At 65.9% G+C, this 44,803-nt stretch carries 36 protein-coding genes, 2 tRNA genes and 1 riboswitch; of the genes, 16 read left to right on the forward strand and 22 right to left on the reverse strand.

The genetic code is table 11. The features are described 5' to 3' along the window. From Q368_RS0121135 to rpoC, 11 genes are all read left to right on the forward strand, one after another. Positions 1–333, forward strand: a 333-nt coding sequence (locus Q368_RS0121135) for an EF-Tu C-terminal domain-related protein (protein ID WP_029461029.1), incomplete at its 5' end; no start/stop codon positions are given. Positions 334–336: 3 nt separating this feature from the next. Beyond that, the gene (gene rpmG, locus Q368_RS0121140; RefSeq protein WP_009108925.1) at positions 337–486 is read left to right on the forward strand and encodes a 50S ribosomal protein L33; all 150 of its coding nucleotides are present in this window, start codon (positions 337–339) and stop codon (positions 484–486) included. Between the two features lie 21 nt (positions 487–507). Then, positions 508–583 (forward strand) — tRNA-Trp (locus Q368_RS0121145). Between the two features lie 21 nt (positions 584–604). Beyond that, positions 605–931 carry a preprotein translocase subunit SecE gene (secE, locus tag Q368_RS0121150; protein WP_029461030.1) on the forward strand — a complete coding sequence of 109 codons (327 nt, stop codon included), beginning with the start codon at positions 605–607 and terminating at the stop codon, positions 929–931. Positions 932–942: 11 nt separating this feature from the next. Next, positions 943–1,509, forward strand: a complete 567-nt coding sequence (gene nusG, locus Q368_RS0121155; RefSeq protein WP_029461031.1) for a transcription termination/antitermination protein NusG — start codon at positions 943–945, stop codon at positions 1,507–1,509. Between the two features lie 34 nt (positions 1,510–1,543). Continuing rightward, the gene (gene rplK / locus Q368_RS0121160; protein ID WP_029461032.1) at positions 1,544–1,966 is read left to right on the forward strand and encodes a 50S ribosomal protein L11; all 423 of its coding nucleotides are present in this window, start codon (positions 1,544–1,546) and stop codon (positions 1,964–1,966) included. 29 nt (positions 1,967–1,995) lie between these two features. Further along, positions 1,996–2,703 (forward strand): 50S ribosomal protein L1, encoded by a 708-nt coding sequence (gene rplA, locus Q368_RS0121165; protein ID WP_029461033.1) that lies wholly within the window; start codon positions 1,996–1,998, stop codon positions 2,701–2,703. Between the two features lie 196 nt (positions 2,704–2,899). After that, positions 2,900–3,421: a 50S ribosomal protein L10 gene (gene rplJ, locus Q368_RS0121170; protein ID WP_029461034.1), complete on the forward strand. Its 522-nt coding sequence runs from the start codon at positions 2,900–2,902 to the stop codon at positions 3,419–3,421. A 45-nt stretch (positions 3,422–3,466) separates the two neighbouring features. Further along, positions 3,467–3,859 carry a 50S ribosomal protein L7/L12 gene (rplL, locus tag Q368_RS0121175; protein ID WP_029461035.1) on the forward strand — a complete coding sequence of 131 codons (393 nt, stop codon included), beginning with the start codon at positions 3,467–3,469 and terminating at the stop codon, positions 3,857–3,859. Positions 3,860–4,082: 223 nt separating this feature from the next. Next, positions 4,083–8,189: a DNA-directed RNA polymerase subunit beta gene (rpoB, locus tag Q368_RS0121180; RefSeq protein ID WP_029461036.1), complete on the forward strand. Its 4,107-nt coding sequence runs from the start codon at positions 4,083–4,085 to the stop codon at positions 8,187–8,189. A gap of 186 nt (positions 8,190–8,375) precedes the next feature. Next, positions 8,376–12,548 (forward strand): DNA-directed RNA polymerase subunit beta', encoded by a 4,173-nt coding sequence (gene rpoC / locus Q368_RS0121185; RefSeq protein WP_029461037.1) that lies wholly within the window; start codon positions 8,376–8,378, stop codon positions 12,546–12,548. A gap of 269 nt (positions 12,549–12,817) precedes the next feature. Here the strand turns inward: rpoC and Q368_RS0121190 are convergent, their stop codons facing one another. The 4 genes from Q368_RS0121190 to Q368_RS0121205 all read right to left on the reverse strand — a co-directional run bounded on the left by Q368_RS0121190 (position 12,818) and on the right by Q368_RS0121205 (position 17,770). After that, positions 12,818–13,552 (reverse strand): tetratricopeptide repeat protein, encoded by a 735-nt coding sequence (locus Q368_RS0121190; protein WP_029461038.1) that lies wholly within the window; start codon positions 13,550–13,552, stop codon positions 12,818–12,820. A gap of 2 nt (positions 13,553–13,554) precedes the next feature. Beyond that, positions 13,555–14,637, reverse strand: coding sequence for a tetratricopeptide repeat protein (locus Q368_RS0121195; protein ID WP_029461039.1), 1,083 nt, complete (start codon positions 14,635–14,637; stop codon positions 13,555–13,557). Between the two features lie 662 nt (positions 14,638–15,299). Next, positions 15,300–17,201, reverse strand: a complete 1,902-nt coding sequence (locus Q368_RS0121200; RefSeq protein WP_245611431.1) for a DUF2207 domain-containing protein — start codon at positions 17,199–17,201, stop codon at positions 15,300–15,302. Next, complete coding sequence (locus tag Q368_RS0121205; protein WP_029461041.1) at positions 17,198–17,770, reverse strand: LemA family protein; 573 nt, start codon at positions 17,768–17,770, stop codon at positions 17,198–17,200. The genes Q368_RS0121200 and Q368_RS0121205 overlap by 4 nt, the downstream gene beginning before the upstream one ends. A 111-nt stretch (positions 17,771–17,881) precedes the next feature. On the opposite strand from Q368_RS0121205, the gene Q368_RS24150 reads away from it, so the two are divergent. Together Q368_RS24150 and Q368_RS0121215 are read left to right on the forward strand one after the other, a co-directional pair. Continuing rightward, positions 17,882–19,117 (forward strand): sensor histidine kinase, encoded by a 1,236-nt coding sequence (locus tag Q368_RS24150; RefSeq protein WP_029461042.1) that lies wholly within the window; start codon positions 17,882–17,884, stop codon positions 19,115–19,117. Between the two features lie 87 nt (positions 19,118–19,204). Further along, on the forward strand, positions 19,205–21,160 hold the full coding sequence (locus tag Q368_RS0121215; RefSeq protein ID WP_029461043.1) for a molybdopterin-containing oxidoreductase family protein: 1,956 nt from the start codon (positions 19,205–19,207) through the stop codon (positions 21,158–21,160). Here Q368_RS0121215 and Q368_RS0121220 read toward each other — a convergent pair. From Q368_RS0121220 to Q368_RS0121285, 13 genes are all read right to left on the reverse strand, one after another. Continuing rightward, on the reverse strand, positions 21,124–22,176 hold the full coding sequence (locus tag Q368_RS0121220) for a glycosyltransferase family 2 protein (RefSeq protein WP_029461044.1): 1,053 nt from the start codon (positions 22,174–22,176) through the stop codon (positions 21,124–21,126). The genes Q368_RS0121215 and Q368_RS0121220 overlap by 37 nt on opposite strands. Further along, a complete protein-coding gene (locus Q368_RS0121225) occupies positions 22,166–23,644 on the reverse strand; it encodes a B12-binding domain-containing radical SAM protein (RefSeq protein ID WP_043786588.1) in 1,479 nt (492 codons plus the stop codon). The genes Q368_RS0121220 and Q368_RS0121225 overlap by 11 nt, the downstream gene beginning before the upstream one ends. Then, entirely contained in the window at positions 23,641–24,831 is a 1,191-nt protein-coding gene (locus Q368_RS0121230; protein WP_052360322.1) for a glycosyltransferase family 2 protein, read from the reverse strand. The genes Q368_RS0121225 and Q368_RS0121230 overlap by 4 nt, the downstream gene beginning before the upstream one ends. A 92-nt stretch (positions 24,832–24,923) precedes the next feature. Beyond that, a complete protein-coding gene (locus Q368_RS0121235; protein ID WP_029461047.1) occupies positions 24,924–26,600 on the reverse strand; it encodes a hypothetical protein in 1,677 nt (558 codons plus the stop codon). A 9-nt stretch (positions 26,601–26,609) separates the two neighbouring features. Continuing rightward, positions 26,610–27,266, reverse strand: a complete 657-nt coding sequence (locus Q368_RS24155) for a class I SAM-dependent methyltransferase (RefSeq protein WP_029461048.1) — start codon at positions 27,264–27,266, stop codon at positions 26,610–26,612. A 93-nt stretch (positions 27,267–27,359) separates the two neighbouring features. After that, positions 27,360–28,076 (reverse strand): precorrin-2 C(20)-methyltransferase, encoded by a 717-nt coding sequence (gene cobI, locus Q368_RS0121245; protein WP_029461049.1) that lies wholly within the window; start codon positions 28,074–28,076, stop codon positions 27,360–27,362. Further along, positions 28,073–28,852, reverse strand: coding sequence for an ABC transporter substrate-binding protein (locus tag Q368_RS0121250; protein ID WP_281174654.1), 780 nt, complete (start codon positions 28,850–28,852; stop codon positions 28,073–28,075). Before Q368_RS0121250 ends, cobI begins: the two co-directional genes overlap by 4 nt. Positions 28,853–28,892: 40 nt before the next feature. Then, on the reverse strand, positions 28,893–29,723 hold the full coding sequence (locus Q368_RS0121255) for an ABC transporter ATP-binding protein (protein ID WP_029461051.1): 831 nt from the start codon (positions 29,721–29,723) through the stop codon (positions 28,893–28,895). Next, positions 29,720–30,775 carry a FecCD family ABC transporter permease gene (locus Q368_RS0121260; RefSeq protein WP_029461052.1) on the reverse strand — a complete coding sequence of 352 codons (1,056 nt, stop codon included), beginning with the start codon at positions 30,773–30,775 and terminating at the stop codon, positions 29,720–29,722. Before Q368_RS0121260 ends, Q368_RS0121255 begins: the two co-directional genes overlap by 4 nt. After that, positions 30,775–31,659: a sirohydrochlorin cobaltochelatase gene (locus Q368_RS0121265; protein WP_029461053.1), complete on the reverse strand. Its 885-nt coding sequence runs from the start codon at positions 31,657–31,659 to the stop codon at positions 30,775–30,777. Before Q368_RS0121265 ends, Q368_RS0121260 begins: the two co-directional genes overlap by 1 nt. Positions 31,660–31,789: 130 nt before the next feature. Continuing rightward, positions 31,790–31,942, reverse strand: a riboswitch (cobalamin riboswitch). Positions 31,943–31,978: 36 nt separating this feature from the next. Next, the gene (locus tag Q368_RS0121270) at positions 31,979–32,317 is read right to left on the reverse strand and encodes a hypothetical protein (RefSeq protein ID WP_029461054.1); all 339 of its coding nucleotides are present in this window, start codon (positions 32,315–32,317) and stop codon (positions 31,979–31,981) included. A 374-nt stretch (positions 32,318–32,691) separates the two neighbouring features. Then, the gene (gene selB, locus Q368_RS0121280; RefSeq protein WP_029461055.1) at positions 32,692–34,611 is read right to left on the reverse strand and encodes a selenocysteine-specific translation elongation factor; all 1,920 of its coding nucleotides are present in this window, start codon (positions 34,609–34,611) and stop codon (positions 32,692–32,694) included. Between the two features lie 99 nt (positions 34,612–34,710). After that, positions 34,711–36,144, reverse strand: coding sequence for an aminopeptidase (locus tag Q368_RS0121285; protein WP_029461056.1), 1,434 nt, complete (start codon positions 36,142–36,144; stop codon positions 34,711–34,713). Between the two features lie 297 nt (positions 36,145–36,441). Between Q368_RS0121285 and Q368_RS0121290 the strand changes: the two genes are divergently transcribed. Beyond that, complete coding sequence (locus tag Q368_RS0121290) at positions 36,442–38,085, forward strand: diguanylate cyclase (RefSeq protein ID WP_029461057.1); 1,644 nt, start codon at positions 36,442–36,444, stop codon at positions 38,083–38,085. 299 nt (positions 38,086–38,384) lie between these two features. Continuing rightward, positions 38,385–40,010, forward strand: coding sequence for an aminotransferase class V-fold PLP-dependent enzyme (locus Q368_RS0121300; protein ID WP_029461058.1), 1,626 nt, complete (start codon positions 38,385–38,387; stop codon positions 40,008–40,010). Between the two features lie 85 nt (positions 40,011–40,095). Here the strand turns inward: Q368_RS0121300 and selA are convergent, their stop codons facing one another. The 3 genes from selA to Q368_RS0121315 all read right to left on the reverse strand — a co-directional run bounded on the left by selA (position 40,096) and on the right by Q368_RS0121315 (position 43,643). Next, positions 40,096–41,508: an L-seryl-tRNA(Sec) selenium transferase gene (gene selA / locus Q368_RS0121305; RefSeq protein ID WP_029461059.1), complete on the reverse strand. Its 1,413-nt coding sequence runs from the start codon at positions 41,506–41,508 to the stop codon at positions 40,096–40,098. 73 nt (positions 41,509–41,581) lie between these two features. Then, the gene (locus Q368_RS0121310; RefSeq protein ID WP_029461060.1) at positions 41,582–42,877 is read right to left on the reverse strand and encodes a bifunctional folylpolyglutamate synthase/dihydrofolate synthase; all 1,296 of its coding nucleotides are present in this window, start codon (positions 42,875–42,877) and stop codon (positions 41,582–41,584) included. Further along, on the reverse strand, positions 42,858–43,643 hold the full coding sequence (locus Q368_RS0121315) for a 3',5'-cyclic-nucleotide phosphodiesterase (protein ID WP_029461061.1): 786 nt from the start codon (positions 43,641–43,643) through the stop codon (positions 42,858–42,860). Before Q368_RS0121315 ends, Q368_RS0121310 begins: the two co-directional genes overlap by 20 nt. Positions 43,644–43,756: 113 nt before the next feature. Here Q368_RS0121315 and Q368_RS0121320 point away from each other — a divergent pair. Next, positions 43,757–43,833: transfer RNA gene (locus Q368_RS0121320), tRNA-Arg, on the forward strand. Positions 43,834–44,018: 185 nt separating this feature from the next. Here the strand turns inward: Q368_RS0121320 and Q368_RS25980 are convergent. Both Q368_RS25980 and Q368_RS0121325 read right to left on the reverse strand, forming a co-directional pair. Continuing rightward, positions 44,019–44,432: a hypothetical protein gene (locus Q368_RS25980; RefSeq protein ID WP_156955809.1), complete on the reverse strand. Its 414-nt coding sequence runs from the start codon at positions 44,430–44,432 to the stop codon at positions 44,019–44,021. A gap of 131 nt (positions 44,433–44,563) precedes the next feature. Then, the coding region (locus Q368_RS0121325) for an integrase core domain-containing protein (RefSeq protein ID WP_029461062.1) at positions 44,564–44,803 on the reverse strand (240 nt) is incomplete at its 5' end.

A 44,803-nucleotide genomic window follows, 5' to 3' on the forward strand; every position in this document is an offset into this window, starting at 1 on the left:
GACGAGGTCGAACGCGGCCAGGTTCTGGCCAAGCCGGGTTCCATCACGCCGCACCGCAAGTTCAAGGCCGAAGTGTACGTCCTGAACAAGGAAGAGGGCGGCCGTCACACGCCGTTCTTCACGGGCTACCGTCCCCAATTCTACTTCCGCACGACCGACATCACGGGCGTCGTCACCCTGAACGAGGGCGTCGAGATGGTCATGCCCGGCGACAATGCCACCTTCAACGTGGAACTGATCGCCCCCATCGCCATGGAAAAGGGCCTGCGCTTCGCCATCCGCGAAGGCGGTCGCACCGTCGGCGCCGGCGTCGTGTCGGAAATCGTGGAGTAAGCTATGCGGATCAATATCCAGTTGCAGTGCACCGAGTGCAAGCGCAAGAACTACGCCACGGAAAAGAACAAGAAAAACACCACCGGCCGCCTCGAAGTGAAGAAGTACTGCCCGTTCGACCACAAGCATACGGTCCATCGGGAAACGAAGTAGCAAGGCGCCGGGTTTAAACGCAGGGCAGTAGCTCCAACGGTAGAGCATCGGACTCCAAATCCGAGGGCTGGGGGTTCGAATCCCTCCTGCCCTGCCATTTTCGAACAAGGCGTAGGTCATGGCCAAAGAAAAGACACAGGCGAATCCATCCGCGCAAGCCGCTCCCCAGGGCGACAAGCCGGCCAAGGCCAAGGCTTCCGCCAAGGCCGGGGCCAAGGGCGTCGAAGCCGCGACGGGACAGCGCACGGGACTTATGGCGCGCATCGAGTCGGCCAAGGAGTTCTTCGAGCAGTCCAAGGTCGAACTCAAGAAGGTCACTTGGCCCACGCGCCAGGAGACCGTCAAGACCGGCATCGCGGTCCTCGTGTTCAGCGTGATCATGGCCATTTACCTCGGCGTCGTCGACATGGCCCTTTCCAGGCTTGTGGCGTTCATCCTCTCTTAACGGGAACGGTCATGACAACGAACGAAGGCTCCGGCGACGAGCAGCGCGCCCCTGCGCGGTGGTACATCGTCCACACGTATTCCGGTTTCGAGAATCGCGTGGAACAGACCATCCGCGAGATGATGCGCACGGGCCAGGACGGCGGGAGCATCGAAGAAGTGGTCGTCCCCACCGAGAAGGTCATCGAACTGGTCAAGGGCGAGAAGAAGACGTCCACGCGCAAGTTCTATCCGGGATACGTCATGGTCAAGATGGCCATGAACGACAACTCCTGGCACCTCGTCCAGTCCATCCCCCGCGTCACCGGCTTCATCGGCGGCAAGAACCAGCCGACGCCCATGCGCGACAGCGAGGCGGACAAGATCCTGAATCTCATGGTCAGCCGCCAGGAACAACCCCGTCCCAAGTACCATTTCGAGCGGGGAGACGATGTCCGCGTCATCGACGGCCCCTTCGGCGGCTTCAACGGCGTGGTCGAGGACGTCAACTACGACAAGGGCAAGCTTCGCGTATCGGTTTCCATTTTCGGCCGCCAGACGCCGGTGGAACTGGATTTCGTGCAGGTGAGCAAAAACTAGGGGCGGTTTCGCCTCTTTTCCGAGGATATTTACAATGGCCAAGAAGATCACCGCCAAGGTCAAGCTGCAGCTTCCGGCCGGTTCCGCCAACCCGTCCCCCCCGGTCGGTCCGGCGCTGGGCCAGCACGGCGTCAACATCATGGAATTCTGCAAGGCGTTCAATGCCAAGACGATGGACCAGAAGGGCACCATCATCCCGGCCTTGATCACCATCTACGCCGACCGCTCTTTCACCTTTGTCACCAAGACTCCTCCGGCGCCTGTGCTCCTGATCAAGGCCGCCAAGATCGAGAAGGGCTCGGGCGAGCCCAACAAGACCAAGGTGGGCAAGGTCACCAAGGCTCAGATCGAGGAAATCGCCAAGCTCAAGCTCGTGGACATGTCGGCCAACGATCTGGATGCGGCCTGCCGCTCCATTTCCGGAACCGCCCGCAGCATGGGTATCGAGATCGTCTAACCGGCGCGCGCGCAAGAGGTATTTTCGAGATGGCCAAGCATGGAAAAAAATATCGCGAAGCGGTCAAGGATATTGACCTGCAGGCGAAATTCGACGTCAACGAGGCGATGGCCCTGACGGTCAAGACCGGTGTCGCCAAGTTTGACGAGACCGTTGACGTGGCCTTGTGCCTGGGCGTCAACCCCAAGTATTCCGACCAGATGGTGCGCGGCGCGGTGTCGCTGCCCCATGGCCTGGGCAAGACCGTGCGCGTGCTCGCCTTCTGCAAGGGCGACAAGGAGGCCGAGGCCCGCGAGGCCGGTGCCGACTTCGCCGGAGGCGACGACCTGATCGAAAAGATCAAGGGCGGCTTCCTGGACTTCGACAAGGCCGTGGCCACCCCGGACATGATGGCCACCGTGGGCAAGATCGGCAAGATCCTCGGCCCCCGCGGCCTCATGCCCAATGCCAAGACCGGCACCGTCACCTTCGACATCGGCAAGGCCGTGCAGGAACTCAAGGCCGGTAAGGTCGAGTTCAAGGTGGACAAGGCCGGCGTGCTGCATGTGCCGCTCGGCAAGCGCTCCTTCGGTCCCGAAAAGCTCCTGGACAACTTCCGGGCTCTGATCGACACCGTCATGCGCCTCAAGCCGTCCGCGGCCAAGGGCACCTACCTCCAGGCCATGGCCCTGGCCACGACCATGGGCCCCGGCATCAAGGTGGACACCCAGTCCGTGCGCAAACTGCTCGAGGGCTGATCCGCCCCGCGCAAAAATGCTCGTAATTGTCCCGGGCCAGAGGTACGTCCTCTGGCCGGGGACGATTTTTCGATATAAAACAGGGCATGAAAAGCGAGTCGAAGACAGCGGGTGGGGATGTTCCCCTTAATTTCCCGCCGAGACCCGGCTTTGGCTCACTTGAAGGCCCCCTAACCCGCATGTGGAGGTAGGTACCGTGCAACGTGCGCAAAAAAACGAGATCGTCGAAAAAGTGCGCGCCAAGGCGGACCGGGCCGGCATTGCGGTGGTCACCGACTTTCGGGGCATGACGGTCGAGGAGATGACGGATCTGCGCGTCAAGCTCCGCGCCGCGGGTGTCGACTATCAGGTCGTCAAGAACACCCTGGCCCGCCTGGCGGTGAAAGACGGCGTCCACGACGCACTCAAGGACCATCTGAAGGAGAACAACGCGATCGCCTTCGGATACGACGACCCCGTCGTCGCGGCCAAGGTCCTTGTGGATTACGCCAAGACCAGCAAGAAGTTCACGGTCAAACTCGCCAGCCTCTCGGGGAAGGTCATCGACGCGCAGGGCGTCACCGACCTCTCCAAGCTGCCGAGCAAGCCGGAACTGCTGGCCCAGGCGCTCGGCACCATGAACGCCGTCCCCACCAACCTTGTCAGCCTGTTCGCGAACACCATTCGCGGCATGCTGTACGCCCTTTCGGCCATCAAGGAAAAAAAGGAAGCAGCGTAACCGCTCCGCTTCCGCCAAAGCCAACGTTCCAGGAGGAATTGATCCATGTCCGAGATCACCAAAGAGCAGGTTGTCGATTTCATTGCCAATATGACCGTCCTCGAGCTCTCCCAGTTCATCAAGGAGCTTGAGGAGAAGTTCGGCGTTTCCGCCGCCGCCCCGGCCATGGGCATGATGATGGCCGCTCCCGCCGGCGGTGGCGACGCCGCTCCGGCCGAGGAAGAGAAGACCGAGTTCGACGTCGTGCTGACCAACGCCGGCGGCAACAAGATCGCCGTCATCAAGGTCGTGCGCGCCCTGACCGGCCTCGGGCTCAAGGAAGCCAAGGCCAAGGTCGACGAACTGCCTTCCGTCATCAAGGAAGCCGTGTCCAAAGCCGACGCCGAGGAAGCCAAGAAGCAGCTGGATGAGTCCGGAGCGACCTGCGAAATCAAATAAGCGCCCCGCGCTTTCGTTCTCGACGGAAAAGAGTGCCCCCTCCGCGCAGGGGCGGGGCGCTCTTTTCCCCTTTTTTGTCCGAGCACCGCTTTTCGAGGCCCACAGCCGGCCAGGCCGCCGGCACCCCGGGCGAAACAGGCGCAGCCGCGTCGCGCAAGGCCGATGACGGGCGTTTCCAAGGCCCGAGATCTTCCAACGTCGTAGCCCTGCAACAGAGGAAAAAATGGCCCAGCTGACCAAACATTTCGGCAAGATCGTCAAAACGCTGACCATTCCCCATCTGCTCAACCTGCAGATCGATTCCTACGAGCTCTTTCTGCAAAAGGACGTTCCGCCGACCAGCCGCGAGGACGCCGGGCTTGAGGGTGTGTTCCGCTCGGTCTTTCCCATCGAGGACTTCAATCGAACCGCCTCGCTTGAATATGTCAGCTACGAGATCGGCGAGCCAAAATACGACGTTCCCGAGTGCATCGCCAAGGGCCTCACCTACGAGGCGCCCCTTCGCATCAAGGTCCGCCTCGTCGTCTACGACGTGGACGAGGAAACGGAAAACCGCACGATCCGCGACATCAAGGAACAGGTCATCTACTTCGGCACCGTGCCGCTGATGACCGAGAAGGGCACGTTCATCATCAACGGCACCGAGCGCGTCATCGTCAACCAGCTCCAGCGCTCGCCCGGCATCATCTTCGAGCACGACTCCGGCAAGAGTCACACCAGCCGCAAGGTGCTCTATTCCTGCCGCGTCATCCCCATGCGCGGCTCCTGGCTCGATTTCGACTACGACCACAAGGACATCCTGTACGTGCGCATCGACCGCCGCCGCAAGATGCCCGCCACAATCCTGTTCAAGGCCATGGGCATGTCGCGCGTCGACATCCTGCGCTACTTCTACGAAATCGAGCATTTCCTCGTCGAAGGACCGCGCGTCTACCGCCAGGTCCGCCCCGAATTCTACCGCAAGGAAAAGGCCTATGGCGAAGTCCGCGACGCCGACGGCAAGGTCATCGTGGCCGTGGACAAGCCCATCACCAAGCGCGCCTGGCGCCTCATGCTCGAAGCCGGCATCGAGCGTCTGGAAGTCGATCCGGCGACGCTGACCGGCCTGTTCCTGGCCGAGGATATCGCCGACCCGGCTACGGGCGAAGTCCTGGCCGAGGCCGCGGACGAGCTCACCCCGGACGTGGTGGAAAAACTCAAGGACGCCGGCATCAGCGATCTCCCGGCCCTGCACACCAGGGGCGTGGACACCTCCTCGTCCATCCGCGACACGCTGGTGCTCGACAAGACCACGGACACCATCTCGGCCCAGGTCGAAATCTACCGCCGGCTGCGCCCGTCCTCGCCGCCGACCCCGGAAATCGCGGCCAACTTCTTCGAAAACCTCTTCCGCAATCCGGACTACTACGACCTGTCGCCCGTGGGCCGCTACAAGCTCAACGCCCGCCTGCGCATCGACCAGCCGCTGGACTTCCGCACACTGTCCAACGACGACATTCTGAAGGCCGTCAAGCACCTGACCTTCCTCAAGGATTCCCACGGTCCGGCCGACGACATCGACCACCTGGGCAACCGCCGCGTGCGCCCCGTGGGCGAGCTGGTCGAAAACCAGTACCGCATCGGCCTCGTGCGCATGGAGCGGGCCATCAAGGAGCGCATGAGCCTCCAGGAAGTGGCCACGCTCATGCCCCACGACCTGATCAACCCCAAGCCCGTGGCCGCGGTGCTGAAGGAATTCTTCGGCACCTCCCAGCTGTCGCAGTTCATGGATCAGACCAACCCGCTGTCGGAAGTCACCCACAAGCGCCGCCTGTCGGCCCTTGGTCCGGGCGGCCTCACGCGTGAGCGCGCCGGGTTCGAAGTCCGCGACGTGCATACCTCCCACTACGGCCGCATCTGCCCGATCGAAACGCCGGAAGGCCCGAACATCGGCCTGATCGTGTCCCTGACCACCCACTCCAAGGTCAACGACTTCGGCTTCATCGAGACCCCGTACCGCGTGGTGCGCGACAGCCGTGTCACCGAAGAGGTGGTCTACTTGGACGCCACCCGCGAGATCGACGAGATCATCGCCGGCGCCAACGCCGAGCTCGACGAGCAGGGCCACTTCGTCCATCCCATGGTCGGGGCGCGCATCCGCGGCGACCTCATCATGACCCCGCGCGAGCAGGTCACCTTGATGGACATCTCGCCGAGCCAGATCGTGTCCGTTTCCGCCGCGCTCATTCCGTTCCTCGAGCACGACGACGCCAACCGCGCGCTCATGGGTTCGAACATGCAGCGCCAGGCCGTGCCGCTTCTGCGCTGCGAACAGCCGCTGGTCGGCACGGGCATGGAAGGCCCGGTGGCCAAGGACTCGGGCTCGTGCCTGCTCGCCGAGGCCCCGGGCGTGGTCCACTACGCCGACGCCGAGCGCGTCATCGTCTGCTACGACGGCGAGTTTTCGCCCGAGACCGGCGGCGTGCGCTCCTACGAACTGCTCAAGCACCACAAGTCCAACCAGAACACCTGCTTCGGCCAGGTGCCGCGCGTGCGCGTGGGCCAGCGCGTGGGCAAGGGCGACGTTCTGGCCGACGGCCCCGGCATCCGCGACGGCGAGCTTGCGCTCGGCAAGAACCTGCTCGTCGCCTTCATGCCCTGGTGCGGTTACAACTACGAAGACTCCATCCTCATCGCCGAAAAGGCGGTCAAGGACGACACCTTCACCTCGGTGCACATCGAGGAGTTCGAGGTCGTCGCCCGCGACACCAAGCTCGGACCCGAGGAGATCACCCGCGATATTCCCAACGTCGGCGAGGAAATGCTCAACGACCTCGACGACTGCGGCATCATCCGCATCGGCGCCAAGGTCGTGCCGGACGACATCCTGGTCGGCAAGATCACGCCCAAGGGCGAGACCCAGCTGACCCCGGAAGAAAAGCTCCTGCGCGCCATCTTCGGCGACAAGGCCCGCGACGTCAAAAACACGTCGCTCAAGGTGCCGCCCGGAATCGAGGGCACGGTCATCGACGTGCGCGTGTTCAACCGCCGCTCCGGCGAGAAGGACGACCGCACCCGCCAGATCGAGGACTTCGAGCTGGCGCGCCTGGACACCAAGGAAGGGCAGCACATCGACGGCATGGGCGCGAACATGCGCCGCCGCCTGTGGCCCATCGTCCAGGGCAAATCGGTCTTCCAGACGATCAAGGGCCCGAAGAAGAACGACGTGCTGCTCGAGGCCAACCATCCCATCACCCTCGAGGTCCTGGAGGCTCTGCCGCTCAAGAAACTGTCCGGCATCTTCTCCTCCAAGGAAACCAACGAGGCCGTGGCCGAGATCCTCGACGAGTACGACCGCCACATCCAGTTCGTCAAAAACGTCTACGACCAGAAGCGCGAGAAGGTGACCGAGGGCGACGATCTGCCCCCCGGCGTCATCAAGATGGTCAAGGTCTACGTGGCCGTCAAAAGAAAGCTCAACGTGGGCGACAAGATGGCCGGCCGCCACGGCAACAAGGGCGTCGTCTCCTGCATCCTGCCGGAAGAGGACATGCCCTTTTTCGCCGACGGCACCCCGGTCGATATCGTGCTCAACCCCCTCGGCGTGCCTTCCCGTATGAACATCGGCCAGATCATGGAGACGCACCTGGGCTGGGCCGGCATGGCGCTCGGTAAGCAGCTGGCCGAACTCATCGATTCCGGCAAGGCCATGGAAGGCGTGCGGGCCGACGCCAAGGCCGTGTTCTCCGATGCCGAGACCGGCGCGCTTATTGATGACATGACCGACGATGAACTGCGCAAGGCGCTGAGGGCCCTGCGCAAGGGCATCGTGGCCAAGACCCCGGTCTTCGACGGGGCCACGGAAGACGAGATGTGGGGCTGGCTCAAACAGGCCGGTCTGCCCGAGGACGGCAAGGTCACCTTGTACGACGGCCGCACCGGCGAGGCCTTCCACCGTCCGGTCACCGTGGGCTGCATGTACATCCTCAAGCTCCACCACCTGGTCGACGAGAAGATCCATGCCCGCTCGACCGGCCCGTACTCCCTGGTCACCCAGCAGCCGCTCGGCGGCAAGGCCCAGTTCGGCGGCCAGCGTCTGGGCGAAATGGAAGTCTGGGCGCTCGAGGCCTACGGCGCGTCGTACCTCCTGCAGGAATTCCTGACCGTCAAGTCCGACGACGTCGGCGGGCGCGTCAAGATGTACGAGAAGATCGTCAAGGGCGACAACTTCCTGGAAGCCGGTCTGCCCGAGTCCTTCAACGTCCTGGTCAAGGAACTCATGTCGCTCGGCCTCGATGTCGACCTGATCCAAGACGAGAAAAAGATCGCTAAGGTCCCGCCGCGGCGCTAGCGTCGCGCCCGGGAACCCGCCGCCTCTCCCTCGCCTCGCGCGGGGGAGGGGGCCGGTGGGCCGACCCCGGGCCCGCCGCACCCCAGCCGCAAGGGCCTTCGACATAAGCTTCGCGTCCCAACCGCTGCGCCGTGCCTGCGGCGCAGCCAGCTGCGGGGAAGTCCTCCCGCCATACGAGGTAACCGTATGTCCCTGGACGAATTGTTCAGCATGCGCGGCATCGGCCAGACCACCGTGTCCAGCCGTTCGCTCAAATCCATCCGTATTTCTATCGCCGCGCCCGAGAAGATTCGTGAATGGTCCTTCGGCGAAGTGAAAAAGCCCGAGACCATCAACTACCGTACGTTCAAGCCCGAACGCGACGGTCTGTTCTGCGCCAAGATCTTCGGTCCGGTCAAAGACTACGAGTGCAACTGCGGCAAGTACAAGCGCATGAAGCACCGCGGCATCGTCTGCGAAAAATGCGGCGTCGAAGTCATCGCCTCCAAGGTGCGCCGCGAGCGCATGGGCCACATCGAGCTGGCCGCGCCCGTGGCCCACATCTGGTTTTTGAAGACCCTGCCCTCGAAAATCGGCACGCTCCTCGACATGACCATGGTCGACCTGGAGAAGGTGCTCTACTTCGACTCCTACATGGTCCTCGACCCCAAGGAGACCAACCTGACCAAATATCAGGTCATCTCCGAGGAGCAGTACATCCAGGTCATCGACCACTACGGCGGCGAGGACGCGGTCGAGGTGGGCATGGGCGCCGAGGCCGTCCGGTCGCTGCTCGAGGAGCTGGATCTGCTCAAGATCCGCACCGAGCTGCGCGAAGAGGCCATGACCACCAAGTCGCAGACGAAAAAGAAAAAGATCATCAAGCGCCTCAAAATCGTCGAGGCCTTCCTCGATTCCGGCAACAAGCCCGAGTGGATGATCATGGAAGTCATTCCGGTCATTCCGCCGGAGCTGCGCCCGCTCGTTCCCCTGGACGGCGGCCGTTTCGCCACCTCGGACCTCAACGACCTCTACCGCCGGGTGATCAACCGCAACAACCGCCTCAAGCGCCTGATCGAGCTCGGCGCGCCGGACATCATCATCCGCAACGAAAAGCGCATGCTCCAGGAAGCCGTGGACGCGCTCTTCGACAACGGCCGCCGGGGCCGGGCCATCACCGGCACCAACGGCAGGCCGCTCAAGTCCCTGTCCGACATGATCAAGGGCAAGCAGGGCCGCTTCCGCCAGAACCTGCTCGGCAAGCGCGTCGACTACTCCGGCCGTTCGGTCATCGTCGTCGGCCCCAAGCTCAAGCTGCACCAGTGCGGCCTGCCGAAGAAGATGGCGCTCGAGCTCTTCAAGCCCTTCATCTACGCCAAGCTCGAGGAGAGGGGGCTCGCCACCACCATCAAGACGGCCAAGAAAATGGTCGAGCGCGAAGAACTGGTGGTCTGGGACATCCTCGAAGACGTGGTGCGCGAGTATCCGATCATGCTCAACCGCGCCCCGACGCTGCACCGCCTGGGCATCCAGTCCTTCGAGCCGACCCTGGTCGAGGGCAAGGCCATCCAGCTGCACCCGCTCGTCTGCTCGGCCTACAACGCCGACTTCGACGGCGACCAGATGGCCGTGCACGTGCCGCTGTCGGTCGAGGCGCAGATCGAGTGCCGCGTGCTCATGATGTCCACCAACAACATCCTCTCGCCCGCCAACGGCAACCCGATCATCGTGCCCTCCCAGGACATCGTGCTCGGGCTTTACTACTTGACCGTCGAGCGCAGCTTCGCCAAGGGCGAGGGCAAGATCTTCGCCGATACGGGCGAGGTCGTCTGCGCCGTGGACGCCGGGGTGGTGAGCCTGCATGCGCGCATCACCTGCCGCATAGGCGGGCAGCGCATCCAGACGACGCCGGGCCGCATCATCGTGGGCGAGCTGCTTCCCGAGGGCCTGCCCTTCGAGCTCGTCAACACGGTGCTCAACAAGCGCAGCATCGGCAAGCTCGTCGGGGACACCTACCGCATGGCCGGAACCAAGGCCACGGTCATCCTCTGCGACCGCCTCAAGGATCTCGGCTACGAGTACGCGACCCGCGCCGGCGTCTCCATCGGCGTCAAGGACTTGACCATCCCGGACAGCAAGGCGCGCATTCTCGAAGCCGCCCAGAACGAAGTGGACGACATCGAGATCCAGTACGGCGAGGGTATCATCACCCGCACCGAGAAATACAACAAGGTCGTCGACGTCTGGACCAAGGCCACCAACGACGTCGCCTCCGAGATGATGCGGCAGATCTCCTGGGACATCCTCACCGACCCGAAGAGCGGCCGCGAGGAGCGCAACACCTCGGTCAACCCGATCTTCATGATGATCCACTCCGGGTCGCGCGGTAACCAGGACCAGATGCGCCAGCTCGCCGGCATGCGCGGGCTTATGGCCAAACCGTCGGGCGAAATCATCGAAACGCCCATCACCTCGAACTTCCGCGAAGGCCTGTCGGTCGCCCAGTACTTCATCTCGACCCACGGCGCGCGGAAGGGCCTCGCCGACACGGCCCTTAAGACCGCGAACTCCGGTTACCTCACCCGCCGCCTCGTCGACGTCGTCCAGGACGTCATCATCACCGAGATCGACTGCGGCACCGTGGACGGCCTGGAGATCACCCACTACGTCAAGGCCGGCGACATCAAGCAGCGCGTGCACGAACGAGCGCTGGGCCGCGTGACCATGTTCGACATCCTCGACCCCGAGACCGACGAGGTTCTCATCCCGTCCAACACGGTCATCGACGAGGGCTACGCCCAGGTCATCGAGGACAAGGGCCTGAGCTCGCTGACCATCCGCTCGACGCTGACCTGCCAGTCCAAGCACGGCGTGTGCGCCATGTGCTACGGCCGGGATCTGGCCCGCGGGCACCTCGTCAACGTGGGCGAGACGGTCGGCATCATCGCCGCCCAGTCCATCGGCGAGCCGGGCACGCAGCTGACCATGCGCACCTTCCACATCGGCGGCACGGCGGCGCGCGAAATCGCCCAGTCGTCGGTGACGGCGCAGCACAACGGCCGCATCGCCCTCTCCCGCGTCAAATCCATCGTCAACCGCCAGGGCCACACCATCATCATGGGCAAGTCCGGGCAGGTGTCGGTGGTCGACGACCAGGGCCGCGAACGCGAGCGCTACAGCCTGCCGTCCGGCGCGAAACTCTACGCCGTGGCCGGACAGGAGGTCAAAAAGGACCAGCTGCTGGGCGAATGGGATCCGTTCAACGAACCCTTCGTCACGGACGTGGCCGGCATCATCAAGTTCACGGACATCGTGGAAGGCAAGACCTACCAGGAGAAGGTGGACGACGCGACCAAGCGCGCGACGCAGACCATCATCGAATACCGCACCACCTCCTACAAGCCCGCCGTGTCCGTCGTGGACGATCACGGCGCCCCCAAGACCCGGCCCGGCACCAACAGCCTGGCCGTCTTCTCCATGCCCGTCGGCGCGCTGCTCATGGTGCGCGACGGCCAGGAGGTCTTCGAGGGCGACATCATCGCGCGCAAGCCCCGTGAATCGTCCAAGACCAAGGACATCGTCGGCGGTCTTCCGCGCGTCGCCGAGCTGTTCGAGGTCAGGAAGCCCAAGGAGATGGCCGTGGTCTCCGAGATCGACGGCATCGTTTCCTTCGGCCCCGAGACCAAGGGCAAGCGCAAGATCATCGTCACCCCCGAGGCTGGCGACGCCAAGGAATACCTCATTCCCCGCGGCAAGCACATCACGGTCCAGGAAGGCGACTTCGTGGAGGCCGGCGAACTGCTGACCGAGGGCTATCCCGAACTGCACGACATCCTCAAGATCAAGGGCGAGAAGTTCCTGGCCAAGTATCTCGTCGACGAAATCCAGGACGTCTACCGGTTCCAGGGCGTGGCCATCAACGACAAGCACATCGAGATCATCGTGCGCCAGATGCTCAAGAAGGTCTCTGTGCTCGACTCCGGCGAGACCAACTTCCTCATCGGCGAGCAGGTGGACAAGATCCGCTTCATGGAAGAGAACCTGCGTTGCGTCGAGGAGGGCCTCAAACCCGCCGTGGCCGAACCGCTGGTGCTCGGCATCACGCAGGCTTCGCTGTCCACGGACTCCTTCATCTCCGCGGCCTCCTTCCAGGAGACGACCAAGGTGCTCACCGAAGCCTCGCTCATGGGCAAGGACGACGCCCTGCGGGGACTCAAGGAAAACGTCATCGTCGGCCGCCTCATCCCGGCCGGCACCGGCTACCGCCGTTACATGGACAGCGAGATCACCGTGCCGCGCCAGCCCGAGCGTCCGGACCGGTTCCTGGAGGAACTGGAGGACAGCCCGCTGCTGCTGGAAGGCAGTGCGACTCCGGAATAACCTTCCGGCATCATCCCGAAACGCGAAGGGGACCCCGTGCTCGGGGTCCCCTTTTTGTATTGGTGACCAAGGCTCCGGAAAGTGCATAGGTTTCGGCCGGGTGCCTGCTTGTTCGCGCGGATCGTTCTGGCAGGGTCCCGCCAAACGGACGCGCGGGGCGTGGATACGGCCTTTCGGGTCTGGGGCGACTCGCACACTGTATGCGCGGCCACGGCGATGCGCCGGGACGTCCCTTGGCCCTGTGCCTTCGCGCCCCGGGCGAGACGGGGCTACAGTCCCGGCAGGGGCGCTTCGCGGGGAGGGCCGTCCCAGATGCGGGCGAGCAGACGCCTGGCTTCGGCGAGGTCGGGATTTATGGCCAGGGCCTCGCGGGCGGCGGCTTCGGCTTCGGGCAGGCGCTTTTGCTCGTAGTAGACGCGGGCGATGTTGAGCAGGAGGTGGTCGTCGTCCTTGGACAGGTCGCGGGCGCGGAAGTAGTACTTGAGGGCTTCGTCAAACAGGCCCTTCTTGCGCAGGTTGATGCCGAATTCGTTGAACAGGTGCTTGTGCCGGGGCTCGAAGGCCTCCTCCATCCCGACGAGGCGGTCGAAGATGTAGACGGCCTTGTCCTTTTTATCGACGGCCAGGTAGACGAGCCCCAGGCCGAAGTTGGCCCGGATGTTCTCCTCGTCGATGCCCTTGACCTTGAGGTATTCCCGTTCCGCGTTGGCGTGCTTGGCCGTGGCCCGGTAGTGGTCGCCGACGAGCAGGGGCTGGCTCAAGAGTCGGTAGCTCAGGTCCGGTTCCAGATGGTAGTCCTCGAAGAGCTTCTTGCGGCTGATTTCAAACGGCTCGCCCTGGGGCTTGAAGTCCATGTCCAGGCTCTGCACGCGGAAGCGGTCGCCCTCGAGCTCCTTGACGAACCAGTAGGTTTCCGAGAGTGCGGCCCGCTTGGTCGTGCCGAAGCCGACCTTGATCGTGGCCTTGAGGGAGAAGATGCCGGAGATGCGGGTTTCGCCGTCCATGGTCAGTCGTCCCTCGCCAGGACGCCGGGGGTGTTGCCGGCTGCCGGCGACGCCTGCTCGGCGCCTGCGAGCGTATCGTATTGCCTGGCGCGCAGTCTGGCCAGGAGCTTTTTGGCTTCCTCGAATCCCGGACGCAGGGCGGCGGCCTGTTCCAGATGGCCTGCGGCCGCCTCGTAGTCCTTGGAGAAGATGCAGGCCTTGGCGATGTTGTAATGGAGATTCTCGTCTTCTGGCGTCAGCGTCAGGGCCTGGGTGTAGGCGTGCAACGCGCCGGCGTAGTCGCCGCGCTTGCGCAGGTCGATACCCATGGTGTTGTAGGGGTTGACCGCGTCGGGGTTGGCTTCGAGGATTTCGGCGAAAAGTTCCTTGAGCTCGTCCAGGCGATCCTGCATGGCGAGGATGGCCGCCGATTTGTCGAGACAGGCGCGGAAATTCGCTTCGTCGCCCTTGCCCTTGTAGGCGTAGGCCATGCCCTTGTAGGCCTCGGCGTACATGGAATTGAGCGCCACGGCCTTGTTGAAGGCCAGGATCGCCTTGCCGTATTTGTGGCGGTGCAGGTAGTCCATGCCCTTGTTGAAATAGGTCGTGGCCTCGTTTTCCTCTTCCACGATCTCGGTGAATTCCTCGATGGCCTCGTCGAAGCGGCCCTGGCGCACGAGTTCGTTGGCGCTCGCGAACTGTTCGATTTCGATTGCGTCGCCGCCGAGGCTGTCGCAGGCCATGCGCAGGTGGCGTTCGAGGGTCTCCAGCGAGTAGGGGCGGATCACGTAGCCGTTGCAGCCGGCGGCGATGGCCCCGAGCACGCTTTTGAGGTTGCTTTCCCGGGTGACCATGACCGCCGGGAGCAGCTGCGGCCGGGCGGCCTTGCGGATGGCCCGCAGGCAGGCGCTGCCGTCCATGTCCTTGACGGCCGCGTCGATGAGCAGGAGCTGCACGGCGTGTTGGCGCACCGGCTCCAGCACGTCTTCGACGTCGTCGAACACCTGCACGCTGCCGACGTTGAGCTTGATGCAGCTTTGCCTGTCCCGACTGGCGTGATGCTGGTTGTTTGTCAGGATGGCGATGGAGATTGCTTGGTTGTCCATGGCGTCTCGCAGTGGCCGAAGCGCTTGAGTATCCTGAGTGAGGCGCAACTGTACGGCGGCATCCCGCAAGACTCGGGCAGGACCGGAGTCGGTGCGACGCGACGTCCGGGGCCTGGCGTCGCCGCTCCTTTGTGTTACGCGCGCACGCCGTGTCGCGTTCCTGGCGCGATGCTGCGTCCGCAGGCGTCACGAGGCGGCAGTTCCCTTGCAGCCGGGGAAAAAAACGGTGCGCAATCCCGTGCCGGAAACCGTAACATGGGCGCACGCCGAAACCAAGAGGCTTTGACCCTGCATATCCGTGCGTACGCACGGGCGTTTTGCCGACATGCCGGCAATTTGGCGTCCGCGCGCAAGGATTGTCGTAACCGCGAGGGGCGCGGCGCGTGCGATGCGGCGCGGCGCGGGGCTTTGCGGCGCGGCACGGACCGTGCAACGTCCCGTCGCATCGGGAGCCCCGACAGGGGACCATGGGCCGGCCGTGCCGGACCGCTTCGCGGCGACTGGGGAGCGCCGCGACCTGGAGGGATTCCCGATGGCCGCAGCCTGGGCAGGGCGTTTGCGGGAAACCGCAGCGCCGGCGCGGCCGAAGCGGGGGGCCTTCGGGCCCCCCGTTTTGCGTGGGGCCTGCCGCGCACGGTCGCGGGCGGACGCGTCGCGTCCCGCTACCAGCCGCCGCCGCCTCCGCCGCCGCCCCCCCCTCCCGACGATCCGCCGCCGCCGCTGCCCGAGGAACTTCCCGGCGCCGTGGCCGCCGCGGCCACCGAAGCGGCGAAGCCGTCGCCAAGATCGCCGGCGAAGCCGGAATAATCCCCCGAATCAAAGGACCGGCCGCTGTACCAGACCGGCACGTAGCCCTGTTCGGCCGCCCGTGCCAGCACCCCGGCAAACTGCGCCGTCCAGGCCACTTCCACGTCCAGGGCCAGGGCGTAGGGCAGGTATTTCTCGAAGAGCTCCGGCGTCCTGTCCGGCGGGTTGAGCAGGTTGAGCCGCTCGCGCTCGCCCACGGCAAGGTAGAGGCGAAAGCCCTCCAGGGCGTCCATGACCCGGCGGCCTTCCGCGGTCGGGGCCTTGAGCAGGTGCCGGAACACGGCATTGAGTACGGCGATGCACGCCAGCGCCGCCGCCGCCGGCAGCGACACGGCCACGGACAGGAAGGCCGCACCGGCCACTTCGCCGACGAGGAAGGGGACGGCGAAAAGCGTGAGCCAGACGGCCGCGGCCACGGTCTTGATGCCCGGCCGCCGCCGCGCGCGCGAAAGCGCCCGGCCTGCGCGGATGGCCAGCATGGCCATGGCGAAGGTCCAAAGCGTCAGCCAGCCGATGGACACCCAGGCCATGCCCGCGTCGTCCGCGACATAGGCCGCCAGGGCGAGGACGCCTGCAGAGAGCAGCGCGCCCAGGGCGAAGGCGGGAGTGTTGGCGTGGAAGAGGCGTCCCTCGAAGGCGCGTTCCAGGTCCTTGCGCAGGACCCTGCGCGCCGCAGCGATGGCTGCGTGGTTTGTCTGCGTCAGGCGCAGGGTGTCGCCGGCGCGAAGCAGGGCGTCGCGCACGGCCTGTCGCCAGGAGCCGGGCGCAAAGGTCGCGCTCCCGCGCGACACGGCGTAGGCGTCGCCGTCGTCGGCAAGGCGCAGTCCGCCGCCGACGGCCATGTCCACGAGCGCCGCGGCGAAGGTCTTGTCGTCGAAGCCCATGCGGCGCAGATAGCGCGCCCCCGGGGCGTCCACGCCGGGCGGCGGCGCGAAAAGCGGCACGACGGTCCCGGCCCCGGGATCGCGTCCGAGGCGCAGCCAGGCCAGCAGGAAATAGACGGCCACGGTCACGAGGCCCCCGGCGGCGACGGGGAACGGACCTTCCGTCAGCAGGCGCTGCGCGGCGGACGGGGGATGGACGAACCCTTTGGGAAAGGCCACGGCCACGGTGAGCCCCTGGCCGGGCGGCAGGGCGGCGGTGGTGGCGAAGCTCGCCGTGTCGCCGTCCTGGCGCGCGGTGAAGTCGCGTCCCCTGGCCCCGGCCGGGCCGGTGTAGGCGGCGAGCTTTTGCACCGTGGCCCCGGGCGGCAGGCGCACGAGGGCCGTGGCGCGTTCGATCGGCAGCCGCCAGCCGTTGCCGGTCACGTTCCAGTAGAGTTCGTCGTAGCCCGCGAACTGCCCGATCTGGCCGTCGGTCCGGTAGGTCAGCGCGTAGGTGTGCCGCCCCGGCGGCACGAGCGCGTCCTTGCGCCCCATGTAGACCCTCTTGCCGTTGCCGGCGTCCTTGATGTGGTATTCTTCCTTGTTCCCGTCGCAGCGCACGGACAGGACGCGAAACCCGACCGTGACGCTGTGCCCGTCCGGGGCCCTGTATCTGGTGGGGAACTCCCGCACGAGGCCGTGGCGGATGGATTCGCCGGTCGCCAGCACCGTGATGGTTTCGGTCACGGTCAGGCTGGCGTCCGCGTCGATGGCCACCACGCTGTCGAAGGACAGGATGCTCTCGCTTTGCGCCGCGCCGGCTGCGACGGCCGCGGCCAGGAACACCAGGAGGGCAGCCAGCGCCGCCCCGATCCGGCTGCCGCGCCGGTTCACGAACCGGCTCCGGCGTCGAAGCGCACCTTGGGCGTATCCCGGTCGGCCGGATTCTCGATCTCGAAGGAGGGCGCGGTGGTGAAACCGAAGCTCCCTGCCACGAGATTGGCGGGAAAGGACTGGATGCGGGTGTTGAAATCGCGCACCGCACCGTTGTAATAGCGCCTGGCCAGTTGCAGTTCGCCTTCGATGGCGGCCAACTCCTGTTGCAGGGAAAGGAAGTTTTCGCTGGCGCGCAGGGCCGGGTAGTTCTCGGCCACGGCGAAAAGCCGCGAAAGGGCCGTCCCGAGCTGGCCTTCCATGGCCAGGCGGCTGTCGGGATCGGCGGTCGCGTCGATTTTGGCGCGAAGTCCGGTCACCGACTCCAGAACGCCGCGTTCGTGGCCCATATAGCCCTTGACGGTTTCCACCAGATTGGGAACGAGGTCCGCCCGGCGCTTGAGCTGCACATCCATGCCGCTGCGGGCTTCGACGACGAGGTTGCGGGCGCGCACGAGGCCGTTGTAGACGGCGACGCACCACAGTCCGGCCAGGACGCAAAGGGCCAGGACGGCGAGCAGGACGGTCATCGGGATTCTCCTTGCGGTTAGGGCTTGCGATCGGGGAGAACTCGTGCCTTATAGGGGAAACGGGCTGCGGTAGGCAATGCCCGCGAATTTTTGTCGGCAGCGGAGTATGGCATGGATGTCATCGGCCTTTGGCTTGCGGGGAATACGACGGCCGATCTGGCCAGAAGGCTTGCGGCGCAGGGTGTGGCCGCACACCAGATCGCGGGGCCTGCCGACCTGTCAGGCGACCTCGACGGGATTGTCGCCCCGGCCGGCATGCTCGAAGCCCATGCGCAGGCGGTGCGCGCGTTTCGCGAGGGGCGCGCGCCGCTGCCCGTTCCGGTGGTGGCCGTGCTCGAGCGCGATGCCGATGAAGCGGCCGTGACGCGCGCCCTGGGCGTCGCCGACGAGATCATCCGGCAGCCCGTGTGCGCGATCGAGCTTGCGGCCCGGCTGCGGTTGCTTTCCCGCCTGCGCCAGGGTCTGGTTGCCGCGCGTCGCCAGGAGGCGTTGCGCCACGACGCCAAGGCCCGGGCCCGCGCGGCGAAGACCGATTTCGCGTCGGGAGGAAACGTCGCAGGCACGGGCCTGGGCGCCGGCCAGGATGCGGCGCTCATGGAATCGCTTGGCCGGCTGACCCTCGGCGTCGCCCAGGAGATCGCCTCGCCCGTGCAGTATGTGGGCGGTAACCTGGAATTCATGGCCAACACCTTCGCCCGCATGGTCGAGTCCCTGGACGGCCTGAGCGTGGCCGCCCTGCGCCTGGGCCAGGACGAGGCCGGGCTCGCCGCGGCCCTGGCCGAACTGCTCGACGACGAGGAACTGCGCTTTCTGCTCGAGGAGACGCCGGCGGCCATCCGCGAATCCCGGGAAGGGCTCGACCGCGTGGCCGCCTTGCTCCAGTCCCTGGGCAACTTCGCCCGCCAGGATACGGTGACGCCCCGGACCGTGGACGTCGCCGCCGTGCTGGAGGACGTCCTGACCCTCTCGCGCGGCGTCTGGAAATACGAGGCCGACGTGGCGACGGATATCGAGCCGGACCTGCCGGCCGTGGTCTTTCCCCCGGCCGATTTGGGACGGGCGCTGCTGGTGCTGCTCGTGCGCGCGGCCCGGGCGATCCGGGAAAAGCTGGGCGGCAAGGGGGGCAAGGGGCGCATCGACGTCCTGATGCGCCGTGCCGGAGAGGCCGTGGAAGTGGTCGTGCGCGACGACGGCGCACGCTGCCCCATCGACCGCAGCCTTGCCCTGGTGCGGGCCATGATGGGCCGGCGCAGGGCCGGATTCGAGGCCCTTGCCGGCACGGACGGCGGTGCCACGGTGGTCCTGACCCTGCCCCGCGATCACGGCCCGGCCGCGTTGGGGGCGTGACCGGGAGCTGTTGCGCCCGTTTGCATTGCCCGCTATCTTCCGCGCTTGGTGTGCGGCCGTCACGGTCACGCGCCGCCCGGAGGAGTCATGCCCCAGTCCGTTCGCGCCGTTCCCGTCACCTGCACCCGGGATTGTCCCAGCGCCTGCGGCCTGCTCGCCCATGTGGAGGGCGACCGCGTGGTCCGGCTGACCGGCAACCCCGACCATCCCGTCAACCGGGGCACGCTGTGCCGCAAGGCCCCGGCCTTCCTGCGCCGTTTCTACAGCCCCGAGCGGGTGATAACGCCGCTGCGCCGCCAAAACGGCGCGTGGGCGCGCGTCTCCTGGGACGAGGCCCTGGACGAACTGGCCGACAAGCTCAAGGACGCCGTGGCCCTCCATGGCCCGGAGTCGATCCTCTACTACATGGGCTTTGGCGAGCGCACGGCGCTCAAGATCGTCAACGCCCGCTTTTTCAATCTGCTCGGCGGCGTGACCACCCTTACCGGGACGCTTTGCGGCGGCACGGGCTACGCGGCGCAGAGCCTGGATTTCGGGCCGCGCGTCTCCCACGATCCCCTGGACCTGCAAAACGCCCGCACCATCGTGCTCTGGGGCCGCAATCCCGTGGCCACCCAGCCGGGCCTGCTGGCGCATTTGCGTGGCGCGAAAAAACGCGGCGCGCGCGTCATCCTCATCGACCCGCGCCAGAGCGAATCCGCCACGCTCGCCGATACCCACTTGCGCGTGCGCCCCGGCCGCGACGCCTTCCTGGCCCTTGGCGCGGCGCGGCACATCCTGGACGCGGGCCTGGAGAACCGGGATTTCCTGTCGCGCCGCTGCGACAACGTCGCAGCTTTTTACGCCCTGGCGCGTCGCCACACCCTGGAGGAGTTGGCCGCGGCCTGCGACATCGCCGTCCCCGACATCGTCGCCCTGGCCGAGGCCTACGTCGCCGGCCGGCCCACGGCCACGCTGCTCGGCTGGGGCCTGCACCGTTTCACGCTCGGGCATGAGATGGTGCGCGCCGTGGACGCGCTCGGCGCGATTTCGGGCAACATCGGCCTGCCCGGCGGCGGCGTGTCCCAGGGCTTCGAGGAATGGGGGCCCTACGACTCCGGGCTGTGGGGCGAGGGGCTCCATCCGCCGCGGCGCAAGTTCCTCATGCCGCAAATCGGCCGGGAGATCCTCGACGCCAAGGGGCCGCCCGTGGAGGTGGCCGTGATCACGGCCGCCAATCCCGTGTGCATGGCCCCCAATGCGGACCTCGTGGCCAGGGCCCTCGACAGCGTGCCCTTCGTGGTCGACATGAACCTCTTTCTCGACGACACGGCCGACCACGCCGATCTTTTCCTGCCCTGCGCCGCCTTTTTCGAACAGCGCGACATCGTGGCGAGCTTCGGCCACAACTACGTCGGGCCCCTTTCGCCGGCCGCGCCGCCGCCCGGGGAGTGCCGCTCCCAGTTTGACATCTTCATGGATCTCGCCAGGCGGTTCCCCTTCGCGGACGAGTTCGTCAAGAGCGACGAGGACTGGCTGCGCCTGCTCCTGCGGCCGTTGCTCGAAAAAGGCGTGGCCTGGGACGACCTTTGGCGCGGTCCGGTGCGCATCCCGGACGCACCCATGGTGCCGTGGCGGGACGGGACGTTCGCTACGCCGACCGGCCGCTTCCAGCTGCTCCCCGACGTCACGGGCTGTTCGGACTGCCGCCACGGCGTGCGCTACCCCTACCACCTGCTGACCCCGGGCGGGGCGGCGCATCTGTGCTCCGAGCGCGTGCCCGGCGACCACGGCGGCCCGGCGCAGCTGACCATGGCCACGGCCGAGGCGACGCGGCTGGGGATCGCCGACGGCGGCCCGGCGCGCCTGACGAGCGAAGTGGGGGCGATGGAGGTCGTAGTGCGCCACGATCCGGGGCTGCGGGCGGACGTGGTGGTGTGCGAGCGCGGCGGCTGGATCAAGGCCGGGCAGGGCGTCAACCGTGTCATCCCGGACATGGTCAGCGCCGTGGGCCAGGGCACGCCCTATTACGAGGCGCGGGCGGACGTCGAGAAGCTGCCTTGACCGTCCTTACTCCTGGTCGCGTCGGGTGAAAGCGGCGGCAGGCGCCTGCCACCGGCCGGACCTTTGCGCCCAAGGCCCCGCGCCGCCAGCCGGCCGAGGAACGCCGCGGGGTAGACGAGCGCCGTGGTGCACAGGAAATAAAGCCCCGGAGTGACGGGCAGGCCGTAGCGCCGTCGCCAGTGCAGGCAGGCGGCAAGCGCCAGGCCTGCGCCGCAGGCCAGGAGCGTTTGCGGGAAAAAGGCCAAGGCGGCAAGCCCGGCGAGCCACGCGAAGGGGAGCAGGTGCAAGGGGCGGAAGAGGCCGTGGATGGCCACGCAGTCCGCCTGGCTTTCGCCGTAGCTGGCGAGCATGCGCAGCCAGGCGCGGGGCGTGCCCGGCCGGCGGTGGGCGACCCGGATGTCCGGCGCGTGCCGCACCGCGTAGCCCGCGGCCCCGAGCCGCCTGTCCAGGTCCACGTCCTCGCCCGGGAAAAGCCCCGGCCGGAATCCTCCCGCTTTTATAAAAACATCCCGCTTGTAGGCGCTGTTGCACGAGGCGTTGTGTCCGACTGCGGCCGGTGCGCTGCGCTCCCTGGCGTAGTCGGCCACGAAGCCCACGGCGCGCAGGAACCTGTCCACGTTGCGGGCGAAGGGGCCGTCGTCCGGGTGTCCCTGCTGGCTGCCGCCGATTGCCGCAAGCTTCGGAGCATCGCAGGCGGCGAAGGCCGCGAGCAGTTGCGCCGCCCAGTCCGGGGCGGGCACGGCGTCGGCGTCCACGAACGCCACGATTGGCGCCCGCGCGGCGAGCGCGCCGCGGTTTCGCGCCAGGGCCGGGCCGCTTCTGGCCAGTTTCAGGCAGCGCGCGCCAAGGGCCGTGGCCACGGCCACGGTGGCGTCGGTGGAAGCGTCGTCAACGACGAGAATTTCGAGCGTCCCCGGGGGCACGTCCTGGGCGCGCAGGGACGCGATGCACGCGGCGATGACCGGGGCCTCGTTTCGCGCCGCGATCACGACGCTGACGGCGGGCTCAGCGGTCACGGCAGGCCTTTTTGCGGCGGCTGGAGACAAGGTAGCCCAGGAAATTGAAAAAGCCCCGCAGCTTGCGGTAGAGGTCGCTTTTCGAGCGCGTGGCGAGCAGGAAGCGCAGCATGTAGGACGGCCGGAAGTAGAACTGGCGCAGGCCCTTGTCCACGGCCGCCTCCACCTCGTCCGCGCCGAGGTCCGGGTATTCCACCACCGGGCTCTGCTCGCCGTCCTGGAGCCAGTCGTCCCAGCTTTTGGCGCGAAGCAGGCCCTGGGCCTTGATCTCCTCGAAATAGCGCGTGCCCGGAAAAGGCACCGCAGCCGAGAACTGGAGCGTGGTCAGGGGCACGCGCAGGGAGAAATCGAGCGTCTCCCGCATGGTTTGCCGCGTCTCCCCCGGAAGCCCCAGCACGAAGCAGCCGTGCACGGCGAGCCCCGCCTCGCGGCAGGCGCGCACGAACCGCTCCATCTGCGCCACGGTCGTCTTCTTGCCCATGCGGTCGAGCATGGTCTGGGAGCCGGACTCGAAGCCCGTGAGCACCATGCGGCAGCCGGCGCGTTTTAAATGCCGCAACAGCGACAAGTCGCTGATGTCGGCCCGGGAATTGATGGAAAACGGCACGCCCAGGCCGCTTTTTTCGATGGCCTCGCACAGCGCGTGCGCCCGGTCGGCGTTGACGGTGAAGGTGTCGTCCTCGAAAAAGAATTCGCCCTGGCGCACCTGCGGCCAGTTGGCGACCACCCAGCGCATTTCTTCGACGATGTTTTCCGGCGAGCGGGTGCGGTACTTGCGGCCGTGCATCACCTGCGGCCACAGGCAAAACGAACAGCCGAACGGGCAGCCGCGTCCGCCGATGACCGTGACGTAGGGATGGAGCTTGCCGCCGTCGAAATAGGCCATGAGGTCGAGCTGGTCCCAGGCCGGGAAGGGCAGTGCGTCGAGGTCGGCGATCAACGGCCGGGCGGGTGTGCGCGCCGGCGCGCCGTCTGTGACCCAGGCGATGCCGGCGACCCCGGACAGGTCTGTTGTCCCCGCCTGCCAGCAGCGCGCCACGTCGCGCACGGTGTAGTCGTATTCGCCGATGGCCACTGCGTCCACGGCCCCGCCCGCGGCGACGAGGCTCTCCTCGGGCAGGGCGGAGACGTGGGGGCCGACCATGAGGATTCTCGTTCCCGGGCTTTGCGCCTTGATGCGCCGGGCGCAGTCCACGTCCGAGGAAAACGACGGCGTGGTGGCGTCGAGCACGGCCATGAAGGGCTGTTTCTCCCGGGCCAGGACCTCGAGTTCGGGCTTGTCCCAGCCCTTGGCCGGAAAGTCGTGGAGCTCCACGCGAAAGCCGTCCTTGGCCAGGACCGCCGTGGCGTAGGCCAGCCAGTCCGGGGCGCGCAGCACGCGCCCGCGCGTGCGCGCGGCCCAGCGCTGGGTGCGGCAGAAATCGGGCACGAAGGGTTCGTTGATGACGAGGATGGCGTCGCTGGTCATGGCTTGCGCCCGGAGGTTTGGCCGGAGGCGGCGGGTTCGCTGAAAAAGACGAAGAGAAAGCCCGAGAAAAAGGTCAGGATGCCCATGGTCACGAACATGGCCCCGAGCGCCATGACACGCGTCAAGGCCAGGCCCTGGGCCAGGGTGGAGACCCATATCGCCACGACGTAGCCGAGGATGGCCAGGCCCACGAGGCACAGGCCGCCGCCGATGAGGCACATGTTTTCCACGGTGACGAAGCGCGTCAGGCGGTAGACCCAGCGGGACTGGGGCATGAAGGTCTGGTTGGCGTGGTAGGCCAGGGCGGCCACGCCCAGGATGCCGAGGTAGTAGCCGATGGTGATGGCGCTCGTGCCGATCACGAGCCAGTGGTCGCCCATCCAGAACGGGCCGAAGCGGAAGTCCTGGCCCGGGGGGGTGGTGAGCAGCACCGCCAGGATGCCGCAGCCGAAAAGGACGCTCGCGACGGCGGGCAGGAAAAAGAGCCACAACGGGCTGTAGAGCAGCAGGAACTTGAGGTGCCGCCAGCCGTCGCGCCAGGGGTTGAGGTGCGGCGGCCGGCCGCGGGCGTCCTTGTGCAGCGTCACGGGCGTTTCCGCGACGCGCAGCTTGAGCAGCGCCGCCTTGACCACCATTTCGCTGGCGAATTCCATGCCCGTCGAGGTCAGGTGCATCCGCTCGTAGGCCTGCCTGGTGAAGGCGCGCAGGCCGCAGTGGGCGTCGCTGCAACCGGTGCGGAAAAAGAGGTTGAGGATGCCGGTGAGCGCCGGGTTGCCGATGTGGCGGTTTTTCCAGGGCATGGCCCCGGCTTCGATGCCACCCTTGAAGCGCGAGCCCATGCACAGGTCGCAGCCCTGGGTCAGCTTCTCCACCATGGGCACGGCTTCGCGAAAATCGTAGGAGGCGTCGGCGTCGCCCATGACCACGTACGTCCCGTTTGCCGCCTCGATGCCGTAGCGCAGGGCGCTGCCGTAGCCGCGCTGCGGGCAATGGGCCACGCGGCAGCCGAGGCTCGCTGCGAGCAGCGGACTGCCGTCCGTGCTGCCGTTGTCGCTGACGATGATTTCCCCGCTGAAGCCTTTTCCCGCCAGAAGCGCGAGGGCTTCCCGGGCCATGGCGACGGCCGCGGGCAGCGCCTGGGCCTCGTTGAGGCAGGGGAGCACGAAGGTGACGTCGAGGGTGGGCATGGACGCTCGCTCGGCTTGGGTCGCGGCGAAAAAACGCCGATTTACGCCATGCTAGCGAAGCGGCGGCGTCTTGTCATGGGAAAAGAGCCTGCCTACGGAGCCGGCTGCGGGGTTGCGGCGTCCTTGCCTGGTTCCGGGCAGGCGCGGAAATCGATGTTGCGGGCGGAGATATGGGCGCAGAAGCGGTCCCGGTCCTTGAAATAGGCGAATAGGGCCTTGTCTTTTTCCGGCCCCAGGTCCCTGGCCCAGACCACCCGGGCGTGGTCGATGTCGGCGCGGTTGTAGACCCATTCCGCGTGGACGTTGCTGTCCGGCGCGTAGGTGACGACGACCAGATGGTTGCCCGGGAGCGCTTCCAGCTTGTCTTCGATCTGCCGGCGGATCTCGCCCTGGCGCTGGTTGTCGCTTGTGGCGCGGCGGGGGTAATCCATGACGCCCTTGACCGTGAAGAAAACGAGCACAAGGGGCAGCAGCCGCACCAGCGACAGACCGACGGGGCAGCCGAAGATTTTGACCGTGCGCAGCCAGCGGTAGATGCCAAGCCAGGCCACGGCGAAAAGTCCCAGCGCCGGGGCGAAATAGTGCGGCGCGGTCCAGAGGAAGCTCAGCGAAGCGGCGAGCACGGCCGCAGTGGCCAAAAGCGGCGCGCGAACGCGGCGGTTGGCGCAATAGGCAACGGGCGCGACGAACACGGCCAGGAAGAAGAGGGGGAAGAGCAGGGAGGCGAAGACCCGTCCCCGGTAAGGCAGGCCGGCGATGCGGCCGGCGAGGGTGCTTTCCCGGAGCAGGGCAGGCGTGCCCCATTCCGTGTGGTAGCGCAGCATTTCCCGGGGGATGCCTTCGGGCACGGCGTCGGTGGCTTTGGTCGTAAGCCAGAAACCCTGGTCGTACTGCTTGCTGTAGACGACGTACGGGATGGAGAAGGCGTCGCCGGTGACGGCGTGGTTGTAATAAAGGAGCGCACCGGCCCCGGCGGCCACGGTCAGCGCCAGGGGCAGGGCGGCGCGGCGCAGGGGCAGGCGCGGCTGCGGCTGTCGCCGCCAGGCGGCCACGGCCAGCCAGCACAGAAGTATCGCGCCGAGTATCGCGCCTTCGTAGGGCCGCGTCGCGGCCAGCAGCGTCGCGCCGATGCCGAACACGATGCCGGACGCGAGCGTGGGCGCGGCGAGCAGCCGTCCCGTCGCGCCCACGGCCAGACAGCCGCCGATGGCGGCCACGGCACCGCCCCAGTAGGACGTGGCCCAGTAATGGGTCGCCCCGAACTGCAAGGCCGTGACCATGCCGCCGAAAAAGGCCCAGCCCGGCGGCAGGAAGCCTTGCAGGCACCAGACCATGGCCGCGCACATGGCGGCCACGGACAGGGCCACGCCCCACCAGGGGTGGCCGAGCAGGCGTTGCCCCAGGGCCAGGAACGCGCCCTGGCCAGGGAAGAATTTCGAGGCGTAGGTCGGATGCTGGAGCACGTGGAAGGTCTGGAAGTGCTCCCACAGGGGGTGGGTCGGCATGGCGAGATGCCCCGAAGCGAAGGTGTCCGCCTGGAGCAGGTAGCTGTATTCGTCATGGATGGCCGGGATGCCGGCCGGCACGAGGGGCAACAGGGACACGCGCAGGGTCAGCGCGAACAGGAAGGTGAAGACGACGGCGAACAGCCTGTGCCGGGCGCGCCGGCCGAGGAACCATTCGACGTGGCGCAACGCCTTGCCGCCGCGCATGGGGTTTTTGAGCCCCGGTAGGGCGGCGGCGACATGAAACAGGGGCAGCAGGTCCATGGCGGCGCGTCAGGCTCCGGCGACAGGGGTGAAGGTCGCGACGTAGCATTTGTAGAAGGACCAGTCGCTGACCCTGTGCGGCCGGAAACCCAGCGCCTCGAGGCTGCGGCGAAACCCTTCCCAGCCCTTGCAGAAGGCCATCTGCGCGTCCTTCTCTTCCATGGCGTTGCGGTGCATGGCCGGAAACAGGCGCAGGAAGGCGAAATAGAAGAATCGACCGACGGGCGAAGCCATGTTCGGTTCGTAGATGAAAAGCGTGGCGCCCGGTTCGCACAGTCGGGCGATGTTGCGCGCCGCGTCCGTGAGGCTTGCGGCCGGCAGGTGGTGGAGCATGCATTGCACGAACACGTGGCGGAAGCGGCGGCCGAGGTCCAGCTCCGGCGTGGTCAGGGACTCCCGGTAGAAGGTGACCCGAGCGGCGACGTCGGGATAGAGGGCGTTGTCGAGGTCGAGGCCCGAAAGGTCGGTATAGCCGCGCCGGGCAAGGTTGCGCAGGAAGTTGCCCTTGGCGCAGCCGACGTCGATGAGGCTCGCCTTCCTGTCCCGAGGCAGGGGGAGGATGAAGCGGTACTTGAGGTCCTGGAACAATTGCACGCAAGGGTTGCGGTCCACTACGGCGCTGTAGAGTTCCTCGCAGCGTTTGTCGTCGATGTTCGCGATGGGCATGCGGGCGGATTCCTCCTGCGCGGGCGGCGCGCCCCGGCGGCGATGGTCCTGACGGCTGTACCCGCCGGGGCGTTCCCTGTCAAAGCGGCGGCGTCAGCCCTTGCGCTTGACCAGGCACAGCGAAAGGTAGTGCGGTTTTTCCGGGGCCTTTTCCAGGTCGCGTTCCACGGCCTCGCCCGGGTGTCCCAGGCGCGTGACGAAGGTCGTGCGCCCGGCCAGGCCCAGGGTGCCAAGCAGCGCGCGCAACCGGGGGAAGTGGCGGTAGGCCTTGAGGATGACGGCGTTGTCCGCGGCGTCAAGGGCGCGCTCCAGCCGGCCGTTGTCGTCGATGCCCGAGGCCACGAGCAGGTTCTCGCCCGCCTCGGCCAGCACGTCGCCCGTGGCCGCGGCCGCGGCCTGGAACGAGGTGATCCCCGGCACGATGGCGACCGGAAGCCCGGGCAGGAGCCCGCGCAGGCGCGGCAGCACATAGCCGAAGGTGCTGTAGAGCATGGGATCGCCCAGGGTGACGAAGGCGGCGTCGCGTCCGGAGGCGAGCACCGCCGCCATGGCCGCGGCGTTTTGCGTCCAGGCCGCTTCCAGGGCGTCCGCGTCGCGGGTCATGGGAAAGGGCAGCCGGGTCACGTCCGTGCCTGCGGGCAGGTGGGGCCGGATGATGGCCTCGGCGATGGAGTAGTCGTTCTTGCTCGACGAGGCGGCGAAGACCGTCGCGCCGCCGCCGAGGATCTTGGCGGCCTTGAACGTGAGCAGGTCCGGGTCGCCGGGGCCGACGCCGATGCCGTAGAGCGTGCCGCTGGGCGTCGCCGTCATGGCCGCGCCTCCTTGTGGGCGTCGCCGGCAAGGAGCGTGGCCAGCGCTTCGGCGGCGTCCACGCTGCCGGGACCGGGGCGCGAGTAGAGCGCCTCGTCGACGAGGTAGGCCTGGCCGTTTTTGACGCAGGGCAGGGCGGCGTATTCCGGCCGCTCGGTCATGGGCCGCGCCTCGGGGTTCATGGGGCCGCGCTGGGTCAGGCAGACGTCCGGGGCCAGGCGCAGGAGTTCCTCGTCGGACAGGCGCACGATCTTTTTCTCCGCCGCCACGGCGTTTTCCCCGCCCGCGGCAGCAATGACCGCATCGACCATGGACCCCTTGCCCGCGGCGAGCAGGCTGCCGGAGCGGACCTCGAAAAAGACCTTGGGCCGCGCCTTGCCCTCCGCCTTGGCGGCCTTGGCGGCCAGGGCGGCCAAGCGGTCCTGCAGGGCGGCGACGAGGCGGCCTGCCGCCTCCTTTGCGCCCGTAAGCGTGCCGATGCGCAGGATGGCGGCGCAAAGCCCCGGGAAATCCGTGACGGAAAAGACCGCCACGGGCACGCCCAGGCGCGAAAGGGCCTCCACGGCCTGCTCGGCCTCGCCGCGCCCGGCCATTTGCAGCACGAGGTCGGGCTTGACCGCGAGCACATGCTCCAGGTTGGGCCGCATGTGCGTGCCGATCACCGGCAGGGTGGCGATGGAGGGCGGCGTGGCGTCGGCTTCGGTGCGGGCCACGATGCGGTCCGCCATCCCCATGCCGGCCAGGATCTCGTTGAACGCGCCGTAGAGCGCGACCACGCGCGTGGCCGGTTGGGGCAGGACGATTTCGCGCCCGGCGTCATCGGTGACGGAGACCGTCGCCCGCGCCGGGGACGCCGTGAGAAAGACGAGCAGGCACAGGGCCAGGCACGGCCAGCGCCTGCGGCAGGCCGCTTCGCGGGTGGGTGACGACCAGGATGTCGGTGTCATAGATCCTCGAGAGGGTTTCGCTGGTGAAGACCGCGGCCACGGGGCCGTCGGCGGCGATGTTGCCGTTTTTCATGAAAATGAGCCGGTTGCAGTAAAGCGCCGCCAGGTTGACGTCGTGCAGCGCGGCGACGATGGTCGCGCCCGCGGCGTTTCGCGCGGCAAGCAGGCCGTAAAGCTCCATTTTGCGGGCGATGTCCAGGCCCGCCGAGGCTTCGTCCAGAATGAGCGCCTTGGCGTCCTGGGCCAGCGCCCGGGCCGCGAGCACGCGCTGGAATTCGCCGCCCGAGAGTTCGCCCAGACGCCTTGCGGCGAGATGGGCCACGCCCACGGCCTCCATGGCCGCGCGCGCGGCGTTGTCGTCGTCCTCGCCGTAGCCGCCGAGAAAGCGCAGGTAGGGATAGCGGCCCATGAGCACCAACGCGCGTACGGGCAGCTCTCCGGCGTTTTCGGCGCGTTGCGGCACGGCGGCGACCAGGCGTGCGCGCTGCCTGGCGGACAGGGACGAGGCGTCGCGGCCATCCAGGCGCACCGTGCCCGCGCGCGGAGCCAGGATGCCGGTTGCGGCGAGCAGCAGCGTGGTCTTGCCCGCGCCGTTGGGGCCGAGAAGCCCGACCATTTCGCCCGGGGCGATGTGCAGGTCGATGCCGCCAAGGACGTCGGCGTCGCCGTAGCCGGCGCGCAGGCCCTCGATGCGGATCACGACCGGCCCCCGGCGCGCGGGGCGAGCAGCAAAAAGGCGAAAAACGGGCCGCCGAGCAGCGCCGTGACCACGCCGACGGGCAGTTCCGCGCCGCCGGGGAGGATCGTGCGCGAGGCGACGTCGGCAAGGACTAAAAGCGCCCCGCCGGTCAGCGCGCTTTGCGTGAGCATGCCCTTGTGCTCGGCCCCGAACAGCCGGCGGCAGGCATGGGGCGCGATGAGCCCGACAAAGCCGATGACCCCGGACACGGCCACGGCTCCGGCCGTGAGCAGGCTTGCCGCGCCGAGCAGGCACAGCCGCGCCCGGCCGGTGGACACGCCGAGCTGGCGGGCCTGTGTTTCGCCGAGAAGCAAGATATCGAGCTCGCGCACGAAAAGACGCACCACGGCGAGCCCGAGGACAAGGCAGGGCAGGAAGAGGACGAGCTCCGGCTTGCCCCTGCCCTGGAAGCCGCCCATGATCCAGAAGACGATGCCGGCCACGGATTCCTCGTTGAGCGCCTTGACGAGCGAGAGCAGGGCGGAAAGGAACGTGGCGGCGATGATGCCGGAAAGGACCACGGTTTCGCGGCGCAGGCCGCCGGCCGCGCGCGACAGGGCGAGCACGGCGGCCAGGGTCGCGCCGCCGCCGGCCAGGGCGCACAGAGGTGTGGCCAGCCGGGCTCCCGTGGCGGCGGCTAGGCCAAGGGTGAGCGAAAGCGCCGCACCGAAGGCCGCGCCGCCCGAAACGCCGAGGGTGAACGGGTCGGCCAAAGGATTTCGCAGCACGCCCTGGAACACCCCCCCGGCCACGGCCAGGGCCGCGCCCACGCCGTAGGCCAGCACCCCCCGCCACAGCCGCAGATCGAGGACCACGGCGGCGAGCGCCGGATCGGCGGCCGTTGCCGCGCCGGAAAAACCCGGCAGGCCCATAGCGTGGCCGAGGACGGCCGTGACCTGGGAGGGTGTGGCGGGATAGGCCCCGGCCAGACAGGCCGCGACAAGGGCGGCCAGCCCGGCCAGGGCGGGAATGCACGCGGCGAGCCGGCCGCGTGGGGCGCATGCGTCGGACATTATTTCCCGGGCAGGGCGTCGAGGGTCGTCTTCAAGTGGTCCATCCACACGGCGGCCACGGCCTCGCGGTCGCCGTTGCCGGCCATCACGGGCACGCTCTCGACGCCGGCCTTTTTGAGCGTCGAAGCCAGGGAGTCGTCCTCCTTTCCGGCCATGTCGTTGTGGGCATGGTCGCCGGCCACGGCGAAAAGCGGCAGAAGGAAGGCCTTCTTGACGCCGCGCGCCTTGAGCTCGGACACGAGGTCCTCGAAACTCGGCGTGCCCTCGACCGTGGTCACGAAAGCGTTCTTGTCTTCGCGCCACAGGGTGTATTGCAGGGCGGGATAGGCCATGTTGGCGGGGTGGTCCGTACCATGGCCGACGAAGACAAGGGCGTCGCCGGGTTTCCTGTCCTTGGGCGCGGAAGCCAGGAGCGCCTTGGCCACGCGGGGAAAGTCCTCGCGCGAATAAAGCAGGGGGGCGGTCACTTCCACATGGGAAAGTCCCTTGGGCAGTCCCGAAAAAGCCTGAGCCAGACGTTCGAGGTCGTTGAACTCATGGCCGGGAATGGTTTGCAGGGAGAAAAGGGCCACATCGGTGACGCCCTGGTCGGGCAGGGCGGCCAGTGCCTCGGCCGGGGAGGGCACAGTCTGTCCTTGCTTGGCCAGTTTGTGGCGGATCATGGACGCGGTGTAGCACAGGCTTACGGGCACGCCGGGATAGGCGGCCTTGACGCGTTCCACCATTTTCTGGATGGCCGGCGCGGCCTCGGGCACGGTGGTGCCGAAGGCGGCCACGACGATGGCGCGTTTGGGTTCCTTTTTGGCGTCATGGCCGGCCATGGCCGGCGCGGCGAGGAGCAGGCACAGGGTCAGACAGGGAAGGATGCGCTTGAAAAACGGCATGCGGGGAAAACCTCCATGGGTATGGAGGGCTCTTGAAGAAAGGAAGAAAGCGACGTCCCGGCCCGGGACGCGCACTTTATCCCGAAGCCCGGCCGGCAAAAGCCCTCGTTGCCGACGGGGTGGCCTGTGACCGGGCAGGTCTTCCGGCTCGTCCCATCGGCTTCGGCCTTCCCGGGAAGGTTCCCAGTGGCGCGCGAGGAAGCCGACCTTGTTGGGGACTGACGGCGGCGGGTCCGCTCCCGATTCGCACGGGATTCCCTATTGAGCCCCGAGGGGCGCCCAGGTCGTTTTCGGGCAGTAGCCGTGGCCGGGGGAGGTGTCAAGGATGCGCCGGCGTGCGCGTGGGGTTGAGCACGCCGCGATCGCACAGGGCCTTGTAATCGGCTTTCTTGGTGAAAAGCGTGGGCACGTGGAGGTTTTCGAGCAGTTGGAGCAGGGTCTGCACCGTGGCGGGGCGGCTGTTCTTGCCGAGGACCACCACGGCGGCGTCCTTGGCCACGGCGATTTTTTCGGCGATTTCCCAGGCCCCGGTCACGGGGCGGCCGCCGTCCAGGCTGTAGGCGTCGTTTTCGATCGTGACCACGCCGGCCTGGGCCTGTGCGGCGCAAAAGGCCAGCACGAGAGCGGCCAGGGCGGCGAAGCGGGCTATCCGTGACATACCCGCTTTCCTGCGCTTGCTTCTGGACATGATACGCCTTTGGGGTTAAGGATTTTTTTCACGAAATACATCCGCCCAGGGGGTTCGCCGTGACATTCGACTTCTCCGGTCTCATCGTGCTGTTCGGCTTCATCGCCGTGTTTGTCGCCCTCAAGGTCATCAAGGCCCAGCAGGAGGCCAAACCCCAGGACCAGGACTGGTAGACCCCGTTTTCTCGCTTGTTCCGGCGGCGGCAGGCCTCGGCCTCCCGCCGCTTTTGTCGTCACACCCCCGCAGCGCCTGAACCTCCCCCCTCTCGGGGTGGTCCAGGAGGGGTCCCCGGCCCCTCCTGGCCGCCGGAGGCATTCTCCCCCCTCATCTCTTTTCCCCTCGCCTTACTTCTTCCGTAACTGGCGCTTGTCACCGACGCGCACGGTCACTTTTTCCTTGTCCAGGTATTCGAGCAGCGCGATGAGGAACTTGCGCGACAGGCCCGTGAGCTCGCGAAACTCCGCCGGCCCCATGTCCGTGGCCCCGGCGGCGTAGTAGGCGCGGACCTTTTCGGTCAGCGTCGCGATGGCCTCGGCGCAGAAATACATGCCTTCCTGGGCCTTGACGATGCGCCCCTCGTCCATGAGCACCTTGTAGACCGGCTGGGCCTCCTTGAAGGTCAGGTTCAAGGGCTCCAGGATGTCCTTGACGTTGGGCGGCGTGAGCCCTCCCTTTTGGTAAGCGTCGAGCAGGATGCCGCGCAGTTTGGCCTGGTCCGAGGCCAGGGACACCTTGTGCCCGGCAAGGCGCAGCACGTCCTGCCCGGTGGCGAACACGCCGGCGCGCAACTGGCGCTCGATCACGAAATGAAAGAGCTTGGGCGAGAGCGCCTTGCCCCAGGTGGAGGCGAGCTCGCTGCGGGAGATGCCGAGTTTCAGCGGTTCACGCGCGTGGTAGGCGGCCATGAAGTCGGCCAGGGATTTGGAAAGCGCGGCCAGCACCTCGCCGTGGACGAAATGGCGGCCTTCCTTGCCGTCGCGGTCCACGAGCGCCGCGCCGCCCTTGTCGCAGAGGGTGGTGAGCGCCTTGTCCAGGGCCTTGGATTCGAGGTCGGTGAGCGTCATGAGTCGCGAAAACCCCAGCCCCTCGGCCCCGGCCCGGGAGAGCTGCAAGGCGACGAGGTCCGCGCCGGTCGCTGTCGCCATGGCCGCGAGCACGGGCGCGGCCGCCTCGTCGAAGCGCTTGATCTTGCGGCCCATGGGCGAGAGCACCCGGCCGCCGGCCATGGTGCGCAGCGGCGCGCCCGAGCGCACCACCACCCGGTCGCCGTAGACGCCGGCCAGGGGTTCGGGAAAGCGCATCTGGCACACGGCCGTCTGCCCGGGTTCGAGCTTTTCGCGGTCGAGCAGGTGCACCCGGGCGAGCAGTTCCCGCGTGCCGTGGTGGAAATGCACCTCGGTGCGGTGCTTGATGGCCCGGGGCGCGGACGCGAGACAGGCCAGTTCCACCTCCCAGACCGTGTCCGGAAAAAGCGTCCCCGGCCGGGCCAGCACCTCGCCGCGTTCGATGTCCTCCACTTCGAGGCCGGCGAGGTTCACGGCCGTGCGCCGGCCGGCGGGCGACTCCTCCACGGTCTCGCCGTGGGATTGCAGGCCGCGGATCTTCGAGCGCGTGTCCGTGGGGTAGAGTTGCACGTCCTCGCCCAGGCGAAACGCGCCGGCAATGAGCGTGCCCGTGACCACGGTGCCGTGCCCCTTAAGCGTGAACACGCGGTCGATGGGCAGGCGCGCCAGGTCCGAGCGGCGGCGCGGGGCGAATCCGGCGGCGAGCGCCGCCAGGGCGGCGCGCAGTTCGGGCAGGCCCGTCCCGGTGTGGGAGGAGACGGGAAAGAGGGGCGCGTCGGCCAGAAACGTGCCGGCAAGGCCCGCGCGCACGTCGTCCGTGACCATGGCCAGCCAGTCGGCGTCCACCATGTCGGTTTTGGTCAGCGCCACAAGCCCCGTTTCCACGCCGAGCAGGGTGCAGATGTCCAGGTGCTCGCGCGTTTGCGGCATCACGCCTTCGTCGGCGGCGATGACCAGCATGACGAAGTCGATGCCCGCCGCGCCGGCCACCATGTTCTTCACGAACCGCTCGTGCCCGGGCACGTCGATGACGCCGAGGCGCGCGCCGCCGGGCAGGTCCATGAAGGCGAAGCCGAGCTCGATGGTGATGCCGCGCTTTTTCTCTTCGGCCAGCCGGTCGCAGTCGATGCCGGTGAGCGCCTTGATCAGCGTGGTTTTGCCATGGTCGATGTGCCCGGCCGTGCCCATGATGACTGGCATGGATGCTCCTTTTGGGGGTGGAGGAGGGAGACGAAGAGAAGATGCCTCCGGCGGCCGGGGGGCATGATGCCCCCCTTACCCCCTCGCAAGGGGGTAAGGTTAGCTGGAGAGAAACGCCTTGTAGGCGAGCATGGCGGCGTAGACGTCGGCCGTGCTCGTGATCTCGAAGGGGCTGTGCATGCTGAGCACGGCCGGGCCGAAATCGATGATGTCCATGCCGTAGACGGCCAGGAACTTGGCCACGGTGCCGCCGCCGCCGAGGTCCACGCGGCCGAGCTCGGCCATCTGCCAGGGGATGCCCGCGCCGTCGAGGAGGTTTCTAAGCCAGGCCACGTACTCCGGATGGGCGTCGTTGGCCCCGACCTTGCCCCTGTGGCCGGTAAACTTGCAAAAGACCGGGCCGGAGCCGAGCAGCGCGGAATTGAGCTTTTCGTGCAGGTCCTGGTAGTCCGGATCCAGGGCGGCGTGGACGTCTGCGGAAACGGCCTTGCCCGCGGCGAGCACCCGGCTCTTGCGCGCGCCCTTGTCCCAGGCGTCGATCAGGTCTTCCAGGCAGAATTCGAAAAAGCGCGACTTGGCCCCGGTGGAGCCCTCCGAGCCGATCTCCTCCTTGTCCCAGAAGAGCACGATCTGCGTGTGCTCGGGCGTGGGCGCGGCGAGCAGGGCGGAAAGGGCGGCGAACACGCATACCCGGTCGTCCTGGCCGTAGCCGCCGACCAGGGCGGCGTCGAGGCCCACGAATCGCGCCGGCCCGGCCGGCACGGCCTGCAACTCCGCGCTGTAGAGGTCGGCTTCCTCGATGCCGTATTTTTCGTGCAAAAGCGTGAGCACCTTGGCCTTGACGGCGTCCTTGTCTTTTTTCGGCGCAGCGTCTCCTTCGGGCGCGGGCGGGGCGTCGAGGGGGCTGTGGCCGACGAGGATGTTGAGCTTTTCGGCCTCGAAGGCGTCGGCGAGCTTCTGCTCCGCCTGCCGGTAGGCCAGGTGCGGCAGCAGGTCCGGGATGGCGAAGACCGGATCGGACGCGTCCTCGCCGATGGTCACCGGCACCACCGAGCCGTCCTTTTTCGCCACCACGCCGTGCAGGGCGAGCGGGCGCGCGAGCCACTGGTGCTTGCGGATGCCGCCGTAATAGTGGGTCTTGAGCTGCGCCACGCCGCAGTCCTGGTAGAGCGGGCGCTGCTTGAGGTCGATGCGCGGGGTGTCGCAGTGCGCTCCGACCAGGCGGAAGCCCTCGCGCAGGGGCTTTTTGCCCTTGCGCGCGATGAAGACGGTCTTGCCCCTAAGCACGCGAAAGACGGCGTCGCCGTCAAACGCGCCGTCCTCGCTTTCCTGAAATCCTGCCCCGGCCAGGGCCTTGCGCACGAACTGCACGGTTTCGCGTTCGGTCTTGCAGGACGAAAGGAAGTCGATATAGCGGCCGGCCAGCTCGCGCATGGCGGCCCTGTCCTCGGGCGAGGCGTAGGTCTCGAAGCAGGTCTTGGTCTCGATGGCGAAAGCGGTCTTCGCCTCGGGCGCGTCGTTCGTCTCGGTCATGATGCGTCTCTTCCTCCGTGGGGTAACAGGAAGCCATCATAAGCATCTCGGCCGGGAGTGGGAACCCCTTGCGGCGGGCGATTTTCCGGGCTGCGGGCTCCGTGTGCTCCACCGCTTCGCAACAGGCGCGCCACCGGCCGAGTAGGGTGTTTTCGACCAGAATATCTTATCTTTTCATCGGAATGCCCGTTTGCTATGTTGTGACACGCTCCTGTTTTCTTTCGTGTGGCAGGGGCTAACGCCGCAAACCGCGGAGCGGACTGGCTGAAGCCCAAGGATGCTGCAGGTGCCCTGGTCATGGAAACGATCGCCAAAAGAACCATTCGTATCGGATACTATTTGTTTGGCTTCTTGGTTATTTTTGCCGTTTCTCTTGCGGTGACCGTACCCTATTTGATTTCCGAGCGGAAAAATTACAAACTTTTGACAAGAGAGATTGAAAATACGATTATTGAGGAGAAAAAGAGAAATATTAAGAACATAGTATTGCGGACAATTGTTGAATTGGATGTGTTGAGAGATATGATATATGACGAATACAGGACTCATGTGCATGATTTATGTTTAGTTGTTGTGCGAATTTGTCTGATGTATACTGACATGATTGGCAAGAATGCGTCAAGTAAAGAGTGGTCTTGTCTGGATGGTGTCTTGGATAAGATCGGGGTCGGTATCGTTGTATATGATGCTGGCCGCAATGAACTGTTGTGGACCAATGGGAAGGAAAATGCTGCGGAGTTCGCGGCGTCGATCGCCAGGGGGGGAGATGTTTCGGAAGCATTTCCTGAGGTTGCAAAAGTGGATTTTGACGACGGCAAGGTTGCGTATGTGTTCATGAGTCGCGCGGCCCTGGACGGCATCGCACGGGACCGGGCGAAGAAGCTTATCCGAAGCGTTCGGTTCGATTTGAACAGGTATGTTTGGGTGAATGAAATAGTGAATTATAATGGAGGCGATGGCTACGCTGTGCGCGTGGTGCATCCGAATCTTCCGGAAACGGAAGGAGAGCTTCTTTCGACCTTGACGCAGGATATCAATGGGAATTTTCCATACAAGGCAGAGCTTGAAGGGGTGAAGGCGTCAGGAGAGTTGTATTTTAGTTATTATTTCAAAAAATTGGGTTCCGATGAAATAACGAAAAAATTGACATATGCAAAATTGTACAAACCGTTCGATTGGGTCGTCGCCACAGGCATCCATTATGACGACATCGATTCTATTATATCGAAAAGAAGGCAGGCATTTGAACAGGTGTATGATAGTCAGGTCATGGTTTTCCTGGCGATGATAACCGCTGTTTTTGTCATATGCGGTGTGATGCTCTATGTTTTTGAGAAGCAATTGAACAGTATGGTAAATAGGTTTGTCGCAAAGATAAAAAGCAATGAAGCAGAATTGCGTTGTGAAAAAGAAAAATTGAGCGAAGCGTATAAAGAGCTCGAGGGTGTGGCTTTTGTTGATTATTTGACTGGTTTGTTCAATAGACGCGCCATGTGCGATATCATCAAGGGGCGTTTGGAACAATGTCGACTTGGAGGTGCAAGTTTTTGCTTGATCCTGGCCGATATTGATAAATTCAAAGCCATCAATGATGCCCATGGCCATGATGCAGGTGATATTGTCCTGAAGAGCGTCGCGGCGTTGTTAAAGGATGCTCTGCGCAAAGACGATGTTCTCTCCCGCTGGGGTGGAGAAGAATTCCTCCTCATGGCAAACGCAAGCGATCTTGCGGGAGGCGTTGCCTTGGCGGAAAAGTTGCGGCGTATCGTTGCTTCGAGTCCGATCCGCGTCGGCGAGAGCCTCATCGATTTGACAATGACCTTCGGCGTTGTGGAGTCGGCCTGCGACAAAACATTGGACATGCTCGTGAAGGAGGCGGATCAGTTCCTTTATGCGGGAAAGGAAAGGTCAAGAAACTGTGTCGTTTCAAGTGGCTGCTGATACTTTCACGATTGCTCGTCACAGGATACGCAATCGCTGGACCAGACGAAGCCTGCTTCCTTTTGTGCAAAGCGTAGTTTCGCCGCAGGCCGCGCGCCACGCTTCGTTTCGACGTGTCGTTACGTCGCACAAGCCGCTGTCGCTTTGCAGGGCGCATGCTGGACGGCAGGCTGGAAAAGCCGCCTTGCGTCATTTGGCGGGAACGGCTAAGCAAAGAAAAGTATATCCGGCATCATGTCGTATTCGTCTCCATTTTCCTCGAATTGTAACGTATCCGCAACCTCAAGGAGAAGCTTGCCATGAGCCAGTTCACACGCCGAAAATTCATCGGTGTCGCCCTGGGCGCAGGCGGGGCGGCCATGCTGCCCGGCATCGCCTTCACCTCATCCCCGGCCGAGGCGAAAAAAACGCCTCCCAAGGCCGAAACCGGTTCGGCCCTGGAGCGGATCAAGGCCGCCATTGCGCATTGGGAGGCCGACGGCCGCACCTTCGCCTCCGACACCCTCGCCCCTGCCGACAACGCGCAATGGGACAAGCTCGTGCGCCACTATTTCGACCGCGACGCCTACACGAGCATTTCCGTCAACTCCGCCAACCTCTGCCCGTCTCTTAAGCCCGTGTCCGCCATGGTCGCGCTGGTGCAGCGCCTGCTTGGCGAGGACATCTCCTTTCCCATGCGCGGGGAACTCGCCGACGCGAGCCTCGTGCACGGCCTCGGCGCGGTCAAGGACTGGTTCGGCATGCGCAACCTCAAAACGCAGGCCGACTTCCTGCTGGCGCTCGTGGCCAACTCCACCGAGGGCAACAATTTCATCAACAATGGCCTCGTGACCTCGGGCTTTTTCGACCCGCAAAAGGATAACGTCGTGGTCTGGGACGTCAATCATCCCACGAACTACGATGCCTGGTTCTACCGCAAGGCCACGCAGGGCTGGGGCAAGGATTCGGTGCGCGTGGTCGGCACCAAGATGTTCGCGCAAAAGGTGACGGACGAGGAACGCAAGGCGGGCGTGATGCCCTCCGACCCCGCTTCCGCCGACGACATCCTCGCCGCCCTGCGCGCGGTGGTGGATGCCAACACCAAGATCGTCACCCTGTCCTGGCAGTCCAACGAGTGCGGCATGCTGCTGCCCATGAAGCGCATCGTCGAGGAACTGCGCGCCATCAACAAGGACATCTATATCCACGCCGACAGCGCGCAAACGTTCGGCGTGCTCGACCTGCGTCTCGACGAGGTCGGGGTGGACAGCATCTCGGGCAGCTTCCACAAATGGCCCTGCGGCCCGAAGATGGTCGGCATCCTCTACATGAACAACCGCACGGGCGCGGCCGAGAAGTTCACGCCGAGCATCTGGGGCTACGACGAGCACATCAACACGCCGGCCGACTACGGTTTCCCGGCCGAATCCGGCAAGATCGACCCCAACGCCAAGCGCTTCTCGTACCTGGGCCAGCAAAACGACGCCACGCTGGTTTCCACATGGATGGCGGCGCTCTTTCACACCGGGCATTTCCATCCGGGCGTCACCCCGGCCCGCATCGAGGCCCGCATTCACGCCCTGGGCGGCATGGTCCAGCAGGCGCTCATGAAAAAATTGCCCAAAGTGTTCCCGGAGTTCACCGAAAAGACGGCCTATCAGTGGATTTCCACGCCGACGACGAACGACGCGCTACGCAGTTCCGTGTTCCTGTTCAAGACGCCGGAAGGCGTCGCGGCCGCCGACGTCATGAAACATGTGTACGAGAAGCACAAGTTCGCCATCGCCAACCTCAAGGTGAAGGGCCACGATCTCGTGCGCATCTCGCCGACGTTCTGCAACACGGCTTCGGATGTCGAGGGCGTCGTGGAAGCGGTGGTGGACGTCATGCAGGGCCTCAAGAACAAGAAACTGGCCTCGGGCGTCCACACCAAGGCCTACGCGTAACGCACGGCAACGCGGAATAAGGACTCCCCGCCGCCCATGCCAGGGCGGGGGGAGTCCTTGCGTTCTTGGGGAAGCGGTGCGTGCCTCAGCGCGCCGGATCGTCCATGGCTTGCCCGAGCACCGCGGCCACGAGCCCCAGTTCGTCGTCGGCCAGCGTGCGCGGGTCGAGCAGGAAGGCGGCGTCCTCGATGCGCCCGACAAGGGGCGGGTCCGTGGCGAGCAGCCGTTCGCGCAGGGCGTCCGGCGAGGGGGCGCCCTGAAGGGGCGTGAGCGCCACGAGGGTGGTCGGCAGGTCGTGTTCGGGAAACGCGCCGCCGCCCACGCGCGATGCCCCGGGCACGGCGGCGACGGCGTAGCGCCCGGCCAGGGATTTCTTGAGGATGGCGGCCAGCCGCCGGGCCTTTTTCGCGAGCGCCCCGGGCGGGGCCGTCATCATGGCAAGGGTGGGCACCTCGCGCCGGGCGCGCTCGGGGTCGAGGTAGAGCCGCAGCGTCGCCTCCAGGGCGGCGAGCGTCATCTTGTCGATGCGTACGGCGCGGTTGAGGGGATTTTTGCGGATGGCCTCGATGATCGCCGCCTTGCCCACGATGACGCCGGCCTGCGGGCCGCCCAGGACCTTGTCCCCGGAAAACGTCACCACGTCCGCGCCGTCGGCCAGCGCCCGCTGCACGGTGGGCTCGCCCGGAAGCCCGAGCCCGGCGAAATCCGTGAGGTTGCCGCTGCCGAGATCCTCCATGACCGGCAGGCCCCGGTCGCGGCCGATGGCCACGAGCTCGGCCAGGGAGACCTCCTTGGTAAATCCCACGATGCGGTAGTTGGAGGTGTGGACCTTGAGCAAAAGGGCCGTGTTCTCGTTGACGGCGTTCGCGTAGTCCCGGGGATGGGTGCGGTTGGTGGCCCCGACTTCGCGCAATATCGCCCCGGACTTGGCCATGACTTCGGGGATGCGAAACGAGCCGCCGATCTCCACGAGCTGGCCGCGCGAAACCACGACCTCGCGGCCCTTGGCCAGGGTCTCCAGGGTGATGAGCACGGCGGCGGCGTTGTTGTTGACCACAAGCGCCGCCTCGGCGCCGGTCAAGCGGCGCAGGATGTCCACCACGTGGCTGTAGCGGCTGCCGCGTTCGCCCGTGGCCAGGTCGAATTCCAGGTTGGAGTAGCGGGCGCAGGCTTCGGCCGCGGCGGCGATGGCGCAGGGGGCCAGCAGCGAGCGGCCGAGGTTGGTGTGCACGACCACGCCCGTGGCGTTTACGACCCGCCGGAAATGCGGCCTGGCGGCGGCGCGTACGAACCGGGCGCACTGCGCGCCGACAAGCTGCGGCGCAAGCTGCGCCGCGTCGGTCACGCGGCCGGCCTTGATGTCGGCGCGCAGGCCATTAAGGAAATCGTTGACCGCGTCGCGCAAAAGCGCCCGTGGCAGCGCGGCGAGGCCGGCATCGGCGGCGAGGTCGGCAAGTACCGCGTCCACGGACGGCAATAGACGAAAAAGCTGTTGCACGGGGGCTTCCGGGGGTTCGGGTTGGCGGCGCAGGCCGCAAGTCCCGCAACGGTAGCCGCAAGCGCGGCCGGAATCAATTTTGCGTCGTCGGAAAAAGTGCGGCCAGCAGGTACATGGAGCCGCAGGCCAGCACCGTGCCTTCCAGGTCGCGCACGGCGGCCAGGGCGGCGGCCGGATCGGGCACGGCCACGGCGCGTTCGCCCAGGGCGGCGACGACCTGCGCGGCGGGGCGCGAGCGCGAAATTTCCGGCAGCTCCGGCACGAAGATGGGGCCCGTGGTGAGCTTTGCCGCCAGGGGGGCCATGGCTTCGAGGTCCTTGTCCGCGAGGCAGGTGAAGATCATGGCCGCGGGCGTGATGCGAAGCGCGGGGAGCGCCTCGGCCAGGGCGGCCAGGGCCGGCGGGTTGTGGGCGCTGTCCACGAGCAGCGCGGCCCGCGTCTGCGGCAGTTGCAGCAGGTGCAGCCGGCCGGGCAGGAAGGTCCCGGCCAGGGCGCGGGCGATGGCGTCGGTATCGGGCGTTATGCCGAGGATATCGGCGCAAATCGTGAACCCGGCCAGGGCCAGGGAGGCGTTTCGGGCCTGGTGCGGCCCGGCCAGGCGCAGCTTGACCGGCGGCGTACGCAGGGATTTCCCGCCGAAACGCAGCACGGCCTTGCGCGTGGCCGGGTTGTAGGCAGCGAGTTCCTGGGCTTCGAGAAGCCGCGTGCCGCGCGCGGCGGCCTCCCGGCGCAGCACGGCCATGGCCTCGGGCGGTTGCGGCCCGGTGACGGCCACGCCGCCGGGTACGAGCGCGCCGGCCTTGTCCCGGGCGATGTCGGCCAGGGTCGGGCCGATGATTGCGGCGTGGTCCATGCCGATGGGGCCAAAGAGCACGAGGTCGCGCCCCAGGGCGGTGGTGGCGTCGCCCGCGCCGCCGAGCCCGGCCTCGTACACGGCGGCCTCGGCGCCGTTTTGCGTGAAGAGCCGGGCGGCCATGGCGGTGAGCAGCTCGAAATAGGTGAGGCGGTTTTTTTCGCCGCCGCCGGCCGTGGCCGCGAGCACGGCGTTTGCCGCCGCGACCCAGTCCGCCTCCTCGCACATGCGCCCGCCCATGAGGATGCGCTCGCGCACGCTGACGAAATGGGGCGAGAGGTAGAGCCCGGTCGGCAGGCCGTGGGCGGCGAGCATGGCCGCGAGCAGGGCCGCGGTCGAGCCTTTGCCGTTGGTGCCGACGACCTGCACGGCCAGATGGGGCAGGCTCGTGAGGCCGAGTCCGGCCAGCGCCGCGACCATCCGGTGCGGCGAAAGCTCCATGTGAAAGAGGCCGAGGCTGTCGAGGTAGGCCGCAAAGGCGGCGAAATCGGGGAATTCAGATGGTGATGACGTCATTTTCACGAAGGAGCCTGTAGGCGCGCCCGGCCAGTTCGGTTTCGAGTTCCTGCCGGATCTGGGCGGCGAAAGGGGCTTTCATATGGTAGATGAGGATTTCGGGCCTGGCCGCGAGTTTGTCGAGTTCGGCGTGCAGCATCCGCGGGGTCAGGTGCCTGGAGGCTTGGGCCAGGGCCTGCATGGACGAGGGAAAGGAAGCCTCGGTGATGAGGCGGGACAGGGAAAAGGGCAGGCTGTCCAGGTAGCGCCAGATGGTGTCGCTTGGGCCGGTGTCCCCGGTGTAGGCGATGTTGTGCGCGCCGCCGTCCTCCCACAGGACGAAGCCCGAGGCGGCCTTGGCGTGGTTGACGGGAAAGGCGGCCACGGAAAGTCCGCCGAGGATCACCGGGACGCCGGGCGTCATGGGGGCGTAGGTGAGCACGGGCGAGTTCTGGGGGATGACGGTGAAATCGGGCCAGATAGTGTCGTTGAGCAGGTGTGTGGCAATGGCGTCGAGGACTTCGGGCAGTCCGTGGATGGCCAGGGGAGGTCTGTTGTTTTTCCCGGCGAAGCATTCGATCAGGTTGTCGGCGAGGAAGAGGATGTCCTTGATGTGATCCAGGTGGGGATGGGTGACGAAAATATGTTCGATGCGGGCCTGCGCGGCCAGATCGATGGCGGAGGTGACGGTTCCGGCGTCGAGGAGCACGGAATCGTTGACCAGAAAGGAAGTCAGGTTGTGGCCGGGCAGGTCCGAGCCGGAGCAGCCGAGCACGCGCAGGTTCATGTCTCCCTCCTGGTTGCGGGGGCGGCCGGGGACAGGCAGTTTGAGCCCGGTGCGGTGTTTCGTCAAGGGTGGTCTTGACCGCGCGTGGGGGCTTGTTTAGGTTTGGCGACCGCGCGCCCGTAGCTCAGTCGGATAGAGCATCTGCCTTCTAAGCAGACGGCCGCAGGTTCGAATCCTGCCGGGCGCACCACAAAGATTTCAAGGGGTTAAGTCAGTTTTGGCTTGGCCCCGTTATCTTTTTGGATAACCTTCCTGGATAACATCTTGGCCAACCATACGGGATTACGCGGGAATTTTGGATAACATTCGAGCAGATGCTGTCCCGCGCATAGGCAGACGGCCAATTTTCTTGTAGAAAGGATCGGTCTGTGTAGATTAATGATGTTCTTCTTTCCTAGCTAAGCCGATGTCGCGGAAAAGTCGAAACTCTGAAATTGCTTTCTCTCCATAGATCAATACTCGTTCTAAAAACTCTCGGTATGAATTTTCTTCCAAGATATCCACGGGAATATGGAGATTGTGCGTGTCGACTTTTTGTCTGTGCAATTGTGTCGTAATTGGCAATTCAAGTTTTTCTTTGTCAAACCCTGTAAGGTGATGCCATTTTGAAAACATAAATATATAATTACCAAAATCAAAATATTTTTTATATGTATTGTCGTATTTAATTTTTTCCTCTTGATTCAGAAATTTAAACCATACAGGTTCTAGATGTAATGGTTCTATATATGAGAACAGTGGGTCAAGTTTTTCCGAAAGCGTTAGAAGAAAATATTTTTGCAGCCACATGTCTTCGAACTCATCTTGAAATTCATACCATGTTCTGAGTTTGATATTTGTTTGCTCTGAAGCGCTGAATGAGGTGGTCCGGCTTGGTTGGACAGGTTGGCGGCGGGGTTAAGCTATAGTCCGGTTGGTGCTCATGCCGCCTTGGAGGCCGAGTGGCCCTCCCGGTATACGTCCATGGGGCGACGACCGTCAAAAGCCGAATGCGGCCGCTGCTCGTTGTAGAAGCGGAACCAGTCTCCAAGGACTTGGCGGGCCTGGCTCCCGGTTTCGAGTTCCCGCAGGTAGACGCACTCCCATTTCACAGAGCGCCACAGCCGCTCGATAAAAACATTGTCCATCCATCGACCTTTGCCGTCCATGGAGATGGCGAC

Source organism: Solidesulfovibrio alcoholivorans DSM 5433 (assembly GCF_000702665.1).
GTDB classification, from domain to species: domain Bacteria; phylum Desulfobacterota; class Desulfovibrionia; order Desulfovibrionales; family Desulfovibrionaceae; genus Solidesulfovibrio; species Solidesulfovibrio alcoholivorans.

Coding starts and splice junctions, on each gene's coding strand:
- rplA (WP_029461033.1), top strand. CDS start 1,996: ATGGCCAAGCATGGAAAAAAATATCGCGAAGCGGTCAAGGATATTGAC.
- selB (WP_029461055.1), bottom strand. CDS start 34,611: ATGCCAGTCATCATGGGCACGGCCGGGCACATCGACCATGGCAAAACC.
- rpoB (WP_029461036.1), top strand. CDS start 4,083: ATGGCCCAGCTGACCAAACATTTCGGCAAGATCGTCAAAACGCTGACC.
- Q368_RS0121260 (WP_029461052.1), bottom strand. CDS start 30,775: ATGTCCGACGCATGCGCCCCACGCGGCCGGCTCGCCGCGTGCATTCCC.
- Q368_RS24155 (WP_029461048.1), bottom strand. CDS start 27,266: ATGCCCATCGCGAACATCGACGACAAACGCTGCGAGGAACTCTACAGC.
- Q368_RS24150 (WP_029461042.1), top strand. CDS start 17,882: ATGGATGTCATCGGCCTTTGGCTTGCGGGGAATACGACGGCCGATCTG.
- Q368_RS0121230 (WP_052360322.1), bottom strand. CDS start 24,831: ATGCCCACCCTCGACGTCACCTTCGTGCTCCCCTGCCTCAACGAGGCC.
- Q368_RS0121265 (WP_029461053.1), bottom strand. CDS start 31,659: ATGCCGTTTTTCAAGCGCATCCTTCCCTGTCTGACCCTGTGCCTGCTC.
- Q368_RS0121310 (WP_029461060.1), bottom strand. CDS start 42,877: ATGACGTCATCACCATCTGAATTCCCCGATTTCGCCGCCTTTGCGGCC.
- Q368_RS0121235 (WP_029461047.1), bottom strand. CDS start 26,600: ATGGACCTGCTGCCCCTGTTTCATGTCGCCGCCGCCCTACCGGGGCTC.
- Q368_RS0121205 (WP_029461041.1), bottom strand. CDS start 17,770: ATGACCGTCCTGCTCGCCGTCCTGGCCCTTTGCGTCCTGGCCGGACTG.
- cobI (WP_029461049.1), bottom strand. CDS start 28,076: ATGACGGCGACGCCCAGCGGCACGCTCTACGGCATCGGCGTCGGCCCC.
- Q368_RS0121190 (WP_029461038.1), bottom strand. CDS start 13,552: ATGGACGGCGAAACCCGCATCTCCGGCATCTTCTCCCTCAAGGCCACG.
- rpoC (WP_029461037.1), top strand. CDS start 8,376: ATGTCCCTGGACGAATTGTTCAGCATGCGCGGCATCGGCCAGACCACC.
- Q368_RS0121215 (WP_029461043.1), top strand. CDS start 19,205: ATGCCCCAGTCCGTTCGCGCCGTTCCCGTCACCTGCACCCGGGATTGT.
- Q368_RS0121285 (WP_029461056.1), bottom strand. CDS start 36,144: ATGACCGAGACGAACGACGCGCCCGAGGCGAAGACCGCTTTCGCCATC.
- Q368_RS0121195 (WP_029461039.1), bottom strand. CDS start 14,637: ATGGACAACCAAGCAATCTCCATCGCCATCCTGACAAACAACCAGCAT.
- nusG (WP_029461031.1), top strand. CDS start 943: ATGACAACGAACGAAGGCTCCGGCGACGAGCAGCGCGCCCCTGCGCGG.
- secE (WP_029461030.1), top strand. CDS start 605: ATGGCCAAAGAAAAGACACAGGCGAATCCATCCGCGCAAGCCGCTCCC.
- rpmG (WP_009108925.1), top strand. CDS start 337: ATGCGGATCAATATCCAGTTGCAGTGCACCGAGTGCAAGCGCAAGAAC.
- Q368_RS0121315 (WP_029461061.1), bottom strand. CDS start 43,643: ATGAACCTGCGCGTGCTCGGCTGCTCCGGCTCGGACCTGCCCGGCCAC.
- Q368_RS0121270 (WP_029461054.1), bottom strand. CDS start 32,317: ATGTCACGGATAGCCCGCTTCGCCGCCCTGGCCGCTCTCGTGCTGGCC.
- Q368_RS0121290 (WP_029461057.1), top strand. CDS start 36,442: ATGGAAACGATCGCCAAAAGAACCATTCGTATCGGATACTATTTGTTT.
- Q368_RS0121225 (WP_043786588.1), bottom strand. CDS start 23,644: ATGACCAGCGACGCCATCCTCGTCATCAACGAACCCTTCGTGCCCGAT.
- Q368_RS25980 (WP_156955809.1), bottom strand. CDS start 44,432: ATGTGGCTGCAAAAATATTTTCTTCTAACGCTTTCGGAAAAACTTGAC.
- rplK (WP_029461032.1), top strand. CDS start 1,544: ATGGCCAAGAAGATCACCGCCAAGGTCAAGCTGCAGCTTCCGGCCGGT.
- Q368_RS0121300 (WP_029461058.1), top strand. CDS start 38,385: ATGAGCCAGTTCACACGCCGAAAATTCATCGGTGTCGCCCTGGGCGCA.
- rplL (WP_029461035.1), top strand. CDS start 3,467: ATGTCCGAGATCACCAAAGAGCAGGTTGTCGATTTCATTGCCAATATG.